Raw genomic sequence first — 54,924 nt, 5'->3', positions numbered from 1 at the left:
CGCGCGCTACGGGGTCGCGCTGCGCAGCGTCGGCGCCCTCTGCGCGCCGCGGTTCTCCCGGCCCCTGCCCGGCACGACCCGCCCGCGGGTGCGCCGCGAGCTCGGGATCCCCGACGACGTGCCGCTCGCCCTGCTCGTCTCCGGCTCGCTCGGCATGGGCGACGTCGAGCAGGCCGTCGCCGCGCTGGGCCGCCACCCGCACGCGTGGGCGGTCGTCGCGTGCGGGCGGAACACCGCGCTCCGGAGCCGTCTCGCGGACCGCGACCGGGTCGTGACGCTGGGCTGGCGCGACGACGTGCCCGAGCTGATGGCCGCCGCCGACGTGCTCGTGCACAACGCCGGCGGGCTCTCCTGCACCGAGGCCCTGGTCGCCGGGCTGCCGACGGTGACCTACCGCCCGATCCCCGGGCACGGCCGCGCCAACGCCGCGGTGCTCGACGCCGCCGGGCTCGCCGCGTGGGTGCGCGGGCCCGACGAGCTGGCCGCGGCCGTCGACCGGCACGGCGCCGGTCCCCGGCGGCGCCGCCCGTCGCGGCCGTGGTGGACCGAGGAGCGCGACGCCTCGGCGGTCGTCGCCCGCCACACCGGGCTGCTCGCCGACGAGCCCGCGCTCTCCGCGGCGGGGTGAGCGGGCCGTGCTCGCCGAGGTCCTCGCCGTCGGCTCGGCCGTGGCGGCCGGGTCGGCGGTGGTCGCCCAGCAGCGGGCGGCGCACGAGCTCGGCGGCGCGGACCACCGCCTGCTGCGACGCCCCTGGTGGCTCGCCGGGACCGGCGCGTCGGTGCTCGCGAGCCTGCTGCAGGCCGCGGCGCTCGCCGACGGAGCGGTCGCGGTCGTGCAGGCGCTGCTCGCGACGGCGGTCGCCTGGGCCGCGGTCGGCGAGGCCCTGCTCGCCCGGCGGATGCCCGGGCCCGGCGTGGTCCTCGGTGTCGTGCTCGCGGTCGCCGGACCGCTGCTCGTGGCCCTGCTCCTCGGGCCGGCGACGACCGGCGCCACGACCGTCGACCTCACCGCCGGGCCCGTGCTCGCGGGGCTCGCCGGCGTGGGGGTGGTCGCCCTCGGGGGGCTGGCGGTGGCGCGGCGACGTCCCGGCCCGCCCGGCGCCCTCGGCCTCGCGCTGACCTGCGGCGTGGGCTACGGGCTCGCGGCCTCGCTGCTCGCCCTGGTCGTCCGGGCCCTGGTTCGCGATCCCGGCGGCGCGCTCACCGACCCGCAGCTCGTCGTCGCGGGCGCCCTGCTCGTGCTGGTCGGGCCCGGCGCCTTCGCCCTGAGCCAGCGCGCCCTCGCCCGCGCCCGCCGCGCGGGCCCGGTGGTGACGACGATCCTGCTCGTCGACCCGCTGGCCGCGACGACGATCGGCGCGGCGTGGTTCGGCGAGACCGTGGCGCTCGACGGCTCGAGCGCGGTCGCCGTGGTGCTCGCCGTCGCGCTCGCCGCGCTGGGCGTGCGACTGCTCGACCCGGCACCCCGCGTGCTACCCGCGCACGGCGAGAGCACGTCGACGACCCCGGGGCCTACCCGGTGAAGACCCCGGCGCGCGCCGCCGCGGCCGCCGACCCGGCGGCGCGCCGCGCGTCGTCCTCCGTGGGCACCTCGCCCCGGGTCAGCAGCTGGTAGTACAGCGGCGCGGACACTGCCCGGACGACCGCGGCCGGGTCGGTCCCGCGCGGCAGCTCACCCCGCTCGACGGCGTCCACGACGCACGGGCTCCACGCGGCGATCCGGGCGTCGTAGAACCGGCGCAGCGCCTCGGCGGTCTCGGGGTCGGCCGTCGCCGCCGCGATGAGCGCGGCGAAGAGCGGGCCCTGCCGGGGATCGGCGAGGGTCGACCGGACCAGGTCGGCGTTGGCCGCGAGGTCCCCGTCCAGCGTCCCGGTGTCGGCCCGGGGCAGCGACGTCTCGGCCATGTCGGCGACCAGGTCGGTGACGACCGCGGCGACGGTGCCCCACCTCCGGTAGACGGTGGTCTTGCCGATCCCGGCCCGGCGGGAGAGCTCGGCGAGGTCGATCCCGGCCGGCCCGCCCTCGACGAGCGCCTCGGCCGCCGCCGCGAGCAGCGCGGCCCGGACGCGCGCGGCCCGTCCTCCGGGGCGGACGTCGGCTCCTGGCACCGGGACAGCTTATCGGGTCTCCGGTTCCTTTTGTGCTAGCGTCCTTAACGGAACCACAGCACCGTTAAGGGAGACACCATGGAACACCGGACGCTCGGACGCAGCGGACTGCGCGTGCCGGTGCTGGGCTTCGGCGCCGGCACCTTCGGCGGGCGGGGCGAGCTCTTCGGGGCCTGGGGCTCGACCGACGTCGCGGACGCGCGGGAGATCGTCGACCGGTGCCTCGACGCCGGGGTCACGCTGTTCGACACCGCCGACGTCTACTCCGAGGGCGCCTCCGAGGAGGTCCTGGGCGCCGCGGTGGCACACCGCCGGGACGAGGTGCTGATCTCGACCAAGGCCGCGCTGCCGACCGGACCCGGCCCGAACGAGGCCGGCACCTCCCGCCAGCACCTCCGGCGCGCCGTGCACGACGCGCTGCGGCGGATGGGCACCGACCACATCGACCTGTTCCAGCTCCACGCCTACGACGCCGCGACCCCCGTCGACGAGGTCCTGTCGACCCTCGACCGGCTCGTGGACGACGGGGCGATCCGCTACGTCGGCGTCTCCAACTACTCCGGGTGGCAGCTCATGCGGGCCCTGGAGCGCGCCGACCAGCACGGATGGCCCCGCTTCGTGGCCCACCAGGTCTACTACTCGCTGATCGGGCGGGACTACGAGTGGGACCTCATGCCCCTCGCCGCCGAGGAGGGCGTCGGGGCGCTGGTGTGGAGCCCGCTCGGTTGGGGCCGGCTCACCGGGAGCGTGCGCCGCGGCGACCCGCTCCCGCCCGGGAGCCGGCTGCACACCACCGCGGCGGCCGGGCCGCCGGTCGACGACCAGCTGCTCGGGGACGTCGTCGACGTCCTCGACCAGATCGGCGCCGAGACCGGCCGGACCGTGCCGCAGATCGCCCTGAACTGGCTGACGACCCGCCCGACGGTCAGCTCCGTGATCGTCGGCGCCCGCGACCTCGCCCAGCTCGAGCAGAACCTCGGCGCCGTCGGCTGGGAGCTCGACGCCGACCAGCTCGCCCGGCTCGACGCGGTCAGCCGCCGTCCCGCGCCCTACCCGCACTTCCCGTACGAGCGCCAGGAGGGCTTCGGCCGGCTCAACCCGCCGGTGGTCGCCTAACGGCCCTCGACGCGCCGGGCACCGAGCTGGGAGGTCAGCAGCTCCATGGCCGCCTCCTCCGGGTCGACGCGCGGGCCGCCGCCGGCGCCGCCCGGATCGGCGGCGGCCTCGTTGTACATGTCTTCCTCGGTGACGTCGCCGTCCTCGGGCGGCGGCTCCGGCGGAGGTGGGACGTCCGCGGGCTCGCGGCTCGGACGCCGGACCTCGCGGGGTCCCGACTCCCGCGCCTGCTCCCGCGGCGGCTCGGCGGGCCGCTCCGGCGCCGCGGGCTCCTCGCGGCGCGGACGCTCCGGGCGCCGCGGCGGCTCCGGACGCTGGCGCGGCGGGGGCTCCGGACGTCCCCCGCCCGCACCGGATCCGCCGTCCCCGCCCGTGCCGTGCACCGCCTGCACGGTCCACTGCCCCGACAGCACGACCCCGAGCGCCGCCGCCACGTGGTCGGCCCGGTTGGGCTGGGAGAGCTGGCGCGCCAGCGGCGGCGTCGGCATGCCGAGGGTGACCGTGGTGCCCTCGACGGCCGTGACCGTCGCGTTCTGCAGCAGCGCGTGGGTGGGCTTGTTGCGCTCGCGGACCTGGTTCATCACCTCGGGCCACACGCGGCGTAGCGCGGCCGCGTCGACGGCACCCGCCGCCGGCCGCTCGGCCGCGGCCGGCGCCTGCTCGCGGGCCGGCTCCTGGCGCCGCGGCTCCTCGCGGGGCTGCTGCTCCTCACGCCGCGGCTCCTCGCGCGGCGGACGAGCCTGCGGCGGCGTCTGCTCCCGAGCCGGCGGCTGCGGGCGGGCCGGCGCCTCGCGGGGCACGTCACGCGGGGGCTCGTCGCGGGCCCCGACCGTGGCCGTCGCGCGGTCGCCGGGCGGTTCGACGGTGGCGTCGAGCTCGCGCGCGGGCGTCTCGTCACCCGAGCGCTGCGAGGGTCGGACGAACCGCTGGCCCGACTCGTCGGCCGCACCCCCGTCGGGAGCACCGGACGCCCCGAGCGCCAGGCGCCGCTCGACGCCCTCGAGGCGCTGCACCATCGCCGCGTCGGTGGACGACGCCGCCGGCAGCAGCATGCGGGCGCACACCAGCTCGAGCAGCAGCCGCGGTGCGGTGGCGCCGCGCATCTCGGTGAGCGCGGTGTGCACCAGCTCGGCGTGCCGGGCGAGCGCGGCCGGACCGAGGCGCTGCGCCTGGTCGATCATCCGGTCCATCTCGTCGGCGGGCACGTCGACCAGCCCGCGCTCGCCGGCGTCCGGCACGGCCTGCACGAGGATGAGGTCACGCAGCCGCTGCAGGAGATCGGCGGCGAAACGCCGCGGGTCGTGCCCCGCCTCGACGAGGCGGTCGACCGCCCCGAACACCGCGGGTCCGTCCTGCGCGCCGAGGGCGTCCACGACGTCGTCGAGGATCGCGACGTCGGTGACCCCGAGCAGCCCGACGGCGTGCGCGTAGGTGACGCCGGCGTCATCGGCCCCGGCCAGGAGCTGGTCGAGCACCGAGAGCGAATCGCGGGCCGAGCCCCCGCCGGCGCGGACCACGAGCGGGTAGACCGCCGGCTCGACGGTCACGCCCTCGTCGGTGCAGATGCGCTCGAGCAGGCCGCGCAGCGTGCTCGGCGGCAGGAGCCGGAACGGGTAGTGGTGGGTGCGCGACCGGATGGTGGTCAGCACCTTCTCCGGCTCGGTGGTCGCGAAGATGAAGATCAGGTGGTCGGGCGGCTCCTCGACGACCTTGAGCAGCGCGTTGAACGCCGCCGTCGTCACCATGTGCGCCTCGTCGATGATGAAGACGCGGTAGCGGGAGCCCACCGGCGCGAAGTGGGCGCGGTCGCGCAGCTCGCGGGCGTCGTCGACGCCGTTGTGGCTCGCCGCGTCCATCTCGGTGACGTCGAGCGAGCCCGGACCGTTCGGGGCCAGCGCGACGCACGACTCGCACACCCCGCACGGGTCGGGTGTCGGCCCCTGCTCGCAGTTGAGCGAGCGGGCGAGGATGCGCGCGCTGGAGGTCTTGCCGCAGCCGCGGGGCCCGGAGAAGAGGTACGCGTGGTTGATGCGGCCGGCGCTCAGCGCGGTGCGCAACGGCTCGGTGACGTGCTCCTGCCCGACGAGCTCGGCGAACGTCGCCGGCCGGTACCTGCGGTAGAGCGCCAGACTCATCGGTCCGGCTCCCCTATCGGCGTGCTCCCCTTCATGCTCCGTGTCCCGGCCACAGGGCGAGGCTACGCGGAGGGTCCGACGACCGAGGGACGGTCCCGGGAGGAGAGAGAAGGGGACCCCGCGCACCCGCCAGAGCCCGCTGACCCTTGCTGCCTTCCGGCCCTGGGGGAGTTCACAGGATGGACGCCGCGCGGGGTCCACCGCCCACTGTAACGGAGCCGTCGTGCCGCCCCCGGCCCCCGGGTCGGCGCAGGCCGGGGCTGTACGCTCGCCCGTGGAGGATTGGCCGAGCGGCCTAAGGCGCACGATTGGAAATCGTGTTGGGGGAAACTCCTCACGGGTTCGAATCCCGTATCCTCCGCCCCTCCTGGACCAGGAGTGATGACGCCGGTCGACCCACGGGTCGGCCGGCGTTCGTCGTCCCCGGCCGTCGTCACGGTCCGCGTCGATGACACCGTGGCCGCGTGCGCGGATGCCTCATCAGCCTGCTGGTCGTCGTCGCGGTGGTGGTGGGCATCGACTTCGGCGCCCGCTGGATCGCCGAGGATCGCGTCGCGGCGGCCCTGCAGGACTCGCTGTCGCTGCCCTCCGAGCCCGACGTCGACATCCGCGGCTTCCCGTTCCTCACCCAGGCCCTCGCCGGCCGCTACGACGACGTGGGGCTCTCGGCGCCCGGCATCCGCTACGGGCAGCTGCAGGACCTCACGCTGACCGCCGACCTGTCCGGGGTGTCGCTGCCCCTGGAGAACCTCGTGAACGGCCAGGTGCGCCGCATCCCGGCCGAGCAGGTCACCGCCTCGGCGCGCGTGAACCCGACCGACCTCGCCCGCCTGCTCGACGTGGGCGAGCTGACCGTCGCGCCGCTCACGGCGGCCGACCTCGAGCAGCGGCGCAGCGAGGCCGAGGCCGACGACTCGGGGGCCTCGGGCAGCAGCAGCGCCCTCGCGAACGTGGACCCGGCGTCGTCGGTGCTCCTGACGTCGACGACGTCCGTGAGCGGCCAGCAGGTGCGGGTGTCCGTGGTGGCGTCGTTCAGCCTGTCCGGCGGGCGCATCACGCTGCGGGCCCGGGACATCCGCGCCGAGGGCGGGCAGGGGCAGGCCGGTCAGGCCGCGTCCCAGGCGCTGCGCCAGCGGCTCTCCGGCTTCTCCACCAGCGTCGATCCGGGCCGGCTGCCGTTCTCGATCACGGCGACGGAGCTGCGGGCCGAGGACGGCGAGCTGGTGGTGTCGGGCACGGCGCAGGACGTCGACCTGCTGACCCGCGCGGGATCGTGACACCGTGACGAGGGATTCCGGCCTGCTGACACAGTGACCCCATGCAGGACATCCGCTGGGGCATCGCCGGGCCCGGCCGCATCGCCGAGAAGGTCGCCGAGGACCTGACCCTGGTCGAGGGGGCGACGCTCGCGGCGGTCGGGTCGCGCTCGGCCGAGCGCGCCCGCGCCTTCGCGGAGACCCACGGCGCGCCGAACGCCCGCGCCCACGGCTCGTACCGCGAGCTCGTGGACGACCCGGACGTCGACGTCGTCTACCTCGCCACTCCGCATCCCCAGCACGCGGCGCTCGCGGTCGCCTGCCTGGAGGCCGGCAAGGGGGTGCTGGTGGAGAAGACGTTCACCGCGACGCTGGCCGGGGCGTGGCGGGTGGTCGACACCGCGCGCACCCAGGGCGTCTTCGCCATGGAGGCGATGTGGACGCGGTTCCAGCCGGTCGTCGTGCGCCTGCGCGAGCTGATCGCGCAGGGCGCCATCGGCGAGCCCCGCTCGGTGCAGGCCGACCTCGGCACGGTGCGCGACGTGGACCCGACCGACCGGCTGTTCGCCCCGGAGCTCGGCGGCGGCGCGCTGCTCGACCTCGGGGTCTACCCCGTGTCGTTCGCGCAGATGGTGCTGGGCACGCCGGACCGCGTCACCGCCGTCGCGTCCCGCGAGACCACCGGCGTCGACGCCGACGGCGCCATGCTGCTGTCGTGGGACGACGGCCGGTTCGCGACCCTGCAGACCTCGTTCCACAGCCCGTCACCGGGGCAGGCACGGGTGTTCGGCACGACCGGCTGGATCGACGTGCTCCCCCGCTTCCACCACCCGAGCACGATCGTGCTGCACCACGACACGGACGACCCTGGCGAGCGGATCGAGCTCCCCGCGACCGGCGCCGGCTACTTCCACGAGCTCACCGAGGTCACCGACCGTCTCCGCGAGGGGGCGACGGAGAGCGCCGTGATGCCCCTCGACGACACCCTCGCGGTGCAGGGCGTCCTCGCCGAAGCCGCCGATCAGCTGGGTCTGGTGTTCCGGGAGGACGACACGGCGGTGTGACGTCGCCGCCTACCCTGTACCGACGGGTCAGGAGGTGACATGGCGGAGCAGGACGCCGACGACGGCCGCACCGGGCGCGCCACGTCCCCCCACAGCGGGCTGCGGCGGGCCACCACCGAGCGCGCGGTCCTCGACTGCCTCGCCGCCGAGGACGGCCCCCTGACCCGCGCCGAGCTCTCGCGCCGCACCGCGATCTCCCCGCCCGCGATCAGCGAGGCCGTCCGGCGCCTCGAGGCCGACCGCGTCCTCATGGCGGTGGGTCCGCGCTCGGGGGTGCCGGGGGCCGTCGCCACCCTCTACGACCTCGCGCCCGGCGCGGGCGTCGTCGTCGCCGTGGAGATCAACCGCACGGTCGTGCGCACCGCCGTCGGCGACCTCACGGGGCGCACCCTCGAGCGCACCGACCACGACCCGCCCGACGACGGTCTCGTGGCGCCGCGGCTCGACGAGGTCCTCGCCGCGCTGCAGACCCGGTGGCAGGCCGACGGGCGGCCTGTGCGCGCGGTGGCCGTGTCGATCGCCAACCCCGTCGACCCCGCGACCGGACGCGTCGTCGAGCTGCGCGAGTCCGCCTTCCCCGCGGGCGTCGTGGGCGTCGAGGACGTCCACGGCGTCGACCCCGCGATGGTCGTGCTCGACAACGACGTCAACTTCGCCGCCCTCGCCGAGCGCGACCACGGCGCCGCCGCGGGCACACCGAGCTTCGCCTACCTCTACGTGGGCGAGCGGCACAGCGTCGGCATGGGCCTCGTCCTCGACGGCGTCCTCGTCCGCGGCGCCCGCGGCCTGGCGGGCGAGATCGGCTACCTGCCGCTCGGCGAGGGCACCGGCCGCTTCCGCTTCGGGGAGGCCGTCGCCGCGCACGGGCTGTCGGCCACCGGCGACGCCGCCGCGCTCCCCGCCGAGGTGCTGGCGAGCGCGGGCCGCACGCTCGGCGAGGCCGCCGTGGCGGTCTGCGCGACCGTCGACCCCGGGCTCGTCGTGCTCGGCGGCCCGGTCGGCCTGCTGCCCGGGCTGCTGCCGCACGTCGAGGCCACGGTCACCGAGCTGGCGCCCCGGCAGGTGCCCGTCGCCACCGGGTCGCTGGGCGAGACCGCGCCGCTGTGGGGCGCGCTGGCCGAGGCGCGGCGCCGCGCCTGGGAGGCGCTCGTCTCCGCCCGCGGCTAGGTGATCCAACGCGCGGCGCGCTCGAGCAGCGCCCGCTCCCGCGCGTGATCGTCCCCGGGGGCAGCCCCGTTCCCCGGCGTGCCGGCGGCGGCGTCGCGGTGGGTGTCGAGCAGGACGTGGGTCGCGCCGAGGGACCGCAGCTCGTCGAGGTCGGCGCGGATCTGGTCGGGGTGGCCCTGCCCGGCGAGGCGGGCGTCGTCGGGCAGTGGCACGTCGGTGGGGTCCAGGACGATGCGCGGGACGAGGTCGGGCACCGGTCCGCCGGCCGCCGCGGCCCGCAGTGCGGGCACGCCCTCGCGGCGCAGCCACCCCGCCCGCGGGCGGAGCGGGTGCCAGGCGGCGCCGAAGCGCACCGCCCGCCGGCGTGCGGCGTCGCCGTTGCCCCCGACCCACAGGGGCGGGTGCGGCCGCCGGTGCGGGCGCGGCCGGGTGTCGACGTCGCGGCCCGCGACCGGGACGACGTCATCGGCCCACAGCGCGAGCACGGCCTCCAGGTACGTGTCGGTGAGCTCGCCGCGGCGGTGCGGGTCGACGCCGAGCACCGCGAACTCCTCGCGCGCCCACCCGACCCCGACGCCGACGATCAGCCGGCCGTCGCTGAGCTGGTCGATCCCCGCGAGGCTGCGGGCGGTCAGCAGGGGGTCGCGGTAGGGCACGACCAGCACGGTCGTCCCGAGCTCGGCGCGGTGCGTGATCCCCGCGAGGTAGCCGAGCAGCGTCAGCGGCTCCCAGAACGGGCCCGGGTAGGACGCGGTGACGTCCTCGGTCGCGGCGACGTGGTCGCCGACCATGAGGAAGTCGAAGCCGGCGTCCTCGACGAGCGCGGCCCACGCCCGCAGGGACGCGACGGTCGCGCCCGGCCCGAAGTTGGGCACGGTCACCCCGATCTTCACCCGCCCACCCCGGCGGGCTCCCACGTCAGGCGCTCCGTCTCGCCGGAGCGCCGCGAGCGCTCCGCGGCCCAGACGATGCGGTGGCTCGTCATCGTCTCGTCGAGGCCGGTGAGGTTGGCCGCGGGGTCGTCGTGGGCGACGGCGTGCAGGAAGGAGCGCACGAGCTCCTCGTCGCCCTCCTGGTGCGGGGGTCGCCCGTCGCCGGGGGTCAGGGTCTCGACGGCGCGGTCGGGATGGGCGCGGAAGTCGTGGAACCGCAGCGTGTGCCCGTCGCCCTCGACCGCGCCGTGCGTGCCGAACACGCGGGTCTGGCGGGGCGCCGCGTCCGAGAACGCCGTGACGGTGTGCGTGGCGGTGATGCCGCTGTCGAACTCGAGGGCGACCACCTGGTGGTCGACGACGTCGTTGTCGCAGAGGTACACGCACCGGCCGTACGGCCCGGTCCGCAGGGCGTCGTCGAGCGCCTCCGCCGACGGCACGTCGGTGACCGCGCCCAGGAGCTGGTGCTCCCAGTCGGGGTCGCCGAGGCAGGAGCGGTAGAGACGTGGCGCCGAGTACGGGCAGGTCGGCTCGACGCCGCAGTCCAGGCAGTTCGCCGCGGCGCCGTCGGGGTGCTTGTCCGCGCGGAAGTGGCTCAGGCGCCCGAAGGACGCGAGCCGGCTCGGGCGGTCGCCGACGAGGTGCGTGAGCAGGTCGATGTCGTGGGAGCACTTGGCCAGCAGCAGCGAGGAGGCGAGGTCCTCGCGGCGCCAGGCGCCCCGCACGTAGGAGTGGGCGAAGTGCCACGCCCCGACCGGTTCGAGGTGCTGCACGGAGACGAGGTCGCCGATGCGCCCGGCGCGCAGCGCCGCCACGAGGGCGCGCGTGTAGGGGGCGTAGCGCAGCGGGTGGCTGATCGTGAACTGCACCCCGGCCCGGCGCACCGCCGCGGCGACCCGGACCGCCTCCTGCTCGTCCGGAGCGATCGGCTTCTCGCAGATCAGGTGCACCCCGCGCTCGGCGAACGCCACCACGGGATCGGCGTGCTCGTGGTCCTGGGTCGCGATGACGACGACGTCGACGAGGTCGGCGCGCTCGGCGAGATCGCTCCACCCGCCGAAGCGGTGGCCGGCCGGGACCTCCCACGCGTCGGCGAGGGCGTCGCGGCGCCCCGGGTGCGGCTCGGCGACCGCCACCACCCGGCCGCCCGCGCGACCCACGTGGCGGGCGTGCAGCCGCCCGCGGCCGCCGGCGCCGACGATCCCGACCCGGACCGGACGTGACCCGAGACCCACGTGCGCTCCCTCCTGCCCCCGGCCCACATCCTGCCCCCGGTCGCGTGACGTTCGTGGGCGGGTGACGGCGCCCATACGCGCGCTGCCAGCGATGATCGACGACACGGTTTGATGATCTTGACATGCACCCGTTACCGATACGTGACCTTGTCGTTGGACGTCCTAGCTTCTCGCTACTACAACGTTCGGCCTCTTCGGAGCGCCCGAAAGGACGTCATGCCGGCACAGCACCGCGTCGCACCCCGGCCGCCGCGCTTCCCCGGAACCAGCCGTCGGCAGTTCCTCGGATACCTGCTCGCCGCCCCGACGCTGGCCGTCGGGGTGAAGCTCACCGCCGACTCGGTGCTGGAGGCCGAGGCCCTGCCGTCCGCCACGCCGGAGGTCTCCGAGGTCTACGACCTGTCCGATCTCCTCGCCGACTCGACACGGCCGACCGCGAACCTCATCACCGTGGTGCTCGAGGAGGACGGGACGGTCTCGTTCTCGATGCCGCGCGCCGAGAGCGGCCAGGGCATCACGACGATGGCCGCGATGCTCATCGCCGAGGAGATGGGCGTCCCGGTCTCCGACGTGAACGTGACGCTGGCCGACGCCCGCCCGGAGCTGCTGTTCAACCAGCAGACCCAGGGTTCCTCCACCGTCATCTCGATCTACACGCCGATCCGCGTCGCGGCCGCCCTGGCCCGCGGCCGGCTGCTCGAGGCGGCGTCCACCCTCCTCGGTGACGAGGCCACGAACCTGCGGACCACCGGGGGCAAGGTGGTCTCCGAGGCCGGGTCGAGCATCCCGTTCGCGCAGCTCGCCACCGCCGCGGCCAACTCCGAGACCCGGGAGGCGCTGACCGAGCTGAAGGGCCCCGACGACTTCACGGTCATCGGCACCCCGCAGCGTCGCGACGACGTCCGCGCGGCGGTCACCGGCAAGAAGAACTACACGATGGACATCGACGTCCCCGGCGCCGTGCCGACCATGATCGCGCGCCCGCCGACGATCAAGGGCACGGTCGAGTCGATCAACAACCAGGACGAGGTGCGCTCCATGCCGGGCGTCACCGACGTCGTGGAGATCTCGACCGACGCCGCGCCCGGCCGCGGGACCACGTCCTCGGGCGTCGCGGTGTGCGCGCGGACCTTCGGCCAGTGCATCGACGCGATCAACGCCCTGGACATCACCTGGGGCGGGGGCAACGCCGACGGCGAGTCGGACGAGTCGATCCTGCGGCAGCTGCGCGAGGCCCCGGCCCCGGTGAACCTCCCCTCGCCGACGCCGCTGGACCGGGCCGGGGGACAGATCCCGCTCGCGACCGGTGTCCTGGGCTCCGCCGGCGACGTCGGCCCCGCCGGTGCCGCCGGCCCCGTCGGTGATGTCGGTCCTGTCGAGGCCGTCGAGCAGGAGTTCGTCTTCCACTGGCGCAGCAACTCCGCGATGGAGCCCAACGTCGCGGTGGCCGACGTGCGCTCCGGCAGCGCGGAGGTCTGGACGCCCAGCCAGATCCCGATCAACACCCAGGACCAGCTCGCCCGCGAGCTGGACCTGACCACCGGCCAGGTCACGGTGCACGTCACCCGCGGCGGTGGGGCCTTCGGCCGGCGCCTGTTCAACGACGCACCGCTGGAGGCGGCGCGGGTGTCCAAGGAGGTCGGCAAGCCCGTCAAGCTGATGTGGCACCGGGCGGACGAGTGCCGGGTCGGCCGCGTCCACCCGATGTGCATCTCGCGCCTGCGCGCCACCTACAGTCCGGGCACGAACCAGGTCGTGAGCTTCGAGCAGCGCCACACGAGCGTCGCGACCGACTACACCGAGTCCTTCGGCGACATGATCACCTCGCAGGCCGCGCAGCTGCCGTTCGCCAACGAGCTGACGCTCTCGCAGACCGTCTTCCTGCTCACGGCGAGCGTGCCCTACGACGTCGGCGCGGTCGTGCTCGGCTACAACGAGATCTTCGACTTCGACAAGTTCGCGACCGGGAGCTCCCGGAACCTCAACAACATGGACGTGCGGCCCGCGCAGGAGCTCATGGTCGACCTCCTGGCCCAGAAGCTGGGCGAGGACCCGCTCGAGTTCCGCCTGGACCGCCTCGAGAGCGACCGCGCGAAGGCGGTGCTGGAGAAGGTCCGTGACGAGGGCGACTGGGGCCGTGACCTGCCCGAGGGCGTCGCGCAGGGCGTCGCCGTGCACAACGAGTACAAGGGCACGGTCGCCGTGCTCGCCGAGGTCGACACGCGCCCGGCGACGGCGAACCGCGACATCCGCGGCGCCACCACGGGACCCCGTGTCCGGAAGGTGACCGTCGCCGTCGACGTCGGTCTCCCGATCAACCCGCTCGGCCTCAAGGCGCAGATGGAGGGCGGGGTGATGACCGGGATCGCCCACGTCTTCACCGGCAGCCTGCACCTGCGGGACGGCAACTTCCTCGAGGGCAGCTGGGACGACTACCGCTACACCCGCCACTGGAACTCGCCGCCGGAGCTCGACGTCCACGTCATGCCGGCGACCGGTGAGCGTCCGGGCGGCGCCGGCGAGCTCGGCGTGGGTGTCTCCGTGGCCGCCGTCGCCTGTGCCTACGCCCGGGCCACGGGCACCACGCCGACGAGCTTCCCGATCGGCCACACCAAGGACGTGCCGTTCAAGGTCAAGCCGTTCGTGCCCCCGCTGCCCCCGTCGCCCGAGGACGGCCTGACGTCGTACCCGACGCCGTCCGCCGCCGGCCCGGTCTTCAACCCCGCGAGCTAGGAGCCCCCGTGCCTCCCCACACCTTCAAGGTCAACGGCCGTCCCGTGACGGTCGACGTCGAGGACGACGTGCGCCTGCTCTGGGTCCTGCGCGACATCCTCAAGATCACCGGGCCCAAGTACGGCTGCGGCATCAACGTCTGCAAGGCCTGCACCAGCCACATCAACGGCCGCGCGTTCAACCCCTGCTCCGTGCCGGTCGGGCAGATCCGGCCCACCGACGAGATCACCACAATCGAGGGGCTGCCCGAGACCGTCGGCGCCGACCTGCACCCGATGCAGGAGGCGTGGATCGACCGGGACGTGCCGCAGTGCGGCTACTGCCAGCCCGGCCAGATCATGGCCGCCGTCGACCTGGTGAAGAAGGTCAAGGCCGACGGCGGGTCGATCACCGACGACGACATCGACGAGATCCGCAACATGTGTGCCTGCGGCACCTACTCCCGTATCCGCGAGGCCATCAAGCAGGGCGCCGCGAACATGTGAGCCCGCCGTCGCCCCCACCACACTCTCGAAGGGAACCGTCATGACCGGAGCACTGAGCCCCTCCCACTGGGTGATCATCCTCGTGGTCGTCCTGCTGCTGTTCGGCGCGAAGCGCATGCCCGACGCCGCCCGCGGCATCGGCCGCTCGCTGCGCATCTTCAAGGCCGAGACGGCGGCGCTGTCCGAGGACGGGAAGGACGACCCGAAGGAGCCCGCGCCCGCCGCGACGCCCGCCGTCGGCACGGCACCCGCCGCGCGCACCGTGGATGCCGAGGCGGCACCCGGAGCCGCACCCGGCTCCCGGGTCTGACACGTGCCGACGCTGATGCGCCGGCGGCCCCGGTGGTGGCCCGGGCGGCGTCGCGACCCCGAGGCGACGATGTCGGTCCTCGACCACCTGCTCGAGCTGCGTCGCCGGCTGGCCTGGGCGCTCGTCGCCGTCGCCGTGGGCACGATCGCCGGCTTCGTCTGGTACGAGAACCGGATCGCGGGCGTGCCCAGCCTCGGGTCGCTGCTCATCGAGCCCTACTGCTCGCTGCCCGCCAGCGCCCGCTCGGGGCTCAACGGCACGGACTGCCGGCTCCTCGCGACCGGTCCGTTCGACCAGTTCCTGCTCCGGGTCAAGGTCGCGCTGACCGCCGGCGTGGTGCTCTCCGCGCCCGGGTGGCTCGGGCAGCTCTGGATGTTCGTGACCCCGGGGCTGCGGCGCCCGGAGCGCCGCGGTGCCGCCGCCTTCGTCGGTGCGGCGTCGGTCCTGTTCGCCGGCGGCGCCGTCCTGGCCTTCCTGGTGGTCGCCCAGGCGCTGGGCTTCCTGCTGACGATCGGCAACAGCGTCCAGGCCACCGCCCTGCGGGGCGAGGAGTACTACTCGCTGGTGCTCTCGCTGATGGTCGTGTTCGGCGTGGCCTTCCTGACCCCGCTCGTGGTGATCGTGCTGAACCGGGTCGGGGCCGTCTCGTACCGGCGGCTCGCACGCTGGCGGCGGGGGATCATCTTCGGCGCCTTCCTGTTCGCCGGGGTGGCGACGCCCGGCGGTGACCCGATCTCGATGGCCGTGCTCGGCACGGCGCTGTCCGTCCTGCTCGAGGCGGCCATGCAGGTCTGCCGCCTGCACGACCGCCGTCGGGCGCGTCGGGACCCGGGCTGGGAGGACCTCGACGACGACGCCCCCTCGCCCCTGACCGATCCGGCGTCGCCGCTCGCGACGGAAGGTGGGACATCGTGCTGAACATGAGCATGGGTGAGCTGATGCTGCTCGCCCTCGTCGGCTTCTTCGTGATCGGCCCGGAGCGCCTCCCCTCGGCGATCCGCGGGCTCGCCCGTGTGGCCACGCGGGTCAAGGAGTACGCGGCGACGGCGCGGGAGCAGATGGACTCCGCCGCCGATCTCGCCGAGGTCCGCCGTCAGCTCGACGAGCTGCGCGAGCCGCTGGCCGAGATCCGCTCGGCCGACCCGCGCCGGGCGGTGCGGGAGGCCTTCCGGGACGCGCCGGCGCCCCGCTCCCGGACCTGACGGGTCACCGCGCGGGACGCCACAGCGCGCCCTCGATCGCCTCGTCGGTGCCGTCCGGGGCGCGCCGCAGCGTGGCGAGCTCGTCGAGGTGCCCGGCCATGTCCAGCGCGGACAGGGCGGCGTCGAACGCGTCCTCGGTCGCGACGACGTCCTCGACGAGCGCCGCCGGGATGCGCGGGTCGCCGGCGGCGAGCGCGCGCCGGGCCTGCGCGGAGCGCTTGACCACCGGCCCCGTGTGCACGCGCGGGTAGATCTCCACGACCGTGGCCGGACCGGCGTCGTCGAACGGCCACACGGCGACGCCGGACGCCCGGAGACGGGCGAGGTGGGGCATGCCGCGCAGCGAGCCGGCCCCGACCGCGCCCGCACCGCCGATCTGGAAGGTCGAGCGCGGGTCGAACCCGTCGGCGCGGGCGGCCTCCTCGGTGGCGCGGTAGCGGGGACGGGCCGGGTCGAGGGGCGGCTGCGGTGTCGGGCCGCGGCCCCAGAACGGCGGGCGGCAGGCGCGCAGCCACGCCTCGCCGTCGCGCTCGACGAGCGCCCAGAGCGCGTCGACGTCGGCACACCCGTGCTCCCGGGCGAACCAGGCCGGCAGGGCGAACGAGAAGTCGAGACCCGCGACCAGCGGCCCGTCCGCGGCGCGCGCGAGGAGAAGGTCGGTGACGCCGGCGCGGTCGAGGCCGCCGTGGACCGCGAGCAGCCGCCCGGGTGCCGCCGACGCCACACGGATGCGCCGGTGGGCCGCCCGCGCGTCGCCCGACCAGTCCACCGCGAGGACCTGCACGCGTCGCCGCCTTCCGAACCGTTCGTCGTGTCTCGCGCGCCGTCCGTCGCGCGTTGCCCACCGCTGATCCCGTCGAACCGACCGCCACGCTTTCCGGTGGCCCTTCGTCGCACCGATTGCCGGACACGGGGCCGACGGGTTGAGTCCCCGATGACCGCTTGTCGCAGCTAACGATGCGCCGAACGGTCGATTCCACTCACCCTTGAACGAGGAGACCCGCATGTTCCGACGCGCCGCCGCCACCCTCACGGCCTCGGCCGCCCTGACCGCCGCGGGCCTGCTCGCCGCGGCACCGCTCGCCCAGGCCGACCCGGCCCCCACCGACGACAACGACAACAACGGCGGGGTCTCCCTGCTCAACGACCTCACCGTGCTGCCGGTCCAGGCGTGCGGCACGGACGCGGGCGTGCCGATCCTGTCGGACGTCCTCGACCCCACCGACGCGGCCCCGGACGCGAGCTGCACCGTGACGCACGACTGAGCTTCTCGGGGCGCGCCTACCCGACCAGCACCCGGCTCGGCGGTGCGGCGACGACCGCAGGGATGCGCAGCCGCACCGCCGTGCCGACGCCGGGCCGGGTGTCGACGTGCACGTCGCACTGCGACCCGAAGGCGGCCTGCAGCCGGCGGGAGACCTCGGCGATACCGCCGTGACGCCGGTCGACCTGGGAGGCCGTGCGGGTCGCCTCCGGCCCCATCCCGGCGCCGTCGTCGGACACGGTGATCACGCAGTCGGCCCCGGAGCCCGCCGCGAAGACGCTCACCGACCCGCCGCCGGGGACCGGCTCGATGCCGTGGCGCACGGCGTTCTCGACCAGCGGCGCCACGACGAACGGCGGGACCGCCACCCCGCGCACCTCGGGCGCCACCGCGACCTCGGCCCGCAGCCGCTGCCCGAACCGGGCCTGCTCCAGGGTCAGGTAGCGCTCGGCGTTGAGCAGCTCGTCGCCGACCGTCGTCAGCTCGCCCCCGGAGCGGAACGAGTAGCGGGTGAAGTCCGCGAACTCGGTGAGCAGCTCCCGGGCCCGCCCCGGGTCGGTGCGCACGTACGACGCGATCGCGGTGAGCGTGTTGTGCACGAAGTGGGCCGAGAAGCGCGACCGCAGGGCCGCCTCGACGTCCTCGGGGGACGGCGCGGCCACGATCTCGGGGGCGGGCTCGGGGATCTCGACCGCCGGACGCGCCTGCCGGACGGTGGACGTCGCGGGGCCCTCCGTGGTCTCCAGGTCCGCGAGCTCCATGTCGGTGTCGACCACCGGCGCGGAGAGCATCGGCGCGGCGACCGTCGCGGGGTGCGCGGCGCGCAGGCCCCGCCAGGTCGGGCGCTCGAGCAGGCCGGTGGCCGTCCAGCGGCGGTGCTCCACCTGGCCGACGAGGCGCGGGGTCAGCCAGTGCGCCCCACCCGCGTCCTCGGGCAGCGCCGAGGCGAACGGGCTCCCCGGGCGCTCCAGCGACGCGAGGACGTCCTCGAGCTCGCGGCGCGCCGCGGCCGTCACCCCGGTGACGACGCGGCCGGTGTAGCGCAGCCCGGACTCGCCGGGGAAGCCGACGAGGAGCGCGCCGACGGTGTCCGGGCGCCCGCGGGCCGGGACCCAGCCGCCGACGACCACCTCCTGGGTGCGCCGGACGGGCGTCTCGATCCAGCTCCGCGAGCGCCGTCCGACCTGGTAGGTCGACTCGAGGCGCTTCGCGACGACGCCGTCGAGTCCGTAGCGCCGGGCGGTGCCGACCACGGCGTCGGCGTCGACGCCCATGAAGAAGGGCGGGATGACCACCTTGCTGCCGGAGAGGTCGAGCTCGGCGAGCAGCTCGCGCCGCTGGCGGTAGGGCAGCCGGCGCGTCGAGGAGCCGGCGACCTCGAGCACGTCGAAGACGTAGAACGACACGGGGACCTGGGCCTGCAGGACCTCCGAGGGGTGGGCCACGCGGTGGCGACGGCGCAGCTTGCCCGCGCTGGGCCGGCCGACGCCGTCGAGGGCCACGACCACGCCGTCGAGCACGAGCCCGCTCGTGCCGGTCCACGGCGCCGCCACCCCGAGCTCCGGGAAGTGGGAGGTGACGTCGCGGCCCGCCTCGGTGACCAGCCTCAGGCCGTCGTCGTCGGTGTGCGCGAGGCAGCGCAGCCCGTCCCAGAGGAACTCGAAGGCCCAGCCCGCGCCGCGCGGGACGTCGCCGGCGCTCGCGAGCATCGGGCGCCCAGGTGCGGCCGTCGGCGCGGAGGCCGTCGCGTGCGCGAACCCGGTCGCGCCGGAGAAGGACGCCACCCGCGTCATCGGCGCCACCTCCCGACCCGTTCGCGCCGCGGCCGACGAGGTGATCGCCGGCACGTCCCACGGTATCCGCGCGCCCCGACGGCGGCACCGTCCTCGCGGACGCGACGCGCGCGGACTGCGACCGGGGACCAGTGAGCAGCGACGAACGGTGGAAGACCCGGTGGCGGCCGGCCGACGCCGGGCCCCTCGGGTCAGGTCGCCGCCAGACCCACCGCGACGACCGTCGACGGGCGGGCCGGCACGGACCCGCCGGGCTCGACCGACACGGCCCACCCGCGGGGCACCGGCGCGGGCGGCCCCGCCGGTCCCGGGGTCGCGTCGACCGGGCGCGTCAGCCCGTCGTCCGGATCCAGCACCGCCACCGCCACGGGGACGTTGCCCGGCAGCCCGGTGGCCCAGAGGACGTAGTCGCCCGACGCTCCGGCGCCCGGCAGGGCCAGCGGCACCATGCGGATCGGGGCCGCGGCGTCGCCCGGGTCGAGCACCACCGCCGCCGGCTCCCCGGTCTGCGTCCGCAGCACCGCGGAGCGCAGGCCCGGGTCCCGGGACCGCGCGTCGGCCACGATCTGGTCGGCCTGCTGACCGAGCACGGCGGTGGGGTCGTCCGACCGGCCCTCCTGGGTGGGGAGGACGGCGCCGGCGACCACGAGACCGACCCCCAGCACGACCGCAGCGACCAGGCCCCCGACGACGGTCAGGACGCGCCGGCGGCGGACCGCTGGGGCCGGCGTCCCGCCGGCGTCGGCTGTCGACGGGGCGGGCGCCGGGCGGCCCACCGTCCGGCGCGGGACGGGACGCGCGGGCGGGCCGGGCTCGGCGCGCGCGGCCGCGAGGACCCGGCGGCCGAGGTCGGGCGGCGGATCGACCGCGGGCACCGCGGCGCCGAGCGCGGCCACCACCTCCCGCGCCTCGGCGAGGGCGCGCCGGCACACCGCGCAGTGCGGCAGGTGGGCCTGCAGCGCGCGGTCCTCGTCGGGCTCGAGGGCGGAGAACGCGTGGCCGACCGCGTCGTCCCGGTGGTCGCAGGCGCTCACGCGAGATCCCCGAGCACGTCCGCGGCCGACGCGCCGAGCACGGGCCCCAGCAGGACGCGCAGGCGGGCGACACCGGCGAACATCCGGGACTTGACGGTGCCGATCGGGACGCCGGTCAGGCTCGCGACCTCACGCTGGGAGTACCCGCCGTAGTAGGCGAGTCCGAGCGCGGTGCGCTGCTCGGTCGGGAGACGGCGCAGCGCGGACCGGACCTGCTCCCCCAGCACCGCACCGAGCGCCTGACGAGCCGCGGACGGGTCGGCGGCGGTCCGCCCGGCCAGGCCCTCGTCGGGCTCGGCCGTGGTCGGGTGGTGACGGCGCCGGGTCGCCTCGCGGCGCACGGCGTCGACGGCCTTGTGGTGCACGAGCGTCATCAGCCAGCTCGCGACCGTGCCCCGTCCGGCGTCGAACCGCTGCGGGTCGCGCCAGAGGGCGAGGAAGACCTCCTGCACCACGTCCTCGGCCATCCCGTCGTCGGCGCAGATGCGGCGGGCGAGCGAGTAGGCCGGGCGCCCGTAGCGGGCGTAGAGCGCGTCGAGCGCCGTGGCGTCCGCCCGCGCCAGGTGCTCGAGCAGGGCGGCGTCGGCCGATGCCTCACCCGCGACCGGCGTGGGGGCGTCCCCGTCGGGACCGTCCGCGCGGGGCGGCGTCAGCGGCATGGCCACGCGGCCACCTCCTCGTCAGGTTCTGGGCATCGTTCGCCCAGGGGTCGCTGACGGTTCGGCCGATGGGGCGAACGATCACGCTGACGCCTGCTCAGGACGCGAGGTCGGCCTCGAGGTCGTCGCGCGCCTGCTCGAGCGCGCGGAGCCGCCGACCACGGGCCGGCACCCGGTCGTCGGCGAGCAGCCGGGCGATCTCGGCCTCGACCGCGCGCAGGCGGTCGCGGGCCGCCGCCCTGGCGACGACGCGCTCCGCCTCCCGCGCCACCTCGCGCGCCTGCTCGCCGCGCCAGCGGTCCCGCCAGTCCGTGAGGCGTCGCATGGTGCTACTAAACCGGTTCAAAGTCGGAACGTGCAAGGGGCTCGGGGAAGTCGATCGACGTGCGCTTGAACCGGTTCACCGCTCTGCCCGGTCCCGACGGCCGGGCGGGCGCGAGAAGATCGGGGGGTGGAGACCGAGGGACGCGCGCGGGTCACGCTCGCGACGGTGGCGGGCGCGCTGGGTGTCTCGCGGGCGACGGTGTCCAACGCCTACAACCACCCCGAACGGCTCAGCCCGCCGCTGCGCGACCAGGTGCTCGCGACCGCGCGCGAGCTGGGCTACGCCGGTCCGCACCCGCTCGCGGCGACGCTCTCGCGCGGCCGGGTCAACGCCCTCGGGCTCGTCTACGAGGACCCGATGTCGTTCGCGATCTCGGACCCCGCGGCGGTCCTGTTCCTGCAGGGCGTCAGCGAGGTCTGCGAGCGCGAGGACCTGGCGCTGGTCCTCATCAGCGGCGGGCCGAACAGCGCGGTCGCCCGCGTGGCCCTCGTCGACGCGGTCATCTGCTACTGCGACGTGCCGATCGAGGGCAAGCTCGCGGCGATCGTGGACCGCGGCCTGCCCTTCGTCGTCGTCGACGGGCCGCGGCTCCCGGGCGCCGGCCACGTCGGCATCGACGACCGGCGCGGGGCCGCCGGGGCCGCCCGCCACCTGCTCGACCTCGGGCACACCCGGCTCGGGGTGCTCGCGATGCCGCTGGTGGACGACGGGTGGGAGGGCACCGCGGACCCGGACCGCCAGGACCGCGCCCGCTACCGCGCGTCCCGCGAGCGGCTCCTGGGTTATCGCGAGGCGCTGGAGGCCGCGGGGCACCGCTGGTCGGCCGTGCCGGTCGAGGAGCGCTCGCCGTACGGGCGCGACGCCGGGCGGCGGGCGGCCGCCGCGCTGCTCGCCCGCCGCCCGCGGCCGACCGCGCTGCTCGCGATGAGCGACGAGCTCGCCCTCGGCGCGATGGCCGCCGCCGCGGACGCGGGGCTCGCGGTGCCCGGCGACGTCTCGATCGTCGGGTTCGACGACGTCCCGGCCGCCGCCGACGCGCACCCGGCGCTGACCACCGTCCGTCAGCCCCACCAGGAGAAGGGCCGCCGGGCCGCGGCCCTGCTGCTGCGCCCGGACCCCGCCCGGGACGAGCACACGCTGCCCGTCGAGCTGGTCGTCCGTGCCTCGACGGGTCCACCGCCGAAGCGGTCAGAGGGCCCGTGACCTGTCCGAACGGAGGGTGACCGGACCGTCCGCGCAGACACCGTGCGGCAGCGCACACGCCGGTACGGTGCTGTGGAGCGAGACACGCGCGGAAGGGTGCCCATGGCTGGTCAGTGGTTCGAGTCGGTCGCAGAGGCGCAGCGGCGCGCCAGGAAGAGCCTGCCGAAGTCGGTGTACGGCGCCTTGGTGGCCGGTAGCGAGGCCGGCGCGACGCTCGAGGACAACATCAACGCCTTCCGCGAGCTGCAGTTCCTGCCGCACGTGTGCGACCTGCCCTACGAGAAGGACCTGTCCACCACGGTGATGGGCCAGGACGTCTCGATGCCGGTGATCGTCTCCCCCACCGGGGTGCAGGCGGTCAACCCGGAGGGCGAGGTCGCGGTCGCCCGCGCGGCGAAGAACGCGGGCACGGCCATGGGCCTGTCGTCGTTCGCCAGCCGCTCGATCGAGGACGTCGTCGAGGCGAACGACAAGACGTTCTTCCAGATGTACTGGGTCGGCGACCGCGAGACCCTCGCGGCGCGGGCCGAGCGCGCGAAGAAGGCCGGCGCGAAGGGCCTCATCGTCACCCTCGACTGGTCGTTCTCCCACGGCCGCGACTGGGGCAGCCCGTCCATCCCGGAGAAGATGGACTGGAAGACGATCCTCAAGTACATCCCCGAGGGCGCGACGCGGCCGAAGTGGGGCCTCGCGTTCCTGCGGTCCGGCAAGATCCCCGACCTGACCGTCCCGAACATCCCCACCCAGGGCGAGCAGCCGCCGACGTTCTTCGGCGCCTACGGCCAGTGGATGTTCACCCCGCCGCCCACCTGGGCCGACGTCGCCTGGTTGCGGGAGCAGTGGGGCTCGGACCTGCCGTTCTCGGTCAAGGGCATCACCCGCGTCGACGACGCCAAGCGCGCCGTCGACGCCGGGGCCACGGCGATCCAGGTCTCCAACCACGGCGGCAACAACCTCGACTCGACCCCGGCGCCGATCCGCGTGCTGCCCGGGATCGTCGAGGCGGTCGGCCGCGACGTCGAGGTGATCCTCGACGGCGGCATCCGGCGCGGCAGCGACGTGGTCAAGGCCCTGGCGCTGGGCGCCAAGGCCGTGGCCATCGGCCGCGCCTACCTGTGGGGCCTCGCCGCCGCGGGGCAGCCGGGCGTCGAGAACGTCTTCGAGATCCTGCGCGGGGGCATCGGCTCGGGGCTCATGGGGCTGGGCAAGTCGTCGGTGCACGACCTCGTGCCCGAGGACCTCATCATCCCGCCGAACTTCACGCGCCAGGCCGTGCACTAGCCACAGACGACGACGGCCCCCTCCCGATGCTCGGGAGGGGGCCGTCGTTCGTCTTCCGGGGGTCTGGGGGGCGGAGCCCCCCAGGGCTGCTCGAGCCGACCCCCGCGTCTTCCGGGGGTGTGGGGGCCGAAGGCCCCCACTGTGCGGTAGCGGTGGGATTCGAACCCACGGTGGGCAGAACCCACACGCGCTTTCGAGGCGCGCTCCTTTGGCCGCTCGGACACGCTACCGCCGACAAGGCTACGGGACGCTCCGGTGACGATCACGACCGGGCCAGAAGTCGACCATCAGCGCAGCGCACTCGGCCTCCCGCACGCCACCGACGACCTCGGGGCGGTGGTTGAGCCTGCGGTCGCGCACGACGTCCCAGAGCGAGCCCACGGCGCCGGTGCGCGGTTCCCAGGCCCCGAAGACGATCCGGTCGACGCGGGCGAGCACCGCCGCGCCGGCGCACATCGTGCAGGGCTCGAGGGTGACGACGAGGGTGCAGCCGCCCAGCCGCCAGCCGTCGCCGTGGGCAGGTGCCGCCGCGCGCAGGGCGAGGATCTCGGCGTGTGCCGTGGGGTCGCCGGTGGCCTCGCGCGCGTTGGCGGCCGCCGCGAGCTCGCGTCCGTCGGCGTCGAGCACCACCGCGCCGACCGGCACGTCGTCACCCGACGTCCGGGCGATCTCGAGGGCCCGGGACATCCAGACGGCATCGATGGGTCGAGCTCCGCTCCGCTGCGTCTCCCGGTCAGGGAGCAGCGGTCTCCACGACCTTGGCCAGCTCGTCGGCGAACCCGCAGCGGCGGGCGATCGCGGTGAGCTGCTCGTCGGGATAGAGGTCGATCTCCTCGACGAGCACGGCGAGCTCGTCGGAGGGCACGCCGAGGTCGGCGAGCATGCCGAGATCACCCTCGGGCCACGGGTCGTCGTCGGCCTCGTCCTCGTCGGGGACCTCGAGGCGCAGGAGGTCGAGCACGTCGGCGGCGACGTCGTAGTCGAGCGCCGCGACCGCGTCGGACAGCAGCAGCGCCACCCCGCCGGGGGTCGGGCGCACGAGGACGAAGAACTCGTCGTCGACGTCGAGCAGGCCCAGCACCGCGCCGGTGGAGCGCAGGGCACGCAGGGCGCTGATGGCGGCGTCGAGGTCGGCCAGGCTGTCGCGGTCCATCGCGACGGCGCGCCAGCGTCCCTCCTCCCGCGTGACCGCCACCGCCCACCCGTCGAGGGGCGCGACGGTGCCCGCGCCGCCGCGTGTCGCGGTGGAGCCTCCGGGGCCCTGGCCTGCCATGCCACTACGGTAGGTCGGGACGTGTCTCAAGTGGAAGTCCGGCGAGGTCACGGGCGCCGGACGGTCGACGGCGCACTCCTGCCGGGCGTCTCGGGCCGCTCACGGGTGAACGATCGCCTTCGCATACGCAACGACCTCACGAACGGAGTGCCAGGATCGGACGGGTGAGCGCTCCGGAGCGGCGAGCGGGCGGGCGACGCGCGGCGCATCGCGCCCCCGAGCGGGCCCTGCTGGCCGAGGCCCGGGCCCTGCAGCCGCGCACCCTCGCGCTGCGCCGCGTCCTGCACCGGCACCCGGAGATCGGGCTCGACCTGCCCGTCACCCAGGCGGCGGTGATCTCGGCGCTGCACGAGCTGCCCCTCCAGGTCACCACGGGGCAGGGCTGCAGCTCCGTCGTCGCCGTCCTGCGCGGGGCGCGGACGGGCCCGACGGTGCTCGTCCGCGCCGACATGGACGCGCTGCCGATGGACGAGGACAGCGGGGTGCCGTTCGCGTCCGAGGTCGACGGCGCCATGCACTCCTGCGGCCACGACCTGCACACCGCGATGCTCGCGTCGTCCGCCCGCCTGCTCGCGGAGCGTCGCGACCGTCTCGCCGGCACGGCGGTGTTCATGTTCCAGCCCGGCGAGGAGAGCGCCCACGGGGCGCGGACGATGCTCGACGAGGGGCTCGTCGACGCCGACGGCCCCGGCGGAACGCCCGAGTCGGCGATGGCCCTGCACGTCACGTCGCGCCTCGCGGCCGGCACGCTCCAGACGCGACCCGACTCGATCATGGCGTCGTCCGACGACCTGCGCGTGCGCGTCACCGGCCGCGGCGGCCACGCGTCGGCGCCGCACGACGCGCTCGACCCGGTGCCGGCGGCCGCGGCGATGGTCGGGGCGCTGCACACGATGATCACCCGGCGGGTCAGCGCGTTCGACCCCGCGGTGCTCACCGTGGCGCACATCAGCGCCGGCACGACGACGAACGTCATCCCGGAGACCGCCCTGCTCGAGGGCACCGTGCGCACGCTCTCGGAGGAAACCCGCTCCCGGCTGCTGGACGAGATCGGCCAGGTCTGCACCGGGGTCGCGAGCGCCTACGGGTGCACGTGCGAGGTCGAGATCGAGGCCGGCTACCCCGTGACGATCAACGACCCGGACGTCGCGGACCGCGTCGCCGACGTGGGCCGCTCGGTGCTCGGGTCGCGCTTCGTCGAGCCCATGCCCGACCCGATCATGGGCTCGGAGGACTTCTCCTACGTCCTCGGCCGCGTGCCCGGGGCGCTCGCGTTCCTCGGCGCCTGCCCGACCGACGTCGACCCGACCGCGGCGCCGCCCAACCACTCCAACCGCGTCGTCTTCGACGAGGACGCGATGGTCGCGGGGGTCGCCCTGTACTCGGGGTACGTCATGGACGCCCTGCGACCCAGCTGACGGCCGACCGACGGGCCCGTTCGGGCGTATCCCCCTCACTCTCGCGGGTCGCCCTATCGTCGGCGCCGTGGAATCCGCAGGTGCCATCCTCGCCGCCGCGCAGAGCCGGCCCGTCTGCGTCGTCGGGCTCGGCCTCATCGGCGGCTCGCTGCTGCGCGCGGCCACCGACGCCGGCCGACAGGCCTGGGGCGCGTCGGCGTCGACGACCACGGCCGAGAAGGCCGCCGCCGACGGCTACGACGTCGCCGCCTCGGTCGACGAGGCGCTCGCCCGCGCCGCCGCCGCGGACGCCCTCGTCGTGCTGGCCGTGCCCCTGACCGCGCTGGAGGACGTGCTGGCGATCGTCGCCCGGGAGGCGCCGCACTGCCGGCTCACCGACGTCACGAGCGTCAACCAGCCCGTCGCCGAGGCCGTGCTGCGCCGCGCGCCGGCCACCCGCTTCGTGGGCGGGCACCCCATGACCGGCACCGAGTTCTCCGGCTGGGACGCCGGCTCGCTGCAGCTCTTCCACGAGAAGGTCTGGGTGGTCGCGACCGAGGACGACGCCGACCTCGAGGTCTGGGTCGACGTCGCCGCCCTCGCGCTGGCGTGCGGCTCGGTCGTCGTGCCCGCGGCCGGCGACGAGCACGATCTCGCCGTCGCCCGGATCTCCCACCTGCCCCACCTGCTGGCCGCCGTCCTCGCGTCGGTCGGCGCCGACGGCGGGGAGCTCGCGCTCGCCCTGGCCGCCGGGTCGTTCACCGACGGCACACGCGTGGCCGCGACCCGTCCCGAGCTCACGGCCGCCATGTGCGAGGGCAACCGCTCGGCCCTGCTGTCGTCCCTCGACGACGCCCTCGGCCGCCTCGGCGCGGCCCGGGGCTCGCTGGCGTCCACGGGCGGGCTGCTCTCGACGCTTCGCGCCGGTCACGAGGGCCGCGAGGCGCTCGACGAGGCCCGCCGGGCCCGCCGCGAGGTGCGGATCGACCTCGACGGCACGCCCGGCGAGTTCCTCGAGACCATGCGCGAACTGGGGCGCACCGGCGGACGCGTCATCGGCTGGACCTCGGAGGCCCTCGACGCCGCCGACGAGGCCCTGGGCGTCCTCGAGGGCTGATCGGGCGCCGGCGGGTGTTCGAGCAATGCGGCTTTCCTGGCGTGTGACGCCAGGATCGCCACAGGCTCGCCGGGGCGACACGCCGGGGGCGCACCGTCAGCCCGCGACCGTCGCGGCGAGGGACACGCCGGTGAGGTCCTCGGCGGCTCCCCAGAACCGCGCGGCGAGGTCCGCGTCGAGCGCCCGGCGCGGGAAGCGGGCGCGTGCCGTCTCCCCGGTGAGCCCGAGGAAGCCGTCCGGACCCCAGTAGCTCCCGTTCTCCGCGCCCGGGTCGGCGGCGGCGAACAGCAGCGGCTCGGCGCCGGTGTCGACCTCCTGCGAGGGCAGCAACCGCTCGAATCGCTGCCAGGTCATGGGGCTCGGGGCGGAGCGGCCGAGGTTGGGCCCGCTCGTCTGCAGGTTGGTGTGGGTGTAGCCCGGGTGGGCGGCGGTGCTGCGCAGGTCCCAGCCGCGCTCGTCCGCGAGACGGGCGAGGTGGCGGGTGAGCAGCAGGTCCGCGAGCTTCGACGCGCCGTACGCGAGCCAGGGGTGGTAGCGCCGCGGCTCCTCCAGGTGCGCCGGGTCGACGCGGCCGAGGTAGGCCGCCCCGCTGCTCATCGTGGCGACGCGGGCCCCCGGGGTGCGCAGCAGCGCCGGCAGCAGGCGCACCGTCAGGGCCAGGTGCCCGAGCGCGTTGCTGCCCATCTGGAGCTCGATGCCGTCGACGGTGAGGCGCCGCTCGGGCACCGCCATGACTCCCGCGTTGTTGACGAGCACGTCGAGTCCGCGCTCGTCGGCGAGGAGCCCGTCGGCGAGCTCCTGCACCGAGGACAGGTCGGCGAGGTCGAGGCGGCGGAGCTCCAGGTCGGCGCCGGGGACCCTCGCCCGCAGCTCCTCGAGTGCCGCCTCGCCGCGCTCGGGCGAGCGCACGGCCAGGACGACCCGGGCGCCGGCGGCCGCGAGCCGGGCCGCCGCCTCCTTGCCCGTCCCGCTGTTGGCGCCGGTGACGACGGCGGTCCGTCCGGTCTGGTCGGGCACGGCGTACACGGCCGCTCCTCTCGTCATAACAGACCAACGGTCTGTTGATGCCTCGACGCTAACGGACCGGCGGTCTGTTCGCAACGGACCGCCGGTACGTAAACTGTGGCGCGTGACCTTCCGGCGGGCGCGCAGCGACGAGCAGCGCGAGGAGCGACGGCGGGCGATCCTGGCGACGACCGCCGCGATGCTCGCCGAGATGCCCGTCGCCGACGTGAGCCTGAACGAGATCAGCCGCCGCGTCGGGCTGGCGAAGTCGAACGTGCTGCGCTACGTGGAGTCCCGCGAAGCCGCCCTGCTGGACCTGCTCCACGCCGAGCTCTCCGCGTGGCTGGCGGTCGTCGCGGCGGCGTCACCCGGCGAGGGATCGCCGCGCGGGCGCATCGACGGCGCGGCGGACCTCGTGGCGCGCACCCTCGCCGAACGGCCCGTCCTCTGCGACCTGCTCGGCGCCCAGGCCGCCGTCCTCGAGCGCAACGTGTCCACCGACCTCGCCGCCCGCCACAAGCGGGAGTCGCTGGCCGCGGCGGGCGAGCTCGCCGCGGTCCTGCGCCGGCACGTCCCCGAGCTCTCCGAGGACGCCTCCGTCCGCGCCGCCGGCGCCGCCGCCCTGTGCGCCGGGGCCGTCTGGACGGCCACCCAGCCGTCGGCGGCGATGTGCGTCGCCTACGACGAGAACCCCGACCTCGCGGCGATGCGCCTCGACTTCGCCGGCGCGGTGCGCGAGCTCGTGGCGGTGCTGCTCAGCGGCCTCCTCGCCCGCGAGACCTGAGAGCGTCTCAGCCGCACCACCCCTCGCTGTCGGACCGAGCCGGTACACTCGAACACATGTTCGAAGGATTCGTGGACGAGACGCCTCGCGAGGCGTCCGCCGCGCGCGCCGCCGGCGTGGACGGTGTCGTTCCCGGTCCCGAGCTGGCCGACCGCCTGGTCACCGCCGACCTCGCCGCCGACCGGCCCGACGCGGCGGACCGCTCGCCCGCCGGGGAGGAGGCGTGGCAGGCCGCCACCGCGAGCGGGCTCGGCCGGGTCGAAGGGTGGTCCCGGATGGCGGGCTGGGTCCAGGCCCAGGAGATGCTCGCGGTCGAGGCGCTCGTCGCCCGCGCCGTCGAGCGTGCGGAGCAGCGGCCGCCCGGCACGCTGCTCGACGAGCACATGGGCGGGGTCGGCGCGGAGGTCGACTCCCTGGTGGCCGAGCTCGCGCTGAGCTGGCAGGTCGCCCAGCGCACCGCCGCGCGCCGGGTCGACGAGGCGGTCAGCCTGGTCAACGGCGTGCCGCTGCTCATCGAGGCGATGCTCGACGGGCGCCTCGGCATCGCCCACGTCCGCGCCCTGGGCGGAGTGCTGCTCGATCTCGATCCGGCCCTCGCCGAGCGCATCTCCCGCGATCTGCTCGAGGGCACCTCCTCCGGCTCCCCCATCGCGCGCACGCCGGCGCAGCTGGCCGGGTCGGCCCGCCGCGCCGCCATCCGCCTCGACCCCGGCAGCGCCCGCCGGCGGGAGCGGCGCGCCGCCCGCGAGCGCGAGGTGCACCTCGGCGCCGAGAGCGACGGCATGGCCACGGTCACCGCCTACCTGCCCGCGGCCGAGGCGCTGCTGCTCTACCGCACCATCGACGCCCACGCCCGGCGCAGTGCGCCCGCCGAGCCCGCCGACGACGGAGACGACGCCGCCGAGGGTGGCGAGCGGTCGCCCGGCGCTCGTCGGGTCGACGCACTGTGCGACCTCGTGGCCCTGGGTTCGCTCATCGCGGGCGGTGCGGAACCGGCGGTGGCGGACCCGACTCCCGACCCCGGCGCCTGCGTCGGCGAATGTCGGTGTGGAGCGGCGGCCGACGGCGAGCCGACCGACCGCGAGCCGACCGACGCCGAGCCAGCCGACGCCGAGCCAGCCGACGCCGAGCCAGCCGACGCCGAGCCAGCCGACGCCGAGCCAGCCGACGCCGAGCCAGCCGACGCCGAGCCGACCGAGGGCACTGGGGTCGAGTCCCGCGACGACTCGACCGGCGTCAGGCCGCACGGCGGCGAGCGAGGCAGCCACGGATCGGCCGACGACAGGCCAGGTGGCGACGACCCGACCAAGGACGACCCGGCCCGCGACGACCCGGCCCACGACGACCCGAACGCCGGCACACCTGCCGAGGACGAGGCGGTCGAGGACGGACTGAGGGACGAGGAGCCGGGCGAGGACGGCACCGGTCTCGACGGGAGCGAGGTCGCGTCGGACGACCCCGACACCGGGCCCGACGAAGAGGTCGACCAGTCTCCAGACCGGGCCGATCCGCGGGGAGACGTCGATCCACCGGGCCGTCAGCGCCCGCCTTGTCCGCCTCGTCCACCCCGCAACGTCCAGATCCGGGTCGTGGTCTCCGCGGACACGCTGCTCGGGCTCGACGACCGCCCGGCCGAGCTCACCGGCTACGGCCCGATCACCGCCGCTGAGGCGCGGTCGCTCGCGGCCGGGGCGGACGCGACGTGGCGCCGGGTGCTCACCGACCCGGTCTCAGGGGCCGTGCTCGACGTCGGTCACCGCCGGTACCGACCACCCGCGGCGATGGCGGAGCACGCCCGCAACCGGGACCTGACCTGCACGTTCCCGGGTTGTCGCGTGCCGTCCGAGGCCTGCGACCTCGACCACCTCGTGGCGTACGACCCGAACGATCCCGACGGGCGCACAGCGGCCGACAACCTCCATCCGCCCTGCCGCCATCACCACCGGATCAAGCACCTGCGCGGCTGGTCCGTGGCCCGGGGACCGAATGGCTCCGTCCTGTGGACCACCCCGACCGGACGGCGCTTCCGGACGGTCCGCCCGGTCCTGATGGCGGCCACGGTCGAGGAGGTCCCACCACGCCCCGAGCCCGTCGACGACCCACGGGTCGACGTCCCGGACGCCACCGACCTTGACGATCTGCTCCGATCCCCCGCACCGGCAGCGGCCGCCGCGGGAGCCGACGATGCGCCGCCGTTCTGATCGCCGGCGCCACGTCGAGCCCGTGTGCGGCCCGGCGACGCACGGTGCCCGCGACGAGGCGATCGAGCGAGTGCCCTCAGGACTCCGGCCCTCAGAACAAGGTGTCGTGCTGGGGCTGGCGCTCCCGGCGGGCGTGGCGCGGGCGGCGGGTGCTGGTGGAGGTCGAGGGTGCCGGCGCCGGGGAGGCCCCGTGCAGCGCGCCGAGCGACTCCGGGGCCGACGCCTCCGACGGCACCCTCTCGCCGGTGGGCGCGCCGTGTGCCTCGGGGCTCGCGCCGAGCGAGGGACCCGTGGCCGCGGCGTGCGCGCCGGCGTGGGACCAGCGGGCGTCGATGCGGATCCAGTCGCCCCCCGAGTCACCGGAGCGGTAGGGCGTCCCCCGCCGTTTGGCGACCACGCCGGAGAGGCGCTGGGCGACGACGCCGGCGAGCAGCGCGGGGCCGTCGTCGTAGGCCGGCGACACCTGGATGCGGGTGGAGCGCGAGAGGTCCAGCCGGGACAGCGTGGCCCGGCGCTCCTCGAGCGGCCGCGGGTCGAGCGGCACGCCGTAGAGGCGCATGACGTCGTAGACCATGAACACCGCCGGCCGCTCGCGGGCGAGGGCGCGGGCGCGCTGGGCGTCGGAGACCCCGAGCCGCTCGCCGAGGGCGTCGGCCGAGGGGCTGCCGCCGTCGAGCATCACGGCCTCGCCGTCGAGCACGCCGTCCGCGACGGCGTCGACGAGGCCGGCGAACTCGGGGAACCGCGCGGTGACGTCCTCGCCGTCGGCGGTGTAGAGGGTCAGCTCGCCCTGGTCGACGTCCGCGAGCAGGCGCACACCTGCCCAGTCGACCTCGTAGCTCCACTCACCCTCGACCGGCAGGTCGCCGGGAACGGGGAGCATCGGACGCACCGGACCATCGTGCCCCCGCGACCCGACACTCCCCGGGACCGGGGTCGGCGCGTCGTGGGCTGGGTTGGCTGGGACGAATGGGGCTGCTGCGGCATGCTGGAACGGACGCACGGTGACCGTCCACGGACCGTGCCCACCGAGAGGGGCCGATGATGCGCGCGATCTGGAACGGCGCGGTGTCGTTCGGGCTCGTGAACGTGCCGGTGCGGCTGTACGCCGCGACGACGAACCACGACATCCGATTCCACCAGGTGCACGAGCGCGACGGCGGCCGGATCCGCCAGAAGCGGACGTGCTCGGTCTGCGGCGAGGAGGTCCAGTACTCCGAGATCGCCAAGGGGTACGAGACCGACGACGGCCAGCTGATCATGCTGGACGACGACGACCTCGCGACGCTGCCGGTCGCGACGGGGCACGAGATCGACGTGGTGCAGTTCGTGCCGTCGGACCAGATCGACGCCCTGCTGCTCGACAAGAGCTACTACCTCGAGCCCGAGAGCAAGGCGGTGAAGCCCTACGCGCTGCTGCGGGAGGCGCTCCGCGAGACCGACCGCATGGCCGTGGTGAAGGTGGCCCTGCGCCAGCGCGAGACCCTGGCGTTGCTGCGGGTGCGCGACGAGGCGATCGTGCTGCAGACGATGCTGTGGCCCGACGAGGTGCGCGAGCCGGAGTTCGAGACCCTGCGCACCGAGGTCGACCTGCGTCCGCAGGAGATGCAGATGGCGTCGTCGCTGGTCGAGAGCCTGTCCGGCGACTTCGAGTCCGACCAGTTCGAGGACGACTACCGGCAGGCGGTCGCCGACCTCATCGAGTACAAGCGCGAGCACGGCGGCGGGCGCCCGACCCCCGAGGCCGCTCCCGCCGACGAGGGCGACGACATGACCGACCTGCTCACCGCCCTGCGGCGCAGCGTCGAGGCGGCCGGCGGCAAGGCGCCCGCGGAGGAGCCCGCGGCGGCCTCCTCCGGCACGAGCACGGAGACCGACGAGGCTCCGGCCGAGGAGAAGCCGAAGCGGTCCCGCTCGCGGACGAAGAAGACCGCGGAGAAGAGCGAGGAGAAGGCCGAGGAGGCCACCGCGGAGGAGACGCCGAAGAAGTCGACCTCGCGGCGGTCGACGAAGAAGAAGTCCGAGGACGCCGACGAGGACGCGGCACCGGCGAAGGGGCGGCGCACCAAGACGGCGTAGCAACGGCCGGGCCGGACGGATCGCGGTCGCGTCGACGGGGTCGGCACGGTCGAGCCATCGCCTCGGTCGGCCCGGCCCGTTCAGCCGGCGAGCGCCTCCTGGTCGGGGACGTCGTAGCCCTGGTCCTCGATCACGTCGACGAGGGCGCGCACCGTCACGGCGTCGTCGTGCTCGACGCGGACGCTGCGGGTGTCGACGTCGACCTCGACCGTCCGCACGCCGTCGATCGGGCCGACGGCGCCCTCGATGGCCGACTTGCAGTGCCCGCAGTGGATCTCGGGCACGGACAGGGTGGTGCTGGCCATCCTCTGGCCTCCGTTTCGTCGCGGCGGGGTCGGGGGAGCCCCCGGCGTCAGCGACACCGTCCTCCGTCGAGGGCGGCATCGATACCCCCCGAGGGTAACCACGACGCGAGGGAGCGCTGCACGACCATGGCCGAGACCGGAGCGCTGCAGGGCAAGACCGTCATGTTCCTGTGCGCCAAGGAAGGCACCGAGCAGGTCGAGCTGACCGAGCCCTGGAAGGCCGTCGAGGAGGCCGGCGGCACCCCGGTGCTGGTCTCGGAGACGCCCGGGTCGATCCAGGCCTTCAACCACCTCGACAAGGGCGACCGCTTCGACGTCGACGCGGTGATCACGCAGGTCAAGATCGAGAACTACGACGCCCTCGTGCTGCCCGGCGGCGTCGCCAACCCCGACCTGCTGCGCACCATCCCCGACGTCGTCCAGGTGGTCGGGCAGTTCTTCGCGAACCGCAAGCCGGTCGCCGCGATCTGCCACGCGCCGTGGACCCTCGTCGAGACCGATGTGCTGCGCGGCCGCCGCATGACCTCGTTCCCGAGCATCGCGACCGACCTCCGCAACGCCGGCGCCGAGTGGGTCGACGAGGAGGTCGTCGTCGACCAGGGCCTGATCACCAGCCGCAACCCGGACGACCTGCCGGCGTTCTGCCGCACCCTCGTCGAGGAGTTCGCGAACGCCCCGACCCCGGCCCACGCGCTGTCGAGCGACCAGGGCTGACATGCGGGAGACGCCGACCGGCCGCCTGAGCTGGGCCGGTCGGCGTCATCGCGCGGAGCCCACGTGGTCGGCGACATACTCCCGCCCCATGCGTAGACGCTCCGCCCGCACCGTGGCCGCCGCCGGCCTGATCGCGGGCCTCGCGCTCGCCGGCTGCAGCAACGAGCCACCGACACCCCCGGCCGCACCCGCGAGCCCCGCAGCACCCGTCCCGACGACGACCGGAGCGCTCATCCCCGGCGTGCCGACCGAGGGCACCCGCCCGCCCACGGACAACCTCCCGCTCGCCGCCGAGCCCGAGGGCGCGCCCGCGCCGACGACCACCCCGCCCGGACGCCAGGTCCAGGTCGGCTCGGCGCCCGAGGGCGTCGTGGTCGACCCCGTGACCCGCACGGTCGCGGTGGCCAAGCGGAACCCCAACGAGCTCGTGCTCCTCGACGCCGACACCGGGGCCGTCCGCAGCCGGACCCCGCTGCCCGGCTTCGTCCGCCATCTCCAGCTCGCCGCGCCCGGCGGCCCCGTGCTCGTGCCGGTCGAGAGCGCGAACGCCGTGGTCCGGGTCGCGCTGCCCGGCGGACAGGCCGACCCGCCGCTGGTCGTCGGGACCGTGCCGCACGACGTCACCCAGGCCCCGAACGGCACGATCATCGCGGCCGACGAACTCGGTGGGACCGTGTCGGCCGTGCGCGGCGACCAGGTCGTCAAGATGTTCACCGACGCGGTCCAGCCCGCAGGGGTGGCACCGGTCGGCGACGTCGTCGGGATGGTCGACGTCCGCAAGAACACGCTGACGACCTACAACGTCGCCACCCTGAACATCGTCGGCGAGGCGCCCTCCGGGGCCGGGCCCACCCACCTCGTCGCCGACCGCCACGGCCGCATGATCGCCACCGACACCCGCGGCAACCAGGTGATCGTGTTCGAGCCGACCACCGGGCCGAACGGCGGCCCCCGCGAGGTCGCCCGCGTCGCCCAGCCCGGCGGCCCCTACGGCATCACCTACGACGCCGTCCGCGACCGGGTCTGGGTCGCGTCCTCGGGCACCAACGAGGTCGTCGGGTACGACATGACGGCACCGCAGCCCCGCGAGGTCGCCCGGGTCGCGACCGTCCAGAACCCGTACACCGTCGGCGTCGACCCGCAGACGGGCCGGCTGTTCGTCGCCGGCGTCTCCACCGGCGTCGTCCAGATCATCGACCCGGGCTGACCCCGGGGCCCGTCCCCCCGGACCTCCGGCCGGCTACTGGCCGGTCAGGAGGTCCGGGGGGATGTCGTTGTCCTCGCGGATGGCGTCGAAGAACTGGGCCGACTTCTGCTTGTTCCAGACCACGCCGCCGGAGACGCTGCTCGACAGGTCGACCGGGACCGTCGTGGTGACGCCGCTGCCGCCCGAGAGCGAACGCATCGCGAAGCCCAGGCTGACGAGGTTCCAGATGTGGGTGCTGTTGTCGACCGTCAGCGTCCCGATCGCGGAGTTGGCGAAGGGCACGATCCGGAACGGGTTGAGCAGCACCGTCGGGCTCGACGCCTCGGAGACCAGCGCGGAGAGGAACTTGCGCTGGTTCTGGATGCGCTGCAGGTCGGCGTTCGGGAACGCGCGGGTGCGCACGAAGCCCAGCGCGTTGGGGCCGTCGAGCTCCTGGCACCCGGCGGGCAGGTCGATGCCCGCCTTCGGGTCGTCGATCGCCTCGTCGAGGCACATGTTGACCCCGCCGATGGCGTCGACCATGCCCGCGAAGCCCTCGAACCCGATCTCCGCGTAGTGGTCGACCTCGATGTCCGCGTTCTGCTCGATGGTCTGCGTCAGCAGCTGCGGCCCGCCGATCCCGTAGGCGGAGTTCAATCGGCCGCGGCCGTGACCCGGGATGTTGACGATCGAGTCGCGCGGCAGGCTCGTCAGCGACGTCTGGCCGCCGAACCCGCCGACGTGCACGAGCATCATCGTGTCGGTGCGGCTGCCGTCGACCTCGCCGGTGGAGAGCTGCTGGGCCGCGGCGTCGTCGATGCCGGCCCGGCTGTCCGAGCCGATGATCAGCCAGTTGGTGCCCGAACTCGCCGAGCCCTCGTACTCGGGCAGGGCGTCGACCCGCGTCATGTGCAGGTCGAGGTAGATCCCGAAGCCGACGAACAGCAGCACGATCACCGCGAGCACGGCGCCGATGCGCTTGGGCCAGCTCCAGCGCGACAGCCGGCCGCCGCGGCCGCCACGTCCGGGACCGGTGCGCGACCAGGCGGGCCGCTCGGGCAGGCGCTCACGCCAGGAGGGGCGTGGCTCCTCGCGCGCGGCGCGGGCCACCTCGGGGTCGTAGCCGACCTGCGGGTCACGGCTCCAGTCGGGGGCGCCGACGCGGGTCGCCTGCGGGCGCGGACCGCCCTGACCGTTGCCGGCGCCGTTGCCGCCACCGTTGCCGCCGCCACCGTTCCCTCCACGACCGCGCGAGCCGCGGCCGGGCATGGAGAAGCCGCCGGGACGGGCCGGGGGCGGACCACCGGGCGGCGGGCCCTGCGGTGGCGGGGCTTGGCGTCCGGGCGGCGGTCCGGAGGGCGGACGACCGGGCGGTGGGCCGCCGGGGCCGGGAGGGGGACCGCCGGGGCCTGCGGGGGGTCGTCCCCGTCCGGGGGGACCACCGGGTCGGTTCATCGCCGCCTCACCTCGCGCCTCGCCTCGACGGGACGCCACCGGGCGGGGAGCGCCGGCCGGCTCTCGGGTGCCGGCCGCGGGGCCGTCGTGACCGGTGAGGATACGCAGGCCACGGGCCCGCCCTGCGCCCCCCGCAGCCCGGGGCGTCTCGAGCCTGCTCCGACCGACGTCGGGTCCGCGTTCACACGTCCGGACGAGCGGCCCGGTCGAGGACCGCGAGGACGAGATCGGTGACCGTGGGAGCGAGCTCGAGCAGGCGCCCGCCCCGGCCGTCCTCGACCGCGTCGAGCACGAGCTCGTTGATGCCGCCCACGAGCGCCACGGCGGTCGGACGCGGGATCCCGCTGAGACCGACCAGCTCCGGGACCGACGCTCCCGCGGCCCAGCGCGCGGCCCCGAGGGCGACGAGCGCGGAGAGCTGGTCGGCGAAGCGGTTGAGCACCTCGCGGCGGACCTGCCAGCCGCGCGGACCGAGGCCGCTGATCTCGGTGAGCAGCGTGCGGGTGAGCGCGGGCTTCTCGGCGAGGGCGGCGAGGTAGGCGCGCGTGGCCGCCGCGACCTCGTCCGCCAGGTCCGGCGTCGGCGCCCCGGGACCGGCGTCGACGGCCGGGGCCACGGCCTCGGCGATCCGGGTCAGGGGCTGCTCGGCCGCCGCGACGTAGGCGGCGAGGAAGCAGTCCTCCCGGTCGGCGAAGTGCTGGTAGAAGGTGCGCTTCGAGACGCGGGCGGAGGCGACGACGTCGGCGACGGTGACCGCCGCGTACCCCCGGTCCGCGACCAGCTCGATCATCGCCTCGACGAGGCGGTCGCGATGGGCGGCACCGGACGGGGTGACGGGGGACGCCGGAACGGGCACTGGACAACGGTACCACCGCGTACCACCATGGGGCCCGCATCCGGTACGGTCGCGTACCAACGCGGCGACGGGCACATCCCCGTCCCCGGCGGCGACGACGTCACGAGGAGGACCCGATGACGGAGGCCACCCAGGCCGCCACCCCACCCGGCGAGGACCGGGGCGCGCCCGTGCCCCACCTGGCCGTGGCCATCGTCGGCAACGGCTTCTCCGGCCTCGGCACGGCGATCCGCCTGCGCCAGGCCGGCGAGGACGACTTCCTGATCTTCGAGCGCCACGACGACGTGGGCGGCACCTGGCGGGACAACTCGTACCCCGGCTGCGCCTGCGACGTGCCCAGCCACCTCTACTCGTTCTCGTTCGCGCCGAACCCGGACTGGGGCCGGTCCTTCTCCGCGCAGCCGGAGATCCACGCGTACCTGCAGCGGGTGTCGGCGGAGTACGACATCGACCGCTTCACCCGGCACCGCCACGAGGTGCTCGACGCGACGTGGGACGACGGGGCGCAGCACTGGGTGGTCACCACCAGCCAGGGCGTGTGGACCGCCGACGCGCTCGTGCTGGGCTCGGGCGCGCTGTCGGATCCCTCGTTCCCGGACGTCCCCGGCCTCGAGGACTTCGAGGGCCCGGTGTTCCATTCCGCGACCTGGCGCCACGACCTCGACCTGCGCGGGCGCAAGGTCGCCGTCATCGGTACCGGGGCCTCGGCGATCCAGTTCGTGCCCGAGATCGCGCCCGTCGTCGGCGACCTGAAGGTCTTCCAGCGGACCCCGCCGTGGATCATGCCGCGCCGTGACCGGGCCATCACCGGCGTCGAGAAGCTGCTCTTCCGCTGGTTCCCGCCGGCCCAGCGCCTCGTGCGAGAGGCGATCTACTGGGGCCGCGAGACGTTCGTGTTCGGCTTCCGCGACCCACGGCGGATGGCGAAGGCCGCCGCGCTCGCCGAGGCCCACATGCGCCGCCAGGTGAGCGACCCGGCGCTGCGGGAGAAGATCACCCCGGACTACGCGATGGGCTGCAAGCGCATCCTGCTGTCCAACGACTACCTGCCCGCGCTCGACCGCGACAACGTCGAGGTGATCACCGAGAAGATCGTCGAGGTCCGCCCGAACGCCGTCGTGACCGCCGACGGCACCGAGCACGAGGTCGACACGATCATCGCGGGCACCGGCTTCGCGATCAGTGACCTGCCGATCAGCCACCGCGTCCACGGGCGCGACGGGCGCAGCCTCGCCGACCACTGGGGCGGCACGATGTTCGCCCACAACGGCACGATGATCACGGGCTTCCCGAACGTGTTCACCCTGCTCGGCCCCAACACCGGGCTGGGGCACAACTCGGTCGTGTTCATGATCGAGTCCCAGATCGCGCTGGTGCTCGACACCCTGCGCCACATGCGCGCCCACGGCGTCGGCGCCGTCGAGCCGACCCGGGCCGCCCAGGACGCGTTCGTCGCCGAGATGCAGCGCAAGACCGAGGGCACGGTCTGGGTCGACGGCGGCTGCTCGTCCTGGTACCTCGACGCGCAGGGCAACAACTCGGCACTGTGGCCGACCTTCACGATGCCGTTCCGCCGGCGGGTGCGGCGCTTCCGGCCCGAGGAGCACCACCTGACCGCGACCACCCGATCCTGACCGACGAGGAGACACATCATGGCCACGGACCTGGCAGGCAAGGTCCTGTTCATCACCGGCGCCGCCCGCGGCATCGGCGAGGAGACCGCGCGGCGCGCCGCCGCCCGCGGCGCCCACGTCGCCGCGGTCGGGATGGAGCCCGAGCGGCTGGAGAAGCTGGTCGCCGATCTGGGCCCCGGCCACTGCTGGGCCGAGTGCGACGTCACCGACCAGTCCTCGCTCGACGCGGCCGTCGCCACGACGGTGGCGCAGCTCGGCGGGATCGACGTCGTGATCGCCAACGCGGGCATCGCCAACCACGGCACCGTCGCCGAGAGCCCCGCCGACGTCATCGCGCGGGTCATGGAGGTCAACCTCATCGGCGTCTCGCGCACGGTGTCGGCGACGGTCGGGGAGGTCGAGAAGCGGGGCGGCTACCTGCTGCTCGTGTCCTCGCTGGCCGCGTTCACCGCGCTGCCCGGCATGGCCGCGTACTGCGGGGCCAAGGCCGGCGTCGAGAACTACGGCAACGCCCTGCGCTTCGAGCTCGCCCACCGCGGCGTCGGCGTCGGCACCGCCCACATGGGCTGGATCGACACCGACCTCGTCCGCGACGTCAAGGCCGACTCGTCGACGTTCGAGGACACCCTGAAGAAGCTCCCGCACCCGCTGGGCGCGCTGACCTCCGTCGAGGACTGCGCGAACGCCTTCCTCGAGGGCATCCTCAAGCGCAAGCGCCGGATCTTCGTGCCGAAGGCGGTCGGGATCGTCGCCGCGATGCGCCCGATCACCTTCTCCTGGCTCGGGGACCTGCCCGTCATGGCGCAGGCGAAGCAGATGGTGCCCCGTCTGGAGGAGCAGTTCCGGAAGACCGGACGCACCTTCGGTGCGACGAGTGCGGGGATGGGCAAAGGCCGGCCCTGATCTCACGGCGCGGCCCCTCCGGGTCGCGTAGCGTCGTCGGTGAATCAAGATTCATCGAGACGCCACCACCCGAGAGGGGCCCGCCCGTGACCGACCTCGCCACCGGCCCGGTCTTCACCGACGACTACTGGCGCGCGCCGTTCGCGGTGCTCGGCGAGGTGCGCGAGCAGGCGCCGGTCCGCGAGGTCGACCTGCCCGACGGCGGCACGACCTGGCTGGTCACCCGCTACGCCGACGCGCGCGCGGTGATGGCCGACCCGCGCTTCGTCAAGGACTTCCGCAACTCGCTGCCCGAGGACCAGCGCGCCTCGTTCCCCGGCATCCCCTCGCCGGGCGGGGACATGATGCTGCTCAACGACCCGCCGGTGCACACGCGGCTGCGCAAGCTCGTCGTCAAGGCGTTCACCGTGCGGCGGGTCGCGGCGCTGCGGCCGGGGATCGAGGCGATCGCGACCTCGCTGCTGACCGGGCTGCCCGGTGACGGCGCCGTCGACCTCGTCGAGGCGTACGCGGTCCCGCTGCCGACGGCGGTGATCTGCGAGCTGCTCGGCGTGCCGGTGGAGGACCAGGACGCGTTCGGCGCGTGGTCGCGGACCCTCATCGACGACTCCGGCGAGGCCGCCTCGATGCAGGCCAACGCGAGCCTCGCCGCGTACCTGGGCGAGCTCGTGGAGCGCAAGCGCGCCGAGCCCGACGAGGCCCTGATCTCCGCGCTCATCGAGGTGTCCGAGGAGGGCGAGCAGCTCTCGACGAGCGAGATCGTCGCCATGGGGATGCTGCTGCTCATCGCCGGCCACGAGACCACGGCGACCCTCATCACCACCGCGGTCGAGGCGATGCTGCGCGACCCCGGGCTGCGCGACCGGCTCGCGGCCGCCGACGCCGACGAGCTGAAGGCGGCGATCGAGGAGTTCCTGCGCTGGGGCTCGCCGATCGCCCAGGCGCCCCTGCGCTTCGCCGCGGAGGACGTCGAGCTCTCCGGGGTGACCGTGCCGCGCGGCGCGATGGTCATGGTGTCGCTGGCGGCGGCCAACCACGACCCGGCGCGGTTCGAGCGCCCGGACGACTACGTCGAGGGCCGGGACACCACCGGGCACCTCGCCTTCGGCCACGGCCTGCACTTCTGCCTCGGCGCGTCCCTGGCCCGGCTCGAGGCGGAGGTCGCGCTGCGGACGCTGCTCGACCGCTTCCCGTCGTTCACCGCCGGCACGGACCTGCCCGTGGACCGCCGCCGCAGCGTGCTCGTCAACGCCTGGGCCCGCCTGCCGGTCGTGCTCGACGCCCACGCGGCCGCGTCGGTGTGACCGCACGGCGGCGCCCCCGGACGCTGTGACACCCTGCCCCGGGTGACCCGCGGTTCGAGATCCCCGGCATGACCGGCGCCGTCGGAGCGGACGCCCGCTGGACCCTCGCGATCGACCACGGCACCACCACGACGGTCGGCGCGTGGGCCGACGTCGACCCCCGCGACGGCTGGGTGCGGGTGGGCCCGGTCGCCGTCGACGGGGCCACCTCCATGCCCTCGGCCGTGCTCTCGCGACCGGACGGCGCGGTGCTCGCCGGACGCCCCGCGCTCGAGGCGGGCGCGCAGGACCCGGCCGCGGCGCTCCTGCGCACGCGCCCCCACCTGGCCGCGAGCACCGGCGGGCCGCCCGAGCTGCTGACCCAGTGGCCGCGCCCGACCACCGCGGTGGACGTCGCGACGGCGCTCATCGCGAAGGTCGTCCGCGCCGAGGCGGAACGCCGGCGCACGCTGCCGTCGGTGGTGGTGCTGCTGCACCCGGCGTGGTGGTCGACGCCGGCGCGGGAGGCCCTGCGCGCGGCGGGTCAGGCGGCGCTCTCGGCGATCCCGCTGACCACGCCCGACCAGCTCGAGCTGTTCGACTCCCCGCGCGCGGCCGCGCACCGGCTCGGCGGCCAGGGACGGCTGCTCGTGGTCGACATCGGCGGCGCCGCCACCGAGCTCGCGGTGGTCGACCGCGCGGGCGACGGCACCGGGTCGATGGCCGCGGTCCGGTCGGTCAACGTCGGCGCGGAGGTCCTCGACGACGCCCTGGCCCAGCTCGTGCTCGACCGGGCCCCGCCGATGCTGGCGGCGCGCGTCCGCTTCGGCGGCGACCTGGAGGCCCATCGCGCCTGGTACCGGCTGCGCGCCGCGGTCCGGGAGGCCAAGGAGGGCCTCGGGACGACCGGTCAGGTGACCGTCGCCCTGCCGGTGCTGCCGCCGGAGAACCCGGGATACGGCGTCGTCGCCCTCGACCACGCGGACCTCGGCGGCATGCTCGCGCCGGGGCTCGAGGAGATCGCGCAGGGCATCGATTCGCTCGTGAGCACGCTGACCGGGCCGCGGCCCGCCATGCTCGTGCGCGGCGGGCTGGCCGAGATGCCGCGCATCCGCGAGTGGCTGGCCGAGCGCACCGGGTTCGGGCTGGCTCACGGCGGGGACCCCGGCGCGGTGTCGGCGTTCGGCCCGGCGTCGGGGGCGGCGGCGTGGGCCGCGGAACGGCTGGGTCTGGGGCGTCGCTGAGGGGACGGGTCCGTGGAAGGTGACGCCGTCCACCGCTGCGCCGCCCGCCTCGACGTCCTGTCCGGCGCGACCGTCGCGCGCAGCGACTTCCGGACCCCGTCGCTCGCCACCGCCGACCTCGCGGGACGCACGCTCGTCGCCACCCGCGCGCACGGCAAGCACCTGCTGACCCGGTTCGGCGGCGATCTGACGCTGCACAGCCACCTGCGGATGAGCGGCGCGTGGAGCGTCGTGCGCAAGCGGCACGACGACGGGCGCCCGGCGCTGCCGCGGGGTGCCCGCGCGGTGCTGGAGCTGGACACCGGCGTCTCGCTCGTCGGCGTCGACGTCCCGGTGCTCGCGCTGCTGCGCACCCGCGACGAGCACCGCGTCGTGGGCCACCTCGGGCCCGACGTGCTCGCGGGCGTGCCGACGGCGACGCAGGAGGAGTTCGACCGGGACGACGCCCTCGCCCGGCTGCGCCGCGACCCGGCCCGCCCGGTCGTCGAGACCCTGCTCGACCAGCGCGGGGTGTCCGGGCTCGGCAACCTCTGGGCGGTCGAGGTGTGCTTCCTGCGCGGGCTCTGGCCGTGGACCCCCGTCGGCGACGTCGACCTCGAGCCGCTGCTCGCGCTGGCCCGGCGGATGATCCGGCACAGCCTCGACCACGGCACCGGCATGACGACCACCGGCGTGCGCCGCCGCGGGGAGAACCACTGGGTCACCGGCCGGTCGAACCGGCCGTGCCGGCGCTGCGGCACGCTCGTGCGCTTCCGGCCCGCGGTCGGGTCGGGCGCTCCGTACGCCCGCGAGGTCTGGTGGTGCCCGTCGTGCCAACCGGAGCCGAGCTAGAGGTCGGCGACCGCCCCGATGACGATCACGGCGGGCGGGCGGACCCCGGCCTCGGCGATGGCGTCGGGCAGCTTGACCAGCGTCGACCGCGTCGTCACCTCGCCGGGCAGGCCGCCCTCCTGGACGGCCAGCGCCGGCGTCTCCGGGTCGCGGCCCGCGGTGAGCAGCGCCTCGGCGATCGCGCCGATGTTCTCGACGGCCATGAGCAGTACGACGGTGCCGCGCAGCCGGCCCAGCGCGTCCCAGTCGACGAGCGACTGCTCGTGGCCCGGCGGCAGGTGGCCCGAGACCACCGTGAACTCGTGGGTCACGCCGCGGTGGGTCACCGGCACGCCCGCCAGGGCCGGCACCGCGATCGCGCTGGTGATGCCCGGGACCACCTCGACCTCGACGCCCGCCGCCGCGCAGGCCTGGATCTCCTCCATGCCGCGCCCGAAGACGAACGGGTCGCCGCCCTTGAGGCGCACGACCCGGTGGCCGGCCAGCGCCTCGTCGACGAGCACCTGGTTGATCGTGTCCTGGCTCATGTAGCGCCCGCGGGGCAGCTTCGAGGCGTCGATGACGGTGACGTCCGGCGGCAGCTCGTCGAGCAGCGGCTGCGGCGCGAGCCGGTCGGTGACGACGACGTCGGCCTGCGCCAGCGCCTGGCGCCCGCGCACGGTGATCAGTCCCGGGTCGCCGGGGCCGCCGCCGACGAGCGTGACGCCGGGGCGCACGGCGCGGTGCCGGCGATCGGCCAGGGTGCCGCTGCGCAGGGCCTCCACGGCGCCGTCGCGCACCCCGGTCGCGCGGCGCGGGTCGCCGCCCCCGTGCACCGCGACCGTGATGTCGTCGTAGCGCCCGACCGCCGGCGTGACGGCGGTGCCCGCGTCGGCCTCGTCGGCGCGCACGCAGAACACCCGGGCCCGCTCGGCCTCCGCGGCGACCGCGGCGTTGACCGCGGCGTCGTCGGTGGCCGCGACCGCGTACCAGGCGCCGTCGAGGTCGCCCTCGGCGTACGGGCGGGTCACCCAGGTGATCTCGCGGGAGTCGGCGAGGGCCTCGAGCGCGGTGGTGAGCGCCGGGCTCACGACGACGGTGTCGGCGCCGACCTCGTGCAGCCCGGCCACCCGGCGCTGGGCCACCGAGCCGCCGCCGACCACGACCACGCGCCGGCCGCGCAGGTGCAGCCCGACGGGGTAGACGCGTGCCGTGTCGTTCACGGGCCCTCCTGCTCGATGTCCTTCTCCGTGACCCCGGCCGCGTCGAAGGTGGCGACGTCGGCGAGCGCGCGGGCCGCGGCGGTGACCACCGGCACCGCGAGCAGGGCACCGGTGCCCTCGCCGACCCGCAGCCCGAGGTCGAGCGCGGGCTCGAGACCGAGGTGCTGCAGCGCCAGGGTATGGGCCGGTTCGACCGAGCGGTGACCCGCGAACCAGGCGTGTGACGCGGTCGGCGCGAGCGCCGCGGCCGCGAGCGCCGCCGCGCCGGACACGACGCCGTCGAGCAGCACCGGCGTGCGCAGCGCGGCCGCGCCGAGCAGGAACCCGGCGAGCCCGGCGTGCTCCAGGCCGCCGACCGCCGCGAGGACCTCGAGGGGCCGGTCGTGGGCGTCGTGGTCGATGTCGTGGCGGGCCAGGGCCTCGGCGACGACCGCGACCTTGCGGGCGTGGGTGACGTCGTCGATGCCGGTGCCGCGGCCGGTCACGGCGACCGGGTCGGCGCCGGTGAACGCGGCGACGAGCGCGGCCGAGGCCGTGGTGTTGGCGATGCCCATGTCGCCGGTGACGAGCAGGCGGTTCCCGGCGGTGACCAGGTCGCGGGCGGTGTCGATGCCGGCGGTGACCGCGGCGCGGACCTCCTCGCCGGTCATCGCCGGCTCGACGGTCATGTCCCGCGTCCCGGCGCGGACCTTGCGCGGCAGCAGCCCGGGCGCGGGCGCGAGGTCGGCGGCGACCCCGACGTCCACGACCTGGACCTCGGCGCCCACCGTCGTCGCGAACGCGTTGACCGCGGCGCCGCCGGCCAGGAAGTTCGCGACCATCTGCGTCGTCACCTCCTGCGGCCAGGGGGTCACGCCGCGGGCGTGCACGCCGTGGTCGCCCGCGAAGATCGCGACGACGGCCGGCTCCGGCACCGGCGGCGGGCAGGTCCCCGCCAGCCCGGCCAGCCGCACGCCCAGCTCCGCGACGCCGCCGAGCGCGCCCGGCGGGACGGTCATGCGGGTGAGGTGCTCGCGGGCCGCGGCGGCACCGGGTCCGGGGTCGATCTCCGCGATCGCGGCGAGCGTCTCGTCGAGCGGGTCCATGTGGTGGCGCCCCCAGGTCTCCTCGTGCACGGCCCACGCCAGCGGTCGGCGCCGGGCCCATCCGGCGGTGGCGAGCTCGGGCTCGGCGGCGAAGCCGTCGACGTGCCCGACGCAGAGGTAGGCGACGATCTCGAGGTGCTCGGGCATCCCCACCCGCTCGTGCAGGACCCTCGCCAGGGCGCGCTCGTCGAAGAAGCTCACCCAGCCGACCCCGAGGTCCTCGGCGCGCGCCGCGAGCCAGAGGTTCTGCACGGCCCCGGCCACCGAGTGCGCCGCCATCCGGGGCTGCGTGTGGCGCCCGAGGACGTGCCGGCCGCCCCGGGTGGGGTCGCAGGTCACGACGACCCCCAGCGGCGCCTCGCGGATCGCCTCGACGCGCAGGCCGGCGAACGCCCTCGCGCGCGCCGCCGGGAGGGACCGGGCGAACGCGTCACGCTGGTGCTGCGCCAGGGCCGCCAGCTCGTCGCGGAGCTCCGGGCTGCGCAGCACGAGGAAGTCCCAGGGCTGGGAGAACCCGACGCTCGGGGCGGCGTGCGCGGCCTCGAGCACCCGGAGCAGGCGGTCGTCGTCCACCGGTGTGCCGACGAACCCCGTCCGCACGTCGCGGCGGGCGCGCAGCACGCGGTGGAGGGCGTCGCGGTCGCCGGGGTGCAGGCTCACGCGAGCACCGTGCGCAGCGCGTCGACGAACCGGTCGGTGATCTCGGGGGTGCGCACGGCGATCCGCACGTGCTCGGCGTCGAGGCCCGGGAACGTGTCGCCGCGCCGGACCGCCCAGCCGTGCCCGCGCAGGCGCTCGCGGACGTCGGCGCGGCCCGGGGTGCGGACGAGGACGAAGCTCGCCTGCGGGGTCGCGCGCACGTCGATGCCGTCGAGACCGTCCAGGGCCGTGCGCAGGTGCTCGCGGTCGCCGGCGAGCGCCCGGGCCGCGTCGTCGGCCTCGGCGAGGGCGGCGGGGGTGCTGCAGGCGGCGAGGGCGACGAGCGCCGGGGTCGAGACGGACCAGGGCGGGGCCGCGGCGCGCAGGTCCCGGGCGAGAGCGGCGGGCGCGAGCGCGTAGCCGACGCGCAGCCCGGCGAGGCCCCAGGTCTTGGTCAGGCTGCGCAGGACGACGAGTCCGGGGAGGTCCCGGCGGTCCGCGAGCGACTCCGGCTCCCCGGGCGCGGTGTCGATGAAGGCCTCGTCGACCACGAGGGTGCGGCCGGGCCTCGTCAGCGCGGCGACGACCTCGCCCGGGTGGCGCACCGAGGTCGGGTTCGTGGGGTTGCCGACGACGACGAGGTCGGCGCTCTCCGGCACCGCCGCGGGGTCGAGGGTCAGGTCGCCGTCCAGCACCACCCGGTCGACGTCGTGACCCGCCGTCCGCAGTGCCGCCTCGGGCTCGGTGAACTGGGGGTGCACGACCACCGCGTGGCGGGGGCGCAGGGCCCGGGCGAGCAGCACGAACCCCTCGGCGCCGCCCGCGGTGGGCACGACCTCGTCCCCGGGACGGGCATGGCGCGCGGCCACCGCCGCGACCGCCTCGCGGGTGTCCGGGTAGGCGGCGAGGTCGGCGAGGCTCGCGGTGAGGCGCTCGCGCAACCAGGCCGGCGGGGTGCCGGCGCGCACGTTGACCGCCAGGTCGACCAGGCCCGGTCCGACCTCGGTGTCGCCGTGGTGGTGGAGGTCGTGGGCGACCTCGTGGGTGGACAGCGTCACCGGCGTCCGCGGGCGACCCGCCGCAGCACCGCCTCGGCCTCGGGGACGGACGCGGCGAGCACCGACGTCACCACCCGCGGCGCGGCGCCCTCGTCCCAGTCCGCGGCCTGCATGCGGGCGACGAGCTCGCGGGCGAGCGTGTCGACGCGCGCGGCGGCCTCGACCCGGTCCCGCACCGGTCCCTCGCCGAGCAGGTCGAGCGGGAGCTGCCCGGCACCGGCGAGCACGCGGCGCAGGTCGGGGAGCACGCGGTCGGCGCGGCGGGGTGCGGTCCGGGTGCGCGTCACCGGCGGGTGCGCGCGGGCGTGCGGGGTCACGGGTGCGTGCATGTCGTCGCCGGCCTTCCTCGGGGTTCCTCGCCCGATGTCGCTGCCTTCTCGACGGCCGGAGTCTCCTGGCTCCCGGATCGCTGCTCGCCCCGGCCTTCCCGCCGGCGTGGTGCCGGCCGTGGCCTCCTCGTGGGGTCCGCTCCCCGGTGACAGTGGCGGGACCGCGCCGGATTCACACCGGCTTCCTCCGCGTCCGTCGACGGGCAAGCCGACCATGCGGACGGTGCCCCGGTCAACGCGCCGGCCAGGGTCCGGCGTGTGGCGTTACGGACGTTCTCTGTCAGCCGTGCCCCACCACTGACACGGGGACTCGCCCGATCAGCGCAGCAGGCCCTGCCGGAAGCCACGGGCGACGGCGTCGGCACGGTCGCCCGCGCCGAGCTTGCGGAACAGGCGCCGGGCGTGGGTCTTCACCGTGTCCTCGGCGAGCACGAGCTCGGCGGCGATCTCGGCGTTGGACAGGCCCTCGGTCATGCCGAGCAGCACGTCCATCTCCCGCTCGGAGAGCTCGCTCACGGCGGGGCGGGCGCCCGGCAGGACGCCGGGGTCGGCGAGGTCGCCGGCGCGCAGGAAGCCCCGGGCGCCGAGACGCAGGGCCCAGGCGGCGCGCTCGTCCTCGGAGGCGGGGTCGGCGGCGGGGGCCCGCTCGACGACGTCGAGCCCGGTCGCCGGAGGCTCGCCGACGACCAGCACGGGAGTCTCGGGGGCGTGGCGGCGGACCTGGCGGACGGCCTCCATCCAGGCGCTGCCCTCGTCGGCGCCGACCAGCACGACGTCGGGCTCGTCGCCCCTCGCCGCGGTGCCGGTGAGCCGGACGACCAGGTCCGGCACGTTGTCGATGCACGGGAGGTCGTCGAAGACGGACGAGAGGTGGCCGACCAGGCGCTCCCGGCCGGGAGTCGCTCCGGCGAACACGAGACACGATCCCATTTCACGCGCTCCTCACCCCGATGAGTGCTCTCACAATCGCACACGGTGAGCGCCGATCGGGTGACCCCCTCCCCTGACGGGCGGGGCGGCCACGGCGTGGAGGGCCTCCGGCGGGGTGACGCCGCGCCGGCGGAGGATCTCGAGCAGCACGGGACCGACCCCCCGCGCGCCGCCGTCGACGACGCTCAGGGCGAGCGACGCGCCGTCCGGCAGCACCGCGAGGAGCACGCCCTCGGCGCCCACCTTGGACAGCGCGCCGGGCAGCAGGGTCATGAGCACGGTGTCCAGCCGGTCGGGGCCGGCCACGAGGTCGGGGTGGGCGCGCATCGCCGCGGCGACGCGGTGGGCCGCCGTGCCCGGCGCCGCGTCGGCGAGGTGGCGCCCGAGGCGGGCGACGGCGACGAGGTCGGTCGCGAACGCCGGCGCGCCGCACCCGTCGACCGTCGTCGCGTGTACGGGACCGGCCACCCGCTCGAGGGTCGCCCGGACGTGCTGCTGCAACGGGTGGGCGGGGTCGAGGTGGTCGTCGAGCGGCCAGCCCCGGGCGAGGCAGGCCGCGAGGAATGCCGCGTGCTTGCCCGAGCAGTTCATGGCGAGGCGTGTGGGCGCACGCTCGCCCCAGGCGTGGTCGGCGGCGAGGCCCAGCGGGCGCGCCGGCGGGCACCGCAGCGCGTCCTCGCCCAGGCCGAGGCGGGCGAGCAGCCGCGCCGCCAGCGCGAGATGGTCCGGCTCGCCCGAGTGCGACCCGGCGGCGAGCGCGAGCTCCCGGTCGTCCAGCTGGGCACCGGCCTCGAGCACCGCCACCGCCTGCGCGGGCTTGATCGCCGAGCGCGGCAGCATCGGTGCCTCCACCGGCCCCGCGCGCAGCTCCTCGGACCCGTCGGGCCCCAGGACGACGAGCCGCACCCGGTGCTCGGACTCGACGAGGTCGCCGCGGGTGACCTCGACCAGCGCCTCGCCGGTCACACCAGACGCTCGGCCAGCGTGCGGGCGCGCCCGGCCCGTTCCTCGGCGTCCTCGACGCGCGGGTCGGCGAGCTCGCCGGAGTCGGCGATGTTCGCCCCCACGAGCGCCGCCGCCGACTCGGCGGCCGCCGCCGCGAGGAACACGGCGGTGACCGCGTCGCCCGCGAGCGCGTCGGGACCGCTCTCGGCGAGCAGGGCCGCGAGCTCGGCCACGCGCACCGCCAGCGTCACGACGTCGGCGGGCACCTGCACGATCGCCTCCGCCGCGGCCGGCCCGCCGCCGGGCTTGCGGCGCGCCTCGAGGAACCCGCTGTAGGCCTCGACGTCGTCGTCGGCCAGGCGCAGGGCCCGGGCGCGCAGGCGGTCGAGCTCCTCGACGGCCTCCCGGTCGGCGGCGCCCTTGGCCACCTTGGTGGCGAGGCCCGCGGCCAGGGACGCGGTGACCGCGGCCGTCGACCCCGCCGCTGGGCCGGGCCCCCGGGCCGCGAGGACCTCCCCGAACCGCCCGACCGACAGCTCCCCCAGCGGCCTGCTCACGGAGGACGTCAGAAGAGCCCCACGATCGTGCCGTCGGGCTTGACGTCGATGTGGTGGGCGGCGGGGTTCTTGCCGAGGCCGGGCATGGTCCGCATGTCGCCGCAGATCGGGTAGATGAAGCCGGCGCCGACCGACGCGCGGACCTCGCGCACCGGCATCCGCCAGCCCGTCGGCGCGCCCAGCAGCTTGGGGTCCGACGAGATCGAGAGGTGGGTCTTGGCGATGCACACCGGGAGGTTCCCGAAACCGTTGCGCTCGTAGAGGTCGATCGAGGTGTTCGCGGCCGGGGCGTAGTCGACGCCGTCGGCGCCGTAGACCTTGGTCGCGACCGTCTCGATCTTCTCGCGGAGCGGGGCGTCGTCGGGGTAGAGCAGCTGGAAGTGGCTCTCCTCGTTCGCGGCCTCGGCGACGGCCTCGGCGAGCTCCGCCGCGCCGCGACCGCCGTCGCTGAAGTGCGTCGACACCGCGACCCGCGCGCCGAGCGACTCGGCGATCTCGCGGATCGCCCGGTGCTCGCTCTCGTGGTCGGTGGGGAACGCGTTGATGCAGACCACCGGCGAGACGCCGTGCAGGCGCATGTTCTCGATCTGCTTGCGCAGGTTGGCCCCGCCGGCGTGCACCTCCTCGGGGTTCTCCTCGAGCAGCGCCGGCGGCAGCTCCTTGCCGGCGACGATCTTGTGGTTGCCGGAGTGCGCCTTGAGCGCCCGCACCGTCGCCACGACCACCGCGGCGTCCGGCGTCATCCCCGACGCCCGGCACTTGATGTTGAAGAAGCGCTCGGCGCCCATGTCCGCGCCGAACCCGGCCTCGGTGACGAGGAAGTCGCCGCCGTGGATGCCGATCCGGTCGGCGACGATCGACGAGTTGCCGTGTGCGATGTTGCCGAAGGGCCCGGCGTGCACGAGCACCGGCGTGTTCTCCAGCGTCTGCATGAGGTTGGGCTTGAGCGCGTCGCGCATGAGCGCGGCCATCGCCCCGGCGCCGTGAATGTCCTCGGCGGTCACCGCGTCGCCGTCGCGGGTGTAGCCGACGACGATGCGCCCGAGGCGCTGGCGCAGCTCGGCGAGGTCGTTGGACAGCGCGAGGACGGCCATCACCTCGGAGGCCGAGGTGATGTCGAAGCCGGACTCGCGCGGCACGCCGTCCATGCGCCCGCCGAGACCGGTGACGACGTTGCGCAGCGCGCGCTCGTTGACGTCGAGCACGCGGCGCCAGGTGACGCGGTACGGGTCGAGGCCGGCCTCGTTGCCCTGGTAGAGGTGGTTGTCGAGCACCGCCGAGAGCATGTTGTGGGCGCTCGTGACGGCGTGGAAGTCGCCGGTGAGGTGGAGGTTGAACTTCTCCATCGGCACGACCTGCGAGTAGCCCCCGCCGGCGGCGCCGCCCTTGATGCCGAACGTCGGCCCCATGCTCGGCTGGCGGATCGCGACGACCCCGCGCTTGCCGATGTGCGAGAACGCCTGCCCGAGCCCGACCGTGGTGGTCGTCTTGCCCTCACCCAGCGGAGTCGGGGTGATCGCTGTCACGACGACGTACTTGGCCCGCGGGCGGTCCGCCATCGCCTCGATCGCGTCCAGTTCGATCTTGGCGACGTCCGTGCCGTGGCGCTCCAGGAGCTCGGGCGGCAGGTCCATCTGCCGGGCCACGTCGTCCATGGGCTGCAGCGTCGCGGCCTGCGCGATGTCGAGGTCCGACGGGATGCTCACGGGTCCTCCTGAGTTCACGCCACCCCGGCTCCGGCCTCGCCGCCGGGGGACTCGGTGACGGGGAACGCTCGCAGACCGGCGCCGTTCTGTCAGCCCGACGTGTCACGCTCCGTGGCCCGTGCCGATCTCCCGCGCGGTGTCCGGATGCGCGACGATGAGCCCGTGGCGGGCGGGGCGGGACGGCGGCGGCTGCTGGCGGCCGTACTCGCCCTCGGCGCGGCGCTCCTCCTCGCCCCGAACGCCGCGGCGGAGGTGGCTGCGCCGGACTGCCCGGCGGTCGCGCTGTTCGCGGTCCCCGGCACCCGGGAGACCTCGGAGGACGCCGACCCCGCCCGGTCGATCGGGCTGCTCTCGGGACTCACCGACCCGCTCGCCGCGCGCTGGGGCGACGCGTTGTCGGTGCGCTACGTGCCCTACCCCGCGTCGCTCGACCGCCCGTTCTACCTGGTCAGCGAGCAGCGCGGCGCCGAACGGCTGGCCCGCGACGCCGCCGACGTGGCCGCCCGCTGCCCCGGGACGACGATCGCGCTCGTCGGCTACAGCCAGGGCGCCGACGTCGTCTCCGACGTGCTCCACCGGGCGGCCAACGGCACGGTCCCGCTCGCGCCCGAACGCATCGGCGGCGCGGTGATGCTCGGCAGCCCGCGGCGCGATCCCCGCTCGCCGAACCTGATCGAGACGCCGGGCCGGGGCGTGCTCGGACCCCGGCCGACCCGCGAGCTCGCCGTCTACGACGGCCGGGTCTACGAGGTCTGCGCGCCGGGCGACCCGATCTGCGCGACCGAGAACCTCGACGTCCGCGTGTTCCGCGAGGGTTGGTTCTCCGGCACCCACCGCTCCTACCCGACGCTGGCGGTCGGGCCGGCGGGGACGCCGCTGTTCACCGTGCTCGGGCGGGGGATCGACGCCCTCGTGACCCGCACCACCGCCAGCGCCGTCGGCACCGCCGCGAGCGGCTGAGGACGTCCGCGGTGGGCCGGGGTTCAGTCGCGGAAGGCGGCCCGCCGCTGCTCGTGGGTGCGGGCGTCGCCCATCCGGCGGACGCGGTCCTGCTGCTCGTCGGTCGCGATGCCCCCCGCCACCGCGCGCTCGGCCTCGGCCATCGCGCGGTCGATCGCGGCCTCGTCGGCGTCCGCCGGCGTCGGGGCCACCCACCCGCGGCGGGCGTCCTCCGGCTCCGGGCGGCGCTCGGTGCTGCCGATCACTGTGGTCACCTCCGGTCACACATCAGCGTGTCGTGGCTCGGGTGTCCGGCGCCCGAGGAGCCCAACCGGTCACGTACCTCACGTGGACACGTCCGGTGAGCGCCGCGGCCGGCGTCGTGCTCGCGGGCGGGCGGTCCCGTCGGATGGGCCGCGACAAGGCCCTGCTGCCGCTCGGCGGGACGACGCTGCTCGGCCACGTCCTCGACGTCCTCGCCGAGGCCGTGGAGGGGCCGCTGCTCGTGGTGGGCGCCGCCGAGGGGTCGCGGGCGTTGCCCCCCGGCGCCGCCGAGCAGCCCTGGCACGGGCGGTGCCGTGTCGTCCACGACCCGGTGCCCGACGACGGTCCCCTGCGCGGCCTCGCGACCGGCCTCACGGCGGCGGCCGGGGCCGGCGCGGCGACGGCGTTCGTCGCCGCCGTCGACCTGCCCCACCTGCACGCCGCCGTCGTCCGCGCCGTGCTCGCCCACCGCGTGCCGCCGGTCGAGGTCGCCGTGCCGGTGCTGGACGGGCACCGCCAGCCCCTCCTCGCGGCGTACGCCACCACCCTGGCCGCCCGCGCCGAGGACCTCCTCGCCCGCGGCGAGCGCCGCTCCGGCGCGCTGGTGGCCGCGAGCAGGGTCCGCGAGATCCCCCCCGCCGAGCTCCTCGCCGACCCGGACGTCGCCGCCGCCGACCCGGACCTGCGCGCCGGACGGGGCGTGAACACCCCCGAGGAGTGGGACGCGGAACGCGGCTGACGCGGTGCGCCGCGCCTAGGCTCGTGACCATGGCGGACCTCACCGACCCCGAGATCGTCGCCTTCCTCACGGAGGGCACCCGCACCGGCAAGATCGGGTGGACCGCCCGCGACGGCCGCCCGCTGGTGGCCCCGATCTGGTTCCTCGTCGAGGACGGCACGATCGTCTTCAACACCGGCTCCGACACCGCGAAGGGCAAGGCGTTCGCCCGCGACCCGCGCGTCGTCCTCTGCGTCGACCTCCAGGAGGCGCCGTACGCCTTCGTCCAGGTGCAGGGCTCGGTGACGCTCTCGGAGGACCCCGACGAGCTGCTCCGCACGGCCACCGAGCTGGGCGGGCGCTACATGGGCGCCGACCGGGCGGGCGAGTACGGGCGACGCAACGCCGTGCCCGGCGAGCTCGTGGTGCGCCTGCACCCGTCCAAGGTCGTGTCCTCCCTGAACGTCGCGGGATGACCCCGCCGGCGCTGGCGCGGGCGCTCGACCTCGCGCCGCACCCCGAGGGCGGCTGGTTCCGCCGCACCTGGACGGCGGCGCCGACGCTGCAGCCGCCCGGCTACCCCGGTCCGCGGGCGAGCGCCACCGCGATCCACTACGTCCTCGCCCCCGGCGAGGAGTCCCGCTGGCACCGGGTGCGCTCCGACGAGCTGTGGTGCTGGCACCGCGGCCCGGCGCTGTCGCTGTGGCTGGGCGGCGACGGCGAGCGCCCGGTGCCCGACGCGGAGGCCGAGGAGATCGTCCTGGGCGACCGCGTCGAGGACGGCCACGCCGCCCACGCCCTCGTCCCCGGCGGCGTGTGGCAGCGCGCCGCGCCCGCACCGGACGCCGGCGCCGAGGTGCTGGTGACCTGCGTCGTGAGCCCGGGCTTCGACGACGCGGACTTCACGCTGTGCCCTCCGGGCATGTGAGCACTTTCGCGTGCTCCAGCACCTCGAAATGCTCACATGCGCCGGAGGCGCACC

At 75.6% G+C, this 54,924-nt stretch carries 55 protein-coding genes, 2 tRNA genes, 1 other RNA gene and 1 riboswitch (1 of these 59 only partly in view); of the genes, 31 read left to right on the top strand and 27 right to left on the bottom strand.

What is annotated here, in order from left to right; all coding sequences use genetic code 11:
- Together ACR9E3_RS30390 and ACR9E3_RS30385 are read left to right on the top strand one after the other, a co-directional pair.
- Positions 1 to 628: the 3' portion of an MGDG synthase family glycosyltransferase gene (locus tag ACR9E3_RS30390; RefSeq protein ID WP_460384684.1), read on the top strand. Its footprint begins 488 nt before the window's first position; 628 of the gene's 1,116 nt are visible here — the last part of the coding sequence; its start codon lies beyond the left edge, outside the window; the stop codon is at positions 626 to 628.
- Positions 629 to 635: 7 nt separating this feature from the next.
- A complete protein-coding gene (locus ACR9E3_RS30385; protein ID WP_460384683.1) occupies positions 636 to 1,523 on the top strand; it encodes a hypothetical protein in 888 nt (295 codons plus the stop codon).
- On the opposite strand, the gene ACR9E3_RS30380 is transcribed toward ACR9E3_RS30385, so the two are convergent.
- Positions 1,513 to 2,109: a TetR-like C-terminal domain-containing protein gene (locus ACR9E3_RS30380; RefSeq protein WP_460384682.1), complete on the bottom strand. Its 597-nt coding sequence runs from the start codon at positions 2,107 to 2,109 to the stop codon at positions 1,513 to 1,515. The two genes, ACR9E3_RS30385 and ACR9E3_RS30380, sit on opposite strands and share 11 nt — an antisense overlap.
- Positions 2,110 to 2,187: 78 nt before the next feature.
- Here ACR9E3_RS30380 and ACR9E3_RS30375 point away from each other — a divergent pair, with 78 nt between their 5' ends.
- Entirely contained in the window at positions 2,188 to 3,225 is a 1,038-nt protein-coding gene (locus tag ACR9E3_RS30375) for an aldo/keto reductase (RefSeq protein ID WP_460384680.1), read from the top strand.
- On the opposite strand, the gene ACR9E3_RS30370 is transcribed toward ACR9E3_RS30375, so the two are convergent.
- Both ACR9E3_RS30370 and ffs read right to left on the bottom strand, forming a co-directional pair.
- Complete coding sequence (locus ACR9E3_RS30370; RefSeq protein WP_460384679.1) at positions 3,222 to 5,360, bottom strand: DNA polymerase III subunit gamma and tau; 2,139 nt, start codon at positions 5,358 to 5,360, stop codon at positions 3,222 to 3,224. The genes ACR9E3_RS30375 and ACR9E3_RS30370 overlap by 4 nt on opposite strands.
- A gap of 107 nt (positions 5,361 to 5,467) precedes the next feature.
- An RNA gene (gene ffs, locus ACR9E3_RS30365) (signal recognition particle sRNA small type) lies at positions 5,468 to 5,562 on the bottom strand.
- Between the two features lie 74 nt (positions 5,563 to 5,636).
- Between ffs and ACR9E3_RS30360 the strand changes: the two genes are divergently transcribed.
- The 4 genes from ACR9E3_RS30360 (at position 5,637) to ACR9E3_RS30345 (ending at position 8,847) form a co-directional block, all read left to right on the top strand.
- A tRNA-Ser gene (locus ACR9E3_RS30360) sits at positions 5,637 to 5,721 on the top strand.
- 103 nt (positions 5,722 to 5,824) lie between these two features.
- Positions 5,825 to 6,637 carry an LmeA family phospholipid-binding protein gene (locus ACR9E3_RS30355; protein WP_460384678.1) on the top strand — a complete coding sequence of 271 codons (813 nt, stop codon included), beginning with the start codon at positions 5,825 to 5,827 and terminating at the stop codon, positions 6,635 to 6,637.
- Between the two features lie 41 nt (positions 6,638 to 6,678).
- Positions 6,679 to 7,680, top strand: coding sequence for a Gfo/Idh/MocA family protein (locus ACR9E3_RS30350; RefSeq protein WP_460384676.1), 1,002 nt, complete (start codon positions 6,679 to 6,681; stop codon positions 7,678 to 7,680).
- Between the two features lie 39 nt (positions 7,681 to 7,719).
- Positions 7,720 to 8,847 (top strand): ROK family transcriptional regulator, encoded by a 1,128-nt coding sequence (locus tag ACR9E3_RS30345; protein ID WP_460384675.1) that lies wholly within the window; start codon positions 7,720 to 7,722, stop codon positions 8,845 to 8,847.
- Here the strand turns inward: ACR9E3_RS30345 and ACR9E3_RS30340 are convergent.
- Both ACR9E3_RS30340 and ACR9E3_RS30335 read right to left on the bottom strand, forming a co-directional pair.
- Complete coding sequence (locus tag ACR9E3_RS30340; protein WP_460384674.1) at positions 8,844 to 9,740, bottom strand: TIGR03619 family F420-dependent LLM class oxidoreductase; 897 nt, start codon at positions 9,738 to 9,740, stop codon at positions 8,844 to 8,846. The two genes, ACR9E3_RS30345 and ACR9E3_RS30340, sit on opposite strands and share 4 nt — an antisense overlap.
- Positions 9,737 to 11,014, bottom strand: coding sequence for a Gfo/Idh/MocA family protein (locus ACR9E3_RS30335; RefSeq protein WP_460384672.1), 1,278 nt, complete (start codon positions 11,012 to 11,014; stop codon positions 9,737 to 9,739). Before ACR9E3_RS30335 ends, ACR9E3_RS30340 begins: the two co-directional genes overlap by 4 nt.
- Positions 11,015 to 11,230: 216 nt before the next feature.
- On the opposite strand from ACR9E3_RS30335, the gene ACR9E3_RS30330 reads away from it, so the two are divergent.
- Genes ACR9E3_RS30330 through ACR9E3_RS30310 form a run of 5 tightly spaced genes read left to right on the top strand, consistent with a single transcriptional unit; the run spans position 11,231 to position 15,744 of the window.
- Positions 11,231 to 13,747, top strand: a complete 2,517-nt coding sequence (locus tag ACR9E3_RS30330) for a molybdopterin cofactor-binding domain-containing protein (RefSeq protein WP_460384671.1) — start codon at positions 11,231 to 11,233, stop codon at positions 13,745 to 13,747.
- Positions 13,748 to 13,755: 8 nt separating this feature from the next.
- A complete protein-coding gene (locus tag ACR9E3_RS30325; protein WP_460384670.1) occupies positions 13,756 to 14,232 on the top strand; it encodes a (2Fe-2S)-binding protein in 477 nt (158 codons plus the stop codon).
- A gap of 40 nt (positions 14,233 to 14,272) precedes the next feature.
- Positions 14,273 to 14,542: a Sec-independent protein translocase subunit TatA gene (gene tatA / locus ACR9E3_RS30320; RefSeq protein ID WP_460384669.1), complete on the top strand. Its 270-nt coding sequence runs from the start codon at positions 14,273 to 14,275 to the stop codon at positions 14,540 to 14,542.
- Positions 14,543 to 14,545: 3 nt separating this feature from the next.
- Positions 14,546 to 15,460, top strand: coding sequence for a twin-arginine translocase subunit TatC (gene tatC / locus ACR9E3_RS30315; RefSeq protein ID WP_460384668.1), 915 nt, complete (start codon positions 14,546 to 14,548; stop codon positions 15,458 to 15,460).
- Positions 15,461 to 15,462: 2 nt separating this feature from the next.
- Entirely contained in the window at positions 15,463 to 15,744 is a 282-nt protein-coding gene (locus ACR9E3_RS30310; RefSeq protein ID WP_460384667.1) for a Sec-independent protein translocase family protein, read from the top strand.
- 4 nt (positions 15,745 to 15,748) lie between these two features.
- Here ACR9E3_RS30310 and ACR9E3_RS30305 read toward each other — a convergent pair whose 3' ends face one another.
- Complete coding sequence (locus ACR9E3_RS30305) at positions 15,749 to 16,528, bottom strand: hypothetical protein (RefSeq protein WP_460384665.1); 780 nt, start codon at positions 16,526 to 16,528, stop codon at positions 15,749 to 15,751.
- A 220-nt stretch (positions 16,529 to 16,748) separates the two neighbouring features.
- Here ACR9E3_RS30305 and ACR9E3_RS30300 point away from each other — a divergent pair, with 220 nt between their 5' ends.
- Positions 16,749 to 17,009: a hypothetical protein gene (locus ACR9E3_RS30300; RefSeq protein WP_285653123.1), complete on the top strand. Its 261-nt coding sequence runs from the start codon at positions 16,749 to 16,751 to the stop codon at positions 17,007 to 17,009.
- Between the two features lie 16 nt (positions 17,010 to 17,025).
- Here ACR9E3_RS30300 and ACR9E3_RS30295 read toward each other — a convergent pair whose 3' ends face one another.
- The 4 genes from ACR9E3_RS30295 to ACR9E3_RS30280 all read right to left on the bottom strand — a co-directional run bounded on the left by ACR9E3_RS30295 (position 17,026) and on the right by ACR9E3_RS30280 (position 20,819).
- Entirely contained in the window at positions 17,026 to 18,801 is a 1,776-nt protein-coding gene (locus tag ACR9E3_RS30295; protein WP_460384663.1) for an ATP-dependent DNA ligase, read from the bottom strand.
- A 191-nt stretch (positions 18,802 to 18,992) separates the two neighbouring features.
- Positions 18,993 to 19,835, bottom strand: a complete 843-nt coding sequence (locus ACR9E3_RS30290; protein WP_460384662.1) for a hypothetical protein — start codon at positions 19,833 to 19,835, stop codon at positions 18,993 to 18,995.
- Positions 19,832 to 20,494, bottom strand: a complete 663-nt coding sequence (locus tag ACR9E3_RS30285; RefSeq protein ID WP_460384714.1) for an RNA polymerase sigma factor — start codon at positions 20,492 to 20,494, stop codon at positions 19,832 to 19,834. The genes ACR9E3_RS30290 and ACR9E3_RS30285 overlap by 4 nt, the downstream gene beginning before the upstream one ends.
- A gap of 97 nt (positions 20,495 to 20,591) precedes the next feature.
- The gene (locus tag ACR9E3_RS30280; protein WP_460384660.1) at positions 20,592 to 20,819 is read right to left on the bottom strand and encodes a hypothetical protein; all 228 of its coding nucleotides are present in this window, start codon (positions 20,817 to 20,819) and stop codon (positions 20,592 to 20,594) included.
- 126 nt (positions 20,820 to 20,945) lie between these two features.
- Here ACR9E3_RS30280 and ACR9E3_RS30275 point away from each other — a divergent pair, with 126 nt between their 5' ends.
- On the top strand, positions 20,946 to 22,022 hold the full coding sequence (locus ACR9E3_RS30275; protein WP_460384658.1) for a LacI family DNA-binding transcriptional regulator: 1,077 nt from the start codon (positions 20,946 to 20,948) through the stop codon (positions 22,020 to 22,022).
- Between the two features lie 102 nt (positions 22,023 to 22,124).
- On the top strand, positions 22,125 to 23,303 hold the full coding sequence (mftD, locus tag ACR9E3_RS30270) for a pre-mycofactocin synthase MftD (RefSeq protein ID WP_460384656.1): 1,179 nt from the start codon (positions 22,125 to 22,127) through the stop codon (positions 23,301 to 23,303).
- Between the two features lie 144 nt (positions 23,304 to 23,447).
- Here mftD and ACR9E3_RS30265 read toward each other — a convergent pair.
- From ACR9E3_RS30265 to ACR9E3_RS30255, 3 genes are all read right to left on the bottom strand, one after another.
- Positions 23,448 to 23,533 (bottom strand) — tRNA-Ser (locus tag ACR9E3_RS30265).
- Positions 23,534 to 23,543: 10 nt separating this feature from the next.
- A complete protein-coding gene (locus ACR9E3_RS30260) occupies positions 23,544 to 23,990 on the bottom strand; it encodes a nucleoside deaminase (protein ID WP_460384654.1) in 447 nt (148 codons plus the stop codon).
- Between the two features lie 46 nt (positions 23,991 to 24,036).
- The gene (locus tag ACR9E3_RS30255; RefSeq protein ID WP_285653104.1) at positions 24,037 to 24,576 is read right to left on the bottom strand and encodes a tRNA adenosine deaminase-associated protein; all 540 of its coding nucleotides are present in this window, start codon (positions 24,574 to 24,576) and stop codon (positions 24,037 to 24,039) included.
- A gap of 164 nt (positions 24,577 to 24,740) precedes the next feature.
- On the opposite strand from ACR9E3_RS30255, the gene ACR9E3_RS30250 reads away from it, so the two are divergent.
- Positions 24,741 to 25,994 (top strand): M20 metallopeptidase family protein, encoded by a 1,254-nt coding sequence (locus ACR9E3_RS30250; protein WP_460384652.1) that lies wholly within the window; start codon positions 24,741 to 24,743, stop codon positions 25,992 to 25,994.
- Between the two features lie 67 nt (positions 25,995 to 26,061).
- A complete protein-coding gene (locus tag ACR9E3_RS30245; RefSeq protein WP_460384650.1) occupies positions 26,062 to 27,090 on the top strand; it encodes a prephenate dehydrogenase in 1,029 nt (342 codons plus the stop codon).
- Positions 27,091 to 27,186: 96 nt separating this feature from the next.
- On the opposite strand, the gene ACR9E3_RS30240 is transcribed toward ACR9E3_RS30245, so the two are convergent.
- On the bottom strand, positions 27,187 to 28,116 hold the full coding sequence (locus ACR9E3_RS30240; protein ID WP_460384648.1) for an SDR family oxidoreductase: 930 nt from the start codon (positions 28,114 to 28,116) through the stop codon (positions 27,187 to 27,189).
- Positions 28,117 to 28,219: 103 nt separating this feature from the next.
- On the opposite strand from ACR9E3_RS30240, the gene ACR9E3_RS30235 reads away from it, so the two are divergent.
- Positions 28,220 to 28,879 carry a TetR/AcrR family transcriptional regulator gene (locus tag ACR9E3_RS30235; RefSeq protein WP_460384646.1) on the top strand — a complete coding sequence of 220 codons (660 nt, stop codon included), beginning with the start codon at positions 28,220 to 28,222 and terminating at the stop codon, positions 28,877 to 28,879.
- A 56-nt stretch (positions 28,880 to 28,935) separates the two neighbouring features.
- Positions 28,936 to 31,080: a DUF222 domain-containing protein gene (locus ACR9E3_RS30230; protein WP_460384645.1), complete on the top strand. Its 2,145-nt coding sequence runs from the start codon at positions 28,936 to 28,938 to the stop codon at positions 31,078 to 31,080.
- A 91-nt stretch (positions 31,081 to 31,171) separates the two neighbouring features.
- Here the strand turns inward: ACR9E3_RS30230 and ACR9E3_RS30225 are convergent, their stop codons facing one another.
- Positions 31,172 to 31,963 carry an ATP-dependent DNA ligase gene (locus tag ACR9E3_RS30225; RefSeq protein ID WP_460384713.1) on the bottom strand — a complete coding sequence of 264 codons (792 nt, stop codon included), beginning with the start codon at positions 31,961 to 31,963 and terminating at the stop codon, positions 31,172 to 31,174.
- 161 nt (positions 31,964 to 32,124) lie between these two features.
- On the opposite strand from ACR9E3_RS30225, the gene ku reads away from it, so the two are divergent.
- Entirely contained in the window at positions 32,125 to 33,159 is a 1,035-nt protein-coding gene (ku, locus tag ACR9E3_RS30220; RefSeq protein ID WP_460384643.1) for a non-homologous end joining protein Ku, read from the top strand.
- 80 nt (positions 33,160 to 33,239) lie between these two features.
- Here the strand turns inward: ku and ACR9E3_RS30215 are convergent, their stop codons facing one another.
- Positions 33,240 to 33,464, bottom strand: coding sequence for a copper ion binding protein (locus tag ACR9E3_RS30215; protein WP_460384641.1), 225 nt, complete (start codon positions 33,462 to 33,464; stop codon positions 33,240 to 33,242).
- Between the two features lie 126 nt (positions 33,465 to 33,590).
- Between ACR9E3_RS30215 and ACR9E3_RS30210 the strand changes: the two genes are divergently transcribed.
- Together ACR9E3_RS30210 and ACR9E3_RS30205 are read left to right on the top strand one after the other, a co-directional pair.
- Complete coding sequence (locus ACR9E3_RS30210) at positions 33,591 to 34,178, top strand: type 1 glutamine amidotransferase domain-containing protein (RefSeq protein WP_460384640.1); 588 nt, start codon at positions 33,591 to 33,593, stop codon at positions 34,176 to 34,178.
- Positions 34,179 to 34,266: 88 nt separating this feature from the next.
- Positions 34,267 to 35,385: an NHL repeat-containing protein gene (locus tag ACR9E3_RS30205; RefSeq protein ID WP_460384638.1), complete on the top strand. Its 1,119-nt coding sequence runs from the start codon at positions 34,267 to 34,269 to the stop codon at positions 35,383 to 35,385.
- 33 nt (positions 35,386 to 35,418) lie between these two features.
- Here ACR9E3_RS30205 and ACR9E3_RS30200 read toward each other — a convergent pair whose 3' ends face one another.
- The gene (locus tag ACR9E3_RS30200) at positions 35,419 to 36,633 is read right to left on the bottom strand and encodes an LCP family protein (RefSeq protein ID WP_460384636.1); all 1,215 of its coding nucleotides are present in this window, start codon (positions 36,631 to 36,633) and stop codon (positions 35,419 to 35,421) included.
- 367 nt (positions 36,634 to 37,000) lie between these two features.
- Entirely contained in the window at positions 37,001 to 37,675 is a 675-nt protein-coding gene (locus ACR9E3_RS30195; RefSeq protein ID WP_460384634.1) for a TetR/AcrR family transcriptional regulator, read from the bottom strand.
- 116 nt (positions 37,676 to 37,791) lie between these two features.
- On the opposite strand from ACR9E3_RS30195, the gene ACR9E3_RS30190 reads away from it, so the two are divergent.
- From ACR9E3_RS30190 to ACR9E3_RS30170, 5 genes are all read left to right on the top strand, one after another.
- Positions 37,792 to 39,309, top strand: a complete 1,518-nt coding sequence (locus ACR9E3_RS30190; protein WP_460384632.1) for a flavin-containing monooxygenase — start codon at positions 37,792 to 37,794, stop codon at positions 39,307 to 39,309.
- Between the two features lie 18 nt (positions 39,310 to 39,327).
- Positions 39,328 to 40,212 carry an SDR family oxidoreductase gene (locus tag ACR9E3_RS30185; RefSeq protein WP_460384630.1) on the top strand — a complete coding sequence of 295 codons (885 nt, stop codon included), beginning with the start codon at positions 39,328 to 39,330 and terminating at the stop codon, positions 40,210 to 40,212.
- An 86-nt stretch (positions 40,213 to 40,298) separates the two neighbouring features.
- The gene (locus tag ACR9E3_RS30180) at positions 40,299 to 41,516 is read left to right on the top strand and encodes a cytochrome P450 family protein (protein ID WP_460384628.1); all 1,218 of its coding nucleotides are present in this window, start codon (positions 40,299 to 40,301) and stop codon (positions 41,514 to 41,516) included.
- Positions 41,517 to 41,584: 68 nt separating this feature from the next.
- Positions 41,585 to 42,739, top strand: coding sequence for an Hsp70 family protein (locus ACR9E3_RS30175; RefSeq protein WP_460384626.1), 1,155 nt, complete (start codon positions 41,585 to 41,587; stop codon positions 42,737 to 42,739).
- Positions 42,740 to 42,751: 12 nt separating this feature from the next.
- Entirely contained in the window at positions 42,752 to 43,570 is an 819-nt protein-coding gene (locus tag ACR9E3_RS30170; protein ID WP_460384624.1) for a DNA-formamidopyrimidine glycosylase family protein, read from the top strand.
- On the opposite strand, the gene cobA is transcribed toward ACR9E3_RS30170, so the two are convergent.
- The 8 genes from cobA to ACR9E3_RS30130 all read right to left on the bottom strand — a co-directional run bounded on the left by cobA (position 43,567) and on the right by ACR9E3_RS30130 (position 52,021).
- The gene (gene cobA, locus ACR9E3_RS30165; protein WP_460384622.1) at positions 43,567 to 44,772 is read right to left on the bottom strand and encodes a uroporphyrinogen-III C-methyltransferase; all 1,206 of its coding nucleotides are present in this window, start codon (positions 44,770 to 44,772) and stop codon (positions 43,567 to 43,569) included. The genes ACR9E3_RS30170 and cobA overlap by 4 nt on opposite strands.
- On the bottom strand, positions 44,769 to 46,517 hold the full coding sequence (gene cobT, locus ACR9E3_RS30160) for a nicotinate-nucleotide--dimethylbenzimidazole phosphoribosyltransferase (RefSeq protein ID WP_460384620.1): 1,749 nt from the start codon (positions 46,515 to 46,517) through the stop codon (positions 44,769 to 44,771). The genes cobA and cobT overlap by 4 nt, the downstream gene beginning before the upstream one ends.
- Complete coding sequence (gene cobC / locus ACR9E3_RS30155) at positions 46,514 to 47,554, bottom strand: Rv2231c family pyridoxal phosphate-dependent protein CobC (protein WP_460384618.1); 1,041 nt, start codon at positions 47,552 to 47,554, stop codon at positions 46,514 to 46,516. Before cobC ends, cobT begins: the two co-directional genes overlap by 4 nt.
- Positions 47,551 to 47,883, bottom strand: coding sequence for a hypothetical protein (locus ACR9E3_RS30150; protein ID WP_460384616.1), 333 nt, complete (start codon positions 47,881 to 47,883; stop codon positions 47,551 to 47,553). The genes cobC and ACR9E3_RS30150 overlap by 4 nt, the downstream gene beginning before the upstream one ends.
- 59 nt (positions 47,884 to 47,942) lie before the next feature.
- Positions 47,943 to 48,070, bottom strand: a riboswitch (cobalamin riboswitch).
- Positions 48,071 to 48,201: 131 nt separating this feature from the next.
- The gene (locus ACR9E3_RS30145; RefSeq protein WP_460384614.1) at positions 48,202 to 48,813 is read right to left on the bottom strand and encodes a response regulator transcription factor; all 612 of its coding nucleotides are present in this window, start codon (positions 48,811 to 48,813) and stop codon (positions 48,202 to 48,204) included.
- Between the two features lie 30 nt (positions 48,814 to 48,843).
- Positions 48,844 to 49,779 (bottom strand): asparaginase, encoded by a 936-nt coding sequence (locus ACR9E3_RS30140; protein WP_460384612.1) that lies wholly within the window; start codon positions 49,777 to 49,779, stop codon positions 48,844 to 48,846.
- Positions 49,776 to 50,315: a cyclodeaminase/cyclohydrolase family protein gene (locus ACR9E3_RS30135; protein ID WP_460384610.1), complete on the bottom strand. Its 540-nt coding sequence runs from the start codon at positions 50,313 to 50,315 to the stop codon at positions 49,776 to 49,778. The genes ACR9E3_RS30140 and ACR9E3_RS30135 overlap by 4 nt, the downstream gene beginning before the upstream one ends.
- A gap of 8 nt (positions 50,316 to 50,323) precedes the next feature.
- Positions 50,324 to 52,021: a formate--tetrahydrofolate ligase gene (locus ACR9E3_RS30130; RefSeq protein ID WP_460384608.1), complete on the bottom strand. Its 1,698-nt coding sequence runs from the start codon at positions 52,019 to 52,021 to the stop codon at positions 50,324 to 50,326.
- Between the two features lie 144 nt (positions 52,022 to 52,165).
- Here ACR9E3_RS30130 and ACR9E3_RS30125 point away from each other — a divergent pair, with 144 nt between their 5' ends.
- Positions 52,166 to 52,981, top strand: coding sequence for a cutinase family protein (locus tag ACR9E3_RS30125; RefSeq protein ID WP_460384606.1), 816 nt, complete (start codon positions 52,166 to 52,168; stop codon positions 52,979 to 52,981).
- 23 nt (positions 52,982 to 53,004) lie between these two features.
- On the opposite strand, the gene ACR9E3_RS30120 is transcribed toward ACR9E3_RS30125, so the two are convergent.
- Entirely contained in the window at positions 53,005 to 53,235 is a 231-nt protein-coding gene (locus ACR9E3_RS30120) for a hypothetical protein (RefSeq protein WP_460384604.1), read from the bottom strand.
- 86 nt (positions 53,236 to 53,321) lie between these two features.
- Between ACR9E3_RS30120 and ACR9E3_RS30115 the strand changes: the two genes are divergently transcribed.
- The 3 genes from ACR9E3_RS30115 to ACR9E3_RS30105 are packed head-to-tail and all read left to right on the top strand — an operon-like array spanning position 53,322 to position 54,870.
- Positions 53,322 to 53,963 (top strand): NTP transferase domain-containing protein, encoded by a 642-nt coding sequence (locus ACR9E3_RS30115; protein WP_460384602.1) that lies wholly within the window; start codon positions 53,322 to 53,324, stop codon positions 53,961 to 53,963.
- A gap of 29 nt (positions 53,964 to 53,992) precedes the next feature.
- On the top strand, positions 53,993 to 54,418 hold the full coding sequence (locus ACR9E3_RS30110; protein ID WP_460384600.1) for a PPOX class F420-dependent oxidoreductase: 426 nt from the start codon (positions 53,993 to 53,995) through the stop codon (positions 54,416 to 54,418).
- A complete protein-coding gene (locus ACR9E3_RS30105) occupies positions 54,415 to 54,870 on the top strand; it encodes a cupin domain-containing protein (protein ID WP_460384598.1) in 456 nt (151 codons plus the stop codon). Before ACR9E3_RS30110 ends, ACR9E3_RS30105 begins: the two co-directional genes overlap by 4 nt.
- Positions 54,871 to 54,924: the final 54 nt, after the last annotated feature.

It is taken from the genome of Actinomycetospora sp. C-140 (assembly GCF_054796175.1).
This window is presented reverse-complemented; position numbering and strand designations above follow the sequence as displayed.

What these genes read in the sequence shown, in the direction of transcription:
- ACR9E3_RS30375 (WP_460384680.1), top strand. Translation starts at nt 2,188, where the DNA reads ATGGAACACCGGACGCTCGGACGCAGCGGACTGCGCGTGCCGGTGCTG.
- ACR9E3_RS30370 (WP_460384679.1), bottom strand. Translation starts at nt 5,360, where the DNA reads ATGAGTCTGGCGCTCTACCGCAGGTACCGGCCGGCGACGTTCGCCGAG.
- ACR9E3_RS30350 (WP_460384676.1), top strand. Translation starts at nt 6,679, where the DNA reads ATGCAGGACATCCGCTGGGGCATCGCCGGGCCCGGCCGCATCGCCGAG.
- ACR9E3_RS30345 (WP_460384675.1), top strand. Translation starts at nt 7,720, where the DNA reads ATGGCGGAGCAGGACGCCGACGACGGCCGCACCGGGCGCGCCACGTCC.
- ACR9E3_RS30330 (WP_460384671.1), top strand. Translation starts at nt 11,231, where the DNA reads ATGCCGGCACAGCACCGCGTCGCACCCCGGCCGCCGCGCTTCCCCGGA.
- tatA (WP_460384669.1), top strand. Translation starts at nt 14,273, where the DNA reads ATGACCGGAGCACTGAGCCCCTCCCACTGGGTGATCATCCTCGTGGTC.
- ACR9E3_RS30310 (WP_460384667.1), top strand. Translation starts at nt 15,463, where the DNA reads ATGAGCATGGGTGAGCTGATGCTGCTCGCCCTCGTCGGCTTCTTCGTG.
- ACR9E3_RS30300 (WP_285653123.1), top strand. Translation starts at nt 16,749, where the DNA reads ATGTTCCGACGCGCCGCCGCCACCCTCACGGCCTCGGCCGCCCTGACC.
- ACR9E3_RS30295 (WP_460384663.1), bottom strand. Translation starts at nt 18,801, where the DNA reads ATGACGCGGGTGGCGTCCTTCTCCGGCGCGACCGGGTTCGCGCACGCG.
- ACR9E3_RS30285 (WP_460384714.1), bottom strand. Translation starts at nt 20,494, where the DNA reads ATGCCGCTGACGCCGCCCCGCGCGGACGGTCCCGACGGGGACGCCCCC.
- ACR9E3_RS30280 (WP_460384660.1), bottom strand. Translation starts at nt 20,819, where the DNA reads ATGCGACGCCTCACGGACTGGCGGGACCGCTGGCGCGGCGAGCAGGCG.
- mftD (WP_460384656.1), top strand. Translation starts at nt 22,125, where the DNA reads ATGGCTGGTCAGTGGTTCGAGTCGGTCGCAGAGGCGCAGCGGCGCGCC.
- ACR9E3_RS30260 (WP_460384654.1), bottom strand. Translation starts at nt 23,990, where the DNA reads ATGTCCCGGGCCCTCGAGATCGCCCGGACGTCGGGTGACGACGTGCCG.
- ACR9E3_RS30255 (WP_285653104.1), bottom strand. Translation starts at nt 24,576, where the DNA reads ATGGCAGGCCAGGGCCCCGGAGGCTCCACCGCGACACGCGGCGGCGCG.
- ACR9E3_RS30230 (WP_460384645.1), top strand. Translation starts at nt 28,936, where the DNA reads ATGTTCGAAGGATTCGTGGACGAGACGCCTCGCGAGGCGTCCGCCGCG.
- ACR9E3_RS30225 (WP_460384713.1), bottom strand. Translation starts at nt 31,963, where the DNA reads ATGCTCCCCGTTCCCGGCGACCTGCCGGTCGAGGGTGAGTGGAGCTAC.
- ku (WP_460384643.1), top strand. Translation starts at nt 32,125, where the DNA reads ATGCGCGCGATCTGGAACGGCGCGGTGTCGTTCGGGCTCGTGAACGTG.
- ACR9E3_RS30215 (WP_460384641.1), bottom strand. Translation starts at nt 33,464, where the DNA reads ATGGCCAGCACCACCCTGTCCGTGCCCGAGATCCACTGCGGGCACTGC.
- ACR9E3_RS30210 (WP_460384640.1), top strand. Translation starts at nt 33,591, where the DNA reads ATGGCCGAGACCGGAGCGCTGCAGGGCAAGACCGTCATGTTCCTGTGC.
- ACR9E3_RS30205 (WP_460384638.1), top strand. Translation starts at nt 34,267, where the DNA reads ATGCGTAGACGCTCCGCCCGCACCGTGGCCGCCGCCGGCCTGATCGCG.
- ACR9E3_RS30200 (WP_460384636.1), bottom strand. Translation starts at nt 36,633, where the DNA reads ATGCCCGGCCGCGGCTCGCGCGGTCGTGGAGGGAACGGTGGCGGCGGC.
- ACR9E3_RS30190 (WP_460384632.1), top strand. Translation starts at nt 37,792, where the DNA reads ATGACGGAGGCCACCCAGGCCGCCACCCCACCCGGCGAGGACCGGGGC.
- ACR9E3_RS30185 (WP_460384630.1), top strand. Translation starts at nt 39,328, where the DNA reads ATGGCCACGGACCTGGCAGGCAAGGTCCTGTTCATCACCGGCGCCGCC.
- ACR9E3_RS30175 (WP_460384626.1), top strand. Translation starts at nt 41,585, where the DNA reads ATGACCGGCGCCGTCGGAGCGGACGCCCGCTGGACCCTCGCGATCGAC.
- ACR9E3_RS30150 (WP_460384616.1), bottom strand. Translation starts at nt 47,883, where the DNA reads ATGCACGCACCCGTGACCCCGCACGCCCGCGCGCACCCGCCGGTGACG.
- ACR9E3_RS30145 (WP_460384614.1), bottom strand. Translation starts at nt 48,813, where the DNA reads ATGGGATCGTGTCTCGTGTTCGCCGGAGCGACTCCCGGCCGGGAGCGC.
- ACR9E3_RS30125 (WP_460384606.1), top strand. Translation starts at nt 52,166, where the DNA reads ATGCGCGACGATGAGCCCGTGGCGGGCGGGGCGGGACGGCGGCGGCTG.
- ACR9E3_RS30110 (WP_460384600.1), top strand. Translation starts at nt 53,993, where the DNA reads ATGGCGGACCTCACCGACCCCGAGATCGTCGCCTTCCTCACGGAGGGC.
- ACR9E3_RS30105 (WP_460384598.1), top strand. Translation starts at nt 54,415, where the DNA reads ATGACCCCGCCGGCGCTGGCGCGGGCGCTCGACCTCGCGCCGCACCCC.